The organism is Chryseobacterium sp. ON_d1 (assembly GCF_006829085.1).
Lineage (GTDB): Bacteria > Bacteroidota > Bacteroidia > Flavobacteriales > Weeksellaceae > Chryseobacterium.
In genome coordinates, this window is sequence record NZ_BJTC01000006.1 from 1 (window position 1) to 57,671 (window position 57,671).

Here is a 57,671-nt window from a genome sequence, read left to right on the forward strand (position 1 = left end):
AATTATTACAATAACGACAGGATAAGACTTAATCTAAAAGGAAAGAGTCCGGTACAGTACCGAACTCTTTCATATAATAATATTGTTTAATTTTGTCTAAACTTTTGGGTGCAGTCTAATGAGCCTGAGGATTTTTTTTGATTTATTATGCAGAAGAACTCATTGATTCTTTGATTTTCTCACGATGAAGGATTCCCCAATTGACTAATGTTTCTGTTACCGGAAATACAGATTTTCCATATTCTGTGACAGCATAGGTTACCGTAATAGGTTTTGTATCCTGAATGGTTCTTGTGATCAGGAGATTGGTTTCCAGCTCTTTTAATTCTTTGCTCAGCATTTTTGCAGAGATCCCTTCAATACTGCGTTCCAGCTTTTTAAAATGAATCATCTGATCCGGTCTGTTCGTCAGATACCGTAAAATCATCAGTTTCCATTTTCCTCCCAAAACATCCAGACTGTCACGCATTGCAAACAGTTCTTCTGTACAGCTTGCTTCTCTTTCGATACCGTTTTCAATAATTTTTGCCATAATAGTTTCATGAAGGTAACTAGTTACCATTGGTTAACTAGTAGCAAATATAAACTATTCCCTTTTTACATTTGTGTATCAAATTAACAATAATGAAAGCAGTTATTTTAAATAAGAACGGAACACTGGAAAACGCACTGGTAGAGCAGCCAAAACCCAAAAGCAATGAAGTTTTAATCCATATTAAAGCAAGTGGTTTCAATCCCATCGATTATCAGATGCTGGAAAATGAACTGGAACGAAAACTGATCAGTTCCCCGATATTAGGAAGAGAATTATCCGGAATTGTAGTTGATATAGGTTCAGAGGTTACAGCATTCAATATTGGGGACGAAGTCTATTGTGGAAGCGGTTCTATGGGAAGTAACGGTACTTATGCAGAGTACATAAGCGTTCCCGAGGCCATTGTTTCTTTTAAACCAAACAATATTTCGTTTGAGCAGGCGGCTGCCATTCCTTCAGCAGGGCTTACTTCTTTACAGATCTTTAACCGTTTGAAATTAAACTCCGAAAATACAGTTTTAGTAACAGGAGCAACCGGAGGAGTCGGTTCATTTCTGATCAAAATTTTATTAGCACATAATATCCAACAGATCACAGCCACGGTTGGCAGCGAGGAAAACAGACAGATTCTTCTCAATCTGGGATTGAAAAATCATCAGATCATCAACTATAAAGAAGAAAATCTAATCGGTAATATTCTAAAAGCCAATAATGATCAACCTTTCGAATATGGAATTGATCTGGTGGGAAACTATATGTCTGAAGTGACCGCAGAGGTTTTGAAAATTAACGGAACCTATGTAGATGTGACCGCTTTAGTCACTAAAGATGCTCATGAAGCCCTGTTCAATAAAGGAACTATGATTATGAATATCTCCAATTATGCTTATGGGAAGATCAAAAAATATGATTACTATAAAAACAGCTTATTTGAAATAAAGAAACTTATCGAGAATGAAACAATTCCCCCTCCACAATATAAAATAGTTGGAACCCTTTCTTTGGATACTGTTATGCAGGCACATTCCATTCTAAAAAATAACCAGACCCAGGGTCACAAACTAATCATGAAACATTAATCTATGAACAAAATACCAAGACGGATCGTAACAGGAATAAAAGATGGAAAATCCGTTATTATAGAGGATCAGCAAGTAGAAAACGCGGTGGAACATTTTCCAGGACTTATCATTTCGGATGTATGGAATACTCAGACAATGCCGGCAAGCTTAGACTTTGAAATCAGAATTCCCAATACAGGATTTCCGCAAACGCCTAAAAATGGCACTTATTTCAGATATGTGGTGGTTCCGCCAGATAAAGATTTAGGCGTAGAGTGGAAAAAGAACAAACCTCATCCGATGATGCATCAAACGCCAACACTGGATTATATCATTATTCTTTCCGGCGAACTTTACCTCATCATGGAAGAAGGAGAAACGCTTTTGAAACCTGGCGACATCGTTATCCAGAGAGGAACGGATCATGCATGGAGCAACCGCTCTCATGAGCCTTGTATTCAGCTGGCTGTGCTGATCGATGCAAGTGGTCAGTTAGAATAATTGAAAGATTTAATGATTTAAAAATTTAAAGATTGGAATAGTTCTTACTCATTTTAAAATTCGTTAAAGAAAAAAATCTATGGGATCTGTGTAATTTGTGGGAAATAAAAAAGACTTTTAAAGTTGGGAAAACGCAAAGTCGCAAAGAAAAAATAAACAATAAGTTGTTTTATGGCGCAAGAAAATCAAAGATTTTCAGCAAAGATTAATCCATATAGTATTAGGAATATACAATTTTATCGCAGATAAAATCTTTGCGACTTAAAAATATCACCAAAGAAAAAACTTGCGCCTTCGCGTTTTCCAACAAAATTCAGAAACCTTAACTCACACAGATAAAGCAAATTTTGCAGATTTTTTTTTACTCAAACATCTGCGTTATCTGTATAATCTGCGGGAAATAAAAACAACTTTGCGTTTTCCAACAAAAACCTTCCAATTTATAAAGCAGAAATTTCCAACAGTTTCTGCTTCATTTTTTCAGGCGTCATCTGCCCTTCCTGATAATACACCAGATTCTGATGCTTATCCAGAAATACCCACAAAGGATACACAGGCTGATTTTTATTTTTTGACAAAGCCAGCGCCAGCTTATGAATTCCCGAATTTCCATTCTGCAGATATTCAAAATTCTGATGTTGGAAATGAATTTTCTCTTTTGTCTTCTCTGCCTCGAAATTGATAAAATAAAAATGTTCATTCATTATATTAACCAGCTCTTTATCTTTATTCAAACGGAAAGTTTCAATTTTACAGACCGCACACCAATCCGTATAAAGGTGAATAACTACCGGCTTCGGATTTACTTTCTGCAAAACCTCAAGATCAGAAAAAGTGCCTGTCTTCATCTGAGACAGACAAAAACAGGGCACTAACATTAAAAATAAAGCCAATTTTTTCATTTCAAAGTATATTTTACTCCCAGGAAACCTCTTATTCCCTGCATCGGTGCATAGCCATATGCCGTATCAAAAGTATAATGATTAGGATTATTGATGGGATCATCAACATGTTTATCAAATGGGTCAAATGGTCTCATCAGAGGATCTTTAGGTCTGAAATTGAACAGGTTTTTCATTCCGCAATACACCTCAAATCCTGATTTAAAGCTCTTAGACACCTGAATATTAGCCAGAGAATAAAATGGTGAATATTCCGGACGGAAGTCATTTACCAGAACAGGAAGCCGCATTGGTCCGTAAAACTGTCCTGTAAAATCAATGGTCAGATTATTCGCAAACTTGTAGGTCAGGCTATAAGTACCACTCCACTTCGGGGCATGCAGCTGTTGTGTCTTTTGATTTTCATTATCAAATTTCTGATACACATCCAGATAGGTCACTCCCAGATTAACACTCAAAGGAAACTGAAAACTAAAATCCACATTCAGGGAAGCGCCCCTTGAAATTCCGTATCCGTGAAGATTGTCATAAATGATTTTATCAGGATCAGAATCAAAATCACCTACGATTTTATTGCTGAAATACGTATAGAATGCGGAAGCATCAAGATTCAGCAAACGGTTTCCTAACGGAATTTTCCAGATATAATTCAGATTTCCGTTGACAGATCTTTCCGGTTTCAGGTCCGATTTTACCACAACCTCCCTTGAGCCTGTAAGCGCTGCATGATCTTCCGTAAACAGATTCACCACCCTGAAACCGGTTCCAAAGTTGAAACGTAAGGTATGATATGGATTAGGATTGAATTTCCATGCAAATCTCGGTGAATGTACGGAATGATGCACTTTATCATAATCATATCTGTATCCGAGCAGTATGGTATTTTTTTCATTGATCTCCCACTGATCTTGGATAAACGCACCCCAGATCGGAGATTTCATCGGCGCATTCGTGATACCGTCTGCAGCCAATGTTCCTGGTGTATTATCATCATAATAAGTTCTTTTGAAAGTAAGTCCGGCAGTGATATCATGCTTACCAAAACTTCTGTCCCAATAGGTTTGCACAAAAGCTACCTTTTGTGTCGCATTGAACGGATTGGTACCATAAAATGAATTCTGATCATGATAATTGTAAGAAAACTGAGTAACAATATGTTCCTTCATCGGCCATTCGTACAACCCGAAAACCTCTGCTCTGTTGGTATAAATACTTTCTCCATACACTTCATCGCTTCCACGGAAAGATTTGTTCCACTGCATTTCTCCCCCAAAACGGTCTTCATACAGATATCTCATCGCAAAACTGGCCTGTCTGTTTTCTTTTCTTTTAAAATTCCATTTGTTGAAAACCGAAATCCTGCTTTGCAATGTAGCATCCGTAAAATTATCTTTATTCTGATCTATCCTTTCCTGAAAACTGAAATAATTCAAACTTAATAATGAAGCTGCATTCTTGCCCACATTAAACTTCGTAGAAAGATCCAGATTATTCTCACTCCATGTGCTGGTCATCAGATCTACACTCAGCTTGGGAGCGGTCAAAGCATTTTTAGTGATAATATTAATCACTCCTCCCATGGCTTCAGAACCGTAAATGGAAGACGCCGGGCCTTTTACCACTTCTATTCTATCCACCAAGCTATTAGGGATTCCGCTCAGTCCATAAACAGTGGAAAGTGAACTTACAATCGGCATTCCATCAATCAGGATCATCGTATAAGGTCCTTCCAGTCCGTTGATATGAATATCTCCTGTATTGCACACAGAACAGTTCAGCTGAGGTTTTACCCCGTTCACCATTGCAATAGCCTCGAAAATACTGGGAGTCGGATTTTTCTGAAAAAATTTCTGACTGTAGATCTCCACTGCCACGGGACTTTTGGATCTGCTCATGGGTTTTATAGTACCGGTCACCACTACATCTTCGATGTTACTTGTCTTAAATTCCTTCTTCCTCACTTTCACTGAATCCTGGATTTTAGTCTGCTGTAAACTCAAGCTGTCGGTCTCCTGCGCAAAACAATAAGTTGATAAAAAAATGACAGAAAATAATATTCGCTTCATGAAATTAAAATTGTTAGACAAATCTAACAATTATTTTTCAAATACAAAACTTTGACTGAAAAATATAGATTCATCCAATTCATGAAAAATGATTAAATTTGAGAAACTACATATGAAAGTAAAATGAGATATCATCAATCGGGAAATATCCCACCAAAAAGGCATACGATCTTTAAGTCTCCGGAAGATAAATTTTACTATGAGCAGCTTTTCGGTACGGAAGGCTTCCATGGTATTTCTTCTCTGCTATATCATATCCACCGCCCTACTCAGATCAAATCTATCGGTGAGCCGAAAGATGTCACTCCTAAAATCGCTGTGGAAAAAAACATCACTCCAAGAATGTTTAAGGGAATGAATGTCACACCTGAGGACGACTTTATGGACAGCAGAAAGATCCTTTTGATGAACAGTGACCTGAAAATGGGATTGGCAAAGCCGAGAAAATCGATGGATTATTTCTACAAAAATGCAGAATGTGATGAGCTTTTATACGTTCATAACGGAACCGGAATTTTGAAAACATTTGTAGGAGATCTTGAGTTCGTAACGGGAGATTATCTTATTATTCCGAGAGGAACGATCTACCAGGTGGAGCTGAAGTCTGATGATACCGTATTTTTTGTCTTAGAAAGCCACTCTCCTATTTACACTCCGAAAAGATACAGAAATGAATTCGGGCAGCTTCTGGAACATTCTCCATTCTGCGAAAGAGATATTATCGCTCCAGCTTTCAAAAAACCGATCGATGAAAAAGGAGAATTCCTGATCAAAGTAAAAAAAGAAAACCAGATTACAGATTTCATCTACGCAACACACCCGTTTGATGTAGTGGGCTGGGATGGCTATTTTTATCCTTATAAATTCAATATTAAAAACTTCGAACCGATTACCGGAAGAATTCACCAACCGCCACCGGTTCACCAGAATTTTGAAGGACACAATTTCGTAGTCTGCTCATTCTGTGCAAGAATGTATGACTACCATCCACAGGCAATTCCTGCTCCTTATAACCACTCCAATATTGATTCTGATGAAGTATTGTTCTATACGGAAGGTGATTTCATGAGCCGTAACCATATTGATCTCATGGATTTTACCCTTCACCCGGGAGGCATTGTACACGGACCACACCCTGGTGCTATGGAAAGAAGTATCGGTAAAAAATTCACGGAAGAATATGCTGTAATGGTAGACCCTTTCCGCCCTTTAAAAATTACTGAAGAAGCTTTGAAAGTAGAAGATCCATCTTATAAAACTTCATGGCTGGAATAAAACATTAAAATACTTTTCTTTTAATCGAAAAAGTATTACTGAATACATACAAAAGACGCTTTAAATCCTTTATTTAAAGCGTCTTTTTTCGTAAATTTGTAAGGTATGGTTAACATATTAGCCATCATTATTTTTCATGACGCATCCTAAGTAATGGTGGTTTAAAACAAAATCAATATTACATGTTAGAAAGAATCAGATTAGAAAGTCTACACCAAAAGGTAACAACAGCTGAAAACGCTGTAAAAATGATTAAAGACGGCATGACCATCGGGTCCAGCGGTTTTACAAAAGCAGGTGACAGCAAAGCTATTTTGCCGGCACTTGCAGAAAGAGGAAAAACAGAAGATCTCAAGATCACCCTAATGACCGGAGCTTCACTGGGGCACGGTACAGACGGGAAACTGGCAGAAGCCAATGTCCTGAAAAAAAGAATGCCCTTCCAGGTAGATCCTATCCTAAGAAACAAAATCAACAACGGAGAAATTCTCTTCATTGATCAGCATTTAAGTGAAAGTGCCGAGCTTCTTCACACCAAAAACCTCCAAAACATAGATGTAGCCATTATTGAAGCAGCCTATATTGAAAGAGACGGAAGCATTGTTCCTACCACTTCTGTAGGAAATTCGGTAACCTTTGCAGCTTTGGCAAAAAAAGTCATTATTGAAATCAATACAGAAGTTCCGGAAGAAGTCTATGGAATCCATGACATTTACCAGGCAGAAGATTATCCTTACAGAAATGTTATCCCAATTGTAGCTCCTTGGAATAAAATCGGAAGAAAAAGCATTCCCGTTGACCCCAATAAAATTGAAGCCATTGTTTTTACTAACCGTAAAGACAGCCCGGCAGATATTGCAGAACCAGACGAAAAAACAACAGCCATTGCTAAACACCTTCTTGCATTCTTTGAAAACGAAGTTCTTTTGGGTCGCCTTACAGACCGCTTACTTCCCCTTCAGGCCGGTATCGGTAAAGTAGCCAATGCTGTTCTGACAGGTTTCAAAGACAGTAATTTTTATGATCTGACCATGTTTTCCGAGGTACTTCAGGACAGTACATTTGATCTGATCGATTCCGGTAAACTGAGCTTTGCTTCGGCATCGTCCATTACCGTTTCTCAGGAATGCTATGAAAGAGTTTTAGGAAATCTTTCAAAATATAAAGACAAATTCGTTTTAAGACCTCAGAATATTTCCAATACACCGGGACTGATCAGAAGATTGGGAGTTATCGCAATCAATACAGCTATTGAGTTTGACATCTATGGAAATGTGAATTCTACCCATATCGGAGGAACAAAAATCATGAATGGAATCGGAGGCTCCGGAGACTTTGCGAGAAATGCCTATCTAAGTATTTTCGTGACTCAGGCCGCATCAAAAGGCAACAACATTTCGCATGTCCTTCCCATGGTTTCTCATACAGATCATACAGAACATGACGTTGATATTCTGGTAACGGATATCGGATTGGCAGACTTAAGAGGACTGGCTCCTAGAGAAAGAGCCCAGAAAATTATTGACAATTGTGTTCATCCTGATTATAAAGAAGAACTCCAGTCCTATTTCGACAGAGCCTGCGAAAGAGGGGGACATACACCTCACCTGCTGGAAGAATCTTTCAGCTGGCATCTGAGATTTTCTGAAACAGGAAGTATGAAACAGAAAAAATCGGTTGAAATTTCTAATTAACCTGAGATTAGTTTTAAGAAAAATTAAAAAATAACTGGCCGTCATTTACTCTCTTCGAGTGAATGACGGCTTTTTAGAATGAACCATATATATCGGAATTAATTTTTATATTTAAAAGATTTTAAAAAGCGTAATCCGAAAAGCTATATGAGTAGGAAAAAACTAAATACAATTATCTATGAAAAATCTTAAAAAAATGAAGAGAAACGAGTTAAAAAATGTAAAAGGAGGAGATAATCCTACCCGCGTTGTTTGTTTACAACTTATGAATCAATTTGTAGAAGCAATTCCCGAAGATTTTTGTGCTAATCCAGAAAATTCATCTCATACAGTATGTGTATGTAAAAGACTTTATGGTCTATAATATGATGCTAAAAGTATAATCGTCGCATTAATAAATTAGCTTATCAAAAACTACTGTAAGCGATGAATATAACTTTTGTATAAATTATCAGATTCTTAAAAAATATTTTATTCTAATTAAACTGAGTCAGGTTTAAGTAAAGTTAAAAATAATAGACCGTCATTTACTTTCTTCAAGTTGAATGACGGCTTTTTTTTAATAAGCAAATACGATCAGGCTAAAAGCTTCAACTGATTAAAGCAATAACTTTTAATCCCAAATTCTATTTCTATTCTTCTTATTCCGAACTAAGTCTAATTAATGACCCACTATAAAAAAAAGCAAACAAATCACTAAATATCAAAAAAATTAAATCCTAACCTTTCACTATTTATTTGTTTTTTACAAGATGATAAAAGTCTTTTCAATAACTTTAAAATATTTGAAAAGGATATTATTATAAAGATTATCTTTGAAATAAGAGAGGTATTTTATGAAGTGAGAAACACGATTGACACCCTGTTAAAAAGATAAAATATGAATAATTACATCAGCGCAGAAGAAGCAATATATACGGTAAAAAGCGGAAACCGTGTCTTTTTTCACGGTAGCGCCTGTACTCCTAACTACCTGATCGATGAACTGGCAAGACAAGCTGGCAGACTGCAAAATGTGGAGATGGTTTCTATTACCCAACAGGGGAATGTGGAAGTTGCAAAACCAGAATACAAAAACAGTTTTTTTATCAATTCTTTGTTTGTTTCCACTCCTGTACGTGATGCCGTAAATTCCGACAGAGGAGACTTTGTACCAGTATTCTTAAGTGAAATTCCTATTTTATTCAGAAAAAATATTTTACCGCTGGACGTAGCTCTGGTTACCGTTTCTCCACCGGACAGACACGGCTTTTGTACATTGGGCACCTCTGTAGATATTGCAAGAGCAGCAGTAGATACAGCAAAAATCATTGTGGCCACTGTCAATCCGAGAATGCCGAGAACACATGGGGACGGAATGATCCATATCAGCAGAATTCATAAACTGGTCTGGCATGAGGAAGAACTTCCTACGGTAGATTACGGCTCAAAAGTGGGTCCTGAAGAAATGCTGGTCGGAAAAAATGTTGCTGAACTCATTGAAGACAGATCTACTCTTCAGATGGGTATCGGAACTATTCCTGATGCAGTGCTGAAATGTCTTACCAATCATAAAGACCTCGGAATTCATACAGAAATGTTGAGTGATGGTGTTATCGACTTAATCCAGAATGATGTGATTAACAACAAATACAAAGGTTACAACGATAATAAAACCATTACAAGTTTCTGCTTCGGAACCAGGAAACTCTACGATTATGTGGACGACAACACCGTATTTGCTTTCAGAGATGTAAGTGAGGTCAATTTTCCGATTAATATTATGAGAAACAAAAAAATGGTGGCCATTAATTCTGCCATTGAAATAGACCTTACAGGACAGGTTTGCGCCGACTCTATCGGAACACTGCAGTACAGTGGAATCGGAGGACAAATGGATTTCATGCGTGGTGCCGCTTTAAGTGACGACGGAAAACCCATTATTGCAATCACTGCGAGAACCAAAAAGGGGATTTCCAGAATTGTTCCTTTCCTGAAACAGGGAGCCGGGGTGGTAACAACAAGAGGACACATTCATTATGTAGTTACAGAATACGGAACGGCATATTTATACGGAAAAAATCTTCGTCAGAGAGCACAGGAACTTATCAGCATCGCCCATCCGGATGACAGGGAAATGCTGGAAAGAGCTGCCTTTGAAAGATTCAAACAGTGACAGTCAAATCAAAGAATTTCAGGCTGTTTTTGTATCTAAAAACATAAAACATTACGCCTGAATGTATAAAATCATAAAAAAAGTGCTAATATTTTGGCAGTATTTTTGATAAAATTCTTTCAAAAACAAGGAAATTGAAAACTATATATAATTCGATACGAGAAGAAGTTGTAAAGCATTCGAAAGTAAGAAATTCTGTTTTGGGGAATGTGAATGAGTGGAAGAGAAGCCATTATATTATTCTTTCCGAAATTATTAAAGATGAACTCTCGGAAGCAGAAGAACTGAAGGGAGGGAAAAAATTCGAAATCGGAAATACCATTTCCCATGTCACTCTGCAGCGTTTCTTTGAAAATGATTATCAGGATAAAACCCATAGTGATCTCAGGTTTTTAAAAACATTGGATAAAATATGTATTTTCTTAGGATATAAAGATCTCAATGATTACATACTGACGATCAAACATAAAAAAGAAGATGACAACCGGGAAACTGATGAAATTTCATCCATTATACAGATGGTTTACGACTATTGTGCTACCGCTTTTGAGTTCTGCAAGCAGTTTCCTGATCATAACACCAGCCTGTTTAAAGAACTGGTTTTTGATGATTCTCCATTTTTAGAACGGGTTTCACAATTTAGCAAAGAATTGTGTGATAAAGATTTTCATCTGGTAACTAAAAACAACAGATCCAACTACGAAGTTTTTGACATTCATGTCGTTACTGATGAACCGGATAAGAAAATCCTGGAATCCCAGGAATTCTGGAACCTGTTGTTCAAAGTAGGAGAAACCGGAGAAGAGCATTTTGTAAATCAGCTGAGTACCCAGATCTACTTTATACGGAAAGTAAATGACTCCTGGAAAATCTGGGACAATTATAATCCCGATGCCGGAATGCTTAACAGAAAAATAGAAACCATCTAAAATAAGAAAGCCGCAGAGAGTATCTACGGCTTTCATGTTTCGAAATATTTTTTCTCACTTGTATTTTGTATAACAAATGTAGGTAGACGATTTTAAACGTAAGAAACTTAAATATACTTAAGTAAACTTTTCTTTAACATTATGTTAAATATCTTCAATGAATCCGAAGTAATATTTTCGCAATGTCCAAGTTTTTTGTAATTTGCATACCAATAAAATAAAAGTAAAAGAGAAAATATGTCAACACTTACATTTGCCGAGAAAATAGCTCAAGCAGAAAATTTCTTGCCGATTAACGGTACAGATTATATTGAGTTTTATGTAGGAAATGCAAAACAGGCTGCCCATTATTACAAAACCGCTTTCGGTTTTCAGTCTGTAGCTTATGCCGGTCCTGAAACAGGAGTAAGAGACCGTGCATCTTATGTGCTTCAACAGGGAAAAATCAGATTGGTATTAACAACAGGACTTAAGTCTGATTCTCCTATCAGTGAACACGTAAAAAAACATGGTGACGGAGTAAAAATTTTGGCACTTTGGGTAGATGACGCCTATGCAGCTTTCGAAGAAACAACTAAAAGAGGCGGAAAACCATATTTAGAGCCTGTAACGTTAACTGATGAGCATGGTGAGGTAAGAATGTCCGGAATCTACACCTATGGAGAAACCGTTCATATGTTTGTAGAAAGAAAAAATTATAATGGAGCTTTCATGCCTGGTTACGAAAAATGGGAAAGTGATTATAACCCTGAAGAAGCAGGCTTGTTATACGTAGACCACTGTGTAGGAAATGTTGACTGGAACAGAATGATCCCGACAGTAGAATGGTATGAAAAAGTAATGGGATTTGTAAATATCCTTTCTTTTGATGATAAACAGATCAACACAGAGTATTCTGCATTGATGTCTAAAGTAATGTCAAACGGAAACGGATATGCTAAATTCCCGATCAATGAGCCGGCAGAAGGTAAAAAGAAATCTCAGGTAGAAGAATACCTTGATTTCTATGAAGGTGAAGGTGTACAGCACATCGCTGTTGCTACAAAGGATATTATCCACACTGTAACCGAACTGAAAAAACGTGGTGTTGAGTTCCTTTCTGCTCCACCTGAAGCTTATTATGACATGGTTCCTGAAAGAGTAGGCCATATTGATGAAGATCTTAAAAAACTTCAGGAGTTAGGTATACTTATTGATCATGATGAAGAAGGCTATTTATTACAGATCTTTACGAAGCCTGTAGAAGACCGTCCTACTCTATTCTTCGAAATTATTGAAAGACACGGCGCACAGAGTTTTGGTGCCGGAAACTTCAAAGCTTTATTCGAAGCATTAGAAAGAGAGCAGGAAAGAAGAGGTAATCTTTAATTTACATTTACAATATAGGTTTTGTCAGAATATAGTATTCTGGCAAAACTTTTTTATAAAACACAGTATATGAGAAAACTTTTAATTGGAATTTTCCTTCTGGGAGCATTAGGGCTTAAAGCTCAATACGGAACACTGAACGAAATTCTCAACCGACTTGAACAAAGAAAAGGCATCAATCAGCATCTTGAAAATGTAAATATTGACAGCAAAAAATTCGTCTTCATTAAAGATGAAACCGATCATACAGAAAGGGACTTTATTATTATCAAAGGAAATAATGCCACTTATGTAGAAGTTTTTGATGATAAAGCAACAGGAGAAAGCAGCTCCAATGTTTTCACAGGTGATATCATCAGGAAAAAAAATATTATTTCTTTAAGAGCAGATATGCTTGAGAATAAAAAAATCCCAATGCCAGTCACCAAGACGTTATTGCTGACCCAGCAGGATAATATCCTGTACCTCATCGATATCAATACCAGAGACAGATGGATAGACGAAGCCTCTTACTCAAAAAAGACAAAATAAATGTTCCGGGGAATGCTCCGGATGATATTTAATCTAACTAAAATCTAAACTTATGAAATCATTTGTAGACTATTCCTCAAATTCGGATTTTTCTATACACAATATTCCTTTCGGAGTCGCAGTTTTTAATAAAGAATACATCGGATGCTGTACAAGAATCGGAGATCAGGTCATTGATCTGGCTACCTTGTATGATCTTGGCTATTTCGAAGATATCGAAGGATTGGACGATAATGTTTTTGAAGCATATACCATCAACGAATTTATCGAACTGGGGAAACCGGTTACCAACGCCGTTCGTACCAGAATCCAGGCTCTATTGCAGGAAGGGTCAACTTTATCAAAAGACCAGAAAACGATTGAAGAAGCATTCTATGATCTGGATAAAGTAAAAATGATGATGCCTGTTCATATTCCTAACTACACAGATTTCTATAGCAGTATTGAACACGCTACCAATGTTGGAAAAATGTTCCGTGATCCGGCCAATGCTTTATTACCTAACTGGAAACATTTACCGGTAGGTTACCACGGAAGAGCATCCTCAATTGTTGTTTCCGGAACAGAAATCAACCGTCCGAAAGGTCAGATGAAACCTGCTGATACAGATAAACCCGTTTTTGGACCATGCAAGCAGTTGGATTTCGAACTGGAAATGGCATTTATCATCAATAAAAATACGGAGATGGGAGAAAGTATTTCTACCAAAGACGCAGAAGATGCTATCTTCGGAATGGTCATTTTTAACGATTGGTCTGCAAGAGATATCCAATCATGGGAATATGTTCCGCTGGGGCCATTCCTTGCTAAAAATTTCGGTTCATCCATTTCTCCATGGGTGGTTACCCTTGAAGCTCTGGAACCATTCAGAACAGCTTCTCCTGTACAGGATCCTGAAGTTTTAGATTATTTAAAATTTGAGGGTGATAAAAACTACGATATCAATCTTGAAGTATACATCAAGCCAGAAAACGGCGAGCAAAACCTGATCTGCGAAAGCAACTACAAACATATGTACTGGAATATGACCCAACAACTTGCACACCACACCGTAAACGGTTGTAACGTAGAAGTAGGTGACATGTATGCGAGCGGAACTATTTCCGGAAGTGATCCGAAATCTTTCGGTTCTATGCTTGAGCTTACATGGAGAGGCCAAAATCCTTTATCATTAAGCAACGGAGAAGAGAGAAAATTCATTGAAGACAATGATACGGTTACCATGAAAGCATGGGCTGAAAAAGATGGTGTGAGAGTAGGCTTCGGGGAAGTTTCAGGTAAACTTATTCCGACACTTTAATTTTTATTTAAATTTTAACTTTGCACAATAACTATTAAACCTTATAGGTTTTGAAAACCTATAAGGTTTAGTGTATGACACTGCTAGAGATATGCTGTTAAACAGTTAATATTAGAAGTGTCATGCTAAGCGGAGTCGAAGCACCTTTTTAATATCATTTGAATACTTAAGTTAAATTAAGTGTTAAAACCAAAAACATGAAAACAGTAATCCCCTCAGAGATAACCTCTGTACAGCTACAGACCATTATGCAGACAGCCGTTTCACCGCGCCCGATTGCACTGGCTTCTACTGTGGACAAAGACGGTAACAGTAACTTATCTCCATTCAGTTTTTTTAATATGTTCAGTACAGTTCCTCCGGTTCTGATTTTTTCACCATCGAGAAGAGTACGTGACAATACCACTAAGCATACACTGGAAAACGTTCTTGAAGTGCCTGAAGTAGTAATAGGAACAGTGAATTTCCCGATTGTACAGCAGATATCTTTAGCCTCTACAGAATATGAAACCGGAGTCAATGAATTTATCAAATCCGGTCTTACGATGAAAGATGCAGACCTTGTACAGCCTAGACTGATAGAAGAGTGTCCTGTTAATTTTGAATGTAAAGTGTTAGAGGTAAAACCATTAGGTGATCAGGGTGGCGCAGGAAACCTTGTCATCTGTGAAGTTCTGAAAATTCATATCAGGGAAGAATACCTGAACGAAGCCGGAAATCTGGATCAGAAAAAACTGGATATGGTAGCCCGTTTAGGCAGTAACTGGTATTCGAGAAGCAATGAGAGCAGTCTCTTTGAAGTACCAAAACCTTTGGTAACAAAAGGAATCGGTTTTGATCAGCTCCCGGATGCCATAAAATACAGCAAAGTATTTACAGGAAATGACCTTGGAATGCTTGCCAATACCGAAATATTACCTGCCGGAGACTTTCATGCTGATGAAAACATTCACCTTGATGCCCAGAGATTACTTCTGGAAAGTAAAGTTGAAGAAGCATGGACCGTTTTGACCATTAAATAAAATAAAAGAAGCCTGAAATTTCAGGCTTCTTTTATTTTATAATGGAAGTTAGAGGCTGGAAGTTTATAAAAACTTAAGTAACTTACAGTTTTATAACTATTTTTGATTTCAATAGATGTTGGAATGCCATTACCCCAGCTTCTGTCTTCCAGCTCCCTTTCTTATTTTGCTTTCAACGATTCAGAAATAGTAATTTTTCCTTTTTCAGCAAAGTCTGTTATCTTGCCATTTTTATCAATAGAAACATTCAGATTATCATTTTTGGCATCATAATAAATGCTTGTAGCATATCCCGGGCAGTCGTGCTGCTTACAGCCTGTCAGTTTATAAATTCCATTCTCTGATGCAATAGGGCCTTCCACATTGAAATTCTTCACCATTTCATCGTATTGGGATCCTGCCAGTTTTTTCAGTCTTTCTGATATCCCCTTATCTTCAAAGAATTTAATATCATGTGGATATTTACCCACATTCTTGGTGATAATATTATCAGGAGCCGGAGCAGAGGGAGATGGTGATGCAACAGAATCATTTTTTGGAGTTGAGACAGTGTCTGGAGGCATCGCCGTAGTAAGAGTATCTGTAGTGCTTACAGAAGATTCTGTTTTTGTTTCTTTTTTACACGAAACAAGACATAGTGAAAGTGCAAATGCGCCTGCAATAATTTTTTTCATAATGATACTGATATGGTGGTTCATTTATAATAACGTGTTTTTAAATGTTTTATTTCAATTTTTCTTTGATAAAATCAATACATTTTTCGGTTACAGTATTCAGATCTTTGGGTAAATCATTTTCTGTCCATGGTTCTTTTGCTCCGAAAGTATGGTTGGCATTTTCAATCAGAAAAAGTTCGGAATTCGGGTGAAGAAGATGTAGATGCTCAGCCTGTTTTACTTCTACTGCTTCATCCTCTGTTCCATGAATAATCAGCAAGTGGGCTTTGGCCATTTCTGTAGCCCTTTCCACATCAAAACGGTGAATATCCTTTTCATAATCCTCATAAAACTGATAATAATGCGGCATTTCCTGTCTGGTACGCCCGTTCAGTGCATAATATACGCCATTATTTTTCCAGCTTTCAAAAGATTCTCCTTTAGGAAAACGGTCTAATGTATCTACACTCGCCAATGTAATCAAACCGTTGATTCTTTCATCTTCGGATGTTTTAATAATGGAAATCCCTCCTCCCCTGCTGTGTCCTATCAGAACTATTTTTTCTTCGTCCACATGCGGATCTTTACTGAAGTGATCGATTACCACACTAAGGTCAGATAATTCTTTAGAATAATTATTATGGCCAAAAGCCTCAAGATCTCCAAAATTCAGTGGATCATCTGTTGTCGTTCCGTTATGTGAAAAATTAAATTTCACAAAGAAAAATCCGGATTTCGCAAACTTTTCAGCCATCAGACTCCAGGCTCCCCAATCTTTATAGCCTTTATATCCGTGAACAAATATCACTAAAGGAAGCTTCTGCACGGTATCCTGATAAAAAGCATCTGCAAGAAAACCTCTTGTTTCTTTATTTTCCAGGTATATATTATTTTCGGTAATCAGATTCATAAAACAAATTTTTCTTTCCATTTAAAATGGAAATTTATGAAAAAAACTCTGTTTTAAAATCTTCAATTCCTTATTTCTTTTATTTAAAGTCAGGTTAAAGTTTATAAAAATAGCCTTATTTTTGCCTCATGCAGAATTTAAGAACGGTAACCGTGATGCGTTACATTCTGCCCCTGAGAGAAGGAGGATCTCTTCCGGCTCTGGCAGAAGCTGATGATGATTTCAAATATGTATTAAAATTCCGTGGTGCAGGCCATGGAGTTAAAATGCTGATATCCGAACTTTTAGGGGGTAAGATTACCGAAGCTTTAGGGCTTAAAATTCCTGAGCTTGTTTTTGTCAATCTTGATGCTGATTTCGGCAGAACAGAAGCCGATGAAGAAATCCAGGATCTGCTGAAATTTTCCGAAGGTCTGAATCTTGGACTGCATTATCTTTCCGGTTCTATCACCTATGATCCCGGAGTAAGTGTGGATCCGCTGCTGGCTTCAAAAATTGTATGGCTGGATGCATTTATCACCAACATTGACCGTACTTTTAAAAATACAAATATGCTGATGTGGCATAAAGAACTCTGGATCATTGATAATGGTGCTTCGTTCTACTTTCATCATTCATGGCAGAATTTTGATACAGCAGCAAGAACACCTTTCAAATATGTGAAAGACCATGTGCTTCTTCCCAAAGCAAAAATGCTTGATGAAGCAGACAGGTTTGCTCATGAAGTTCTGAACGAAACATTATTCAGGGAAATTGTCAATATGATTCCTGAGGACTGGCTGCAATGGAATGATGCTGACGAAACACCGGATGAAATTCGTGAAATCTATTTTCAGTTTTTGAAAACCAGATTGGAAAATTCTCAAATCTTTGTAAACGAAGCTAAAAATGCAAGAGGATAAAATATATGAATATGCGGTAATACGCCTGGTACCTAAAGTTGAAAGAGAAGAATTTTTCAATATCGGACTGGTGATGTTTTCTAAAAAAGAAAAGTTCATCAGGGTAGAGTTTTATTTGTGTCCGGATAAATTTAAGCTGATGCACAGCAAGCTTGATTATGACGATATCATCCATAATCTGGAAAGCTTTCAGAAAATTGCGAATGGTGATAAAGATGGCGGTCCTATTGCGCTGCTTGATATCCCGGAACGTTTCCGATGGCTGACGGCTGTAAGGAGTGCTGTTGTTCAGACCTCCCGCCCTCATCCGGGAAAATCCAAAGATCTGGATGCTACTTTTGGTAAGCTTTTTGAGGAGTTAGTAAAATAAAGCATCCTTAAAAAATTTAATATGAATTTATCAATAAACAACATATCAATTTACAGGTTTTTCACAAACCTGTTTTTTATTTCATTTTTAAGTTTTTCCAGTTTATTTTTTTCACAAGACCTACCATTAAGACCAACTAAAGCTCCTGCTGTAAAAAGCACATTACTTCCTGAAATAGCAACAGTTTCTGAGAATATTGTTTACAAAACCAACAGAAAGAGCCAACCTCTCGCCCTTGATCTCTATACTCCTAAGAACAGTACTGATGAAAAACTTCCGGTATTGATCTACGTTCATGGAGGCGGATGGATAGAAGGCGACAAAATAGTTAATGCCGATAACTATCTTGAAACGACTATAAAAAAACTCATAGGCAAACAATATGCGGTGATCAGTATCAACTATACGCTTTTAAATGACAGCACTCATTTTCCTTTGCCTTTGGAAGATACCAAAGACGCTGTAAGATGGGTCAGAAAAAATGCAGAAAAATATCATTTTGATACCAGCAACATCGGCCTTTTCGGAGCTTCAGCGGGAGCTCACCTTTCTCTGATGGCAGCTTATACACCAGACAATACTTATTTGGGTAATCCTGAGCTTTCATCCTATTCTGCTAAGGTAAATTATGTAATTGATCATTATGGCCCTGCAGACCTCAACAAACTTTTCCATACAAGATTAGGGACAATTCCGGTAGGAATGATCGGACTAATGTCCAAAAAAATTGTCGGGTTACAGGAAAATCTGGTGAAAGGGATTTCCGGATATGATATCAGAAAAGATCAGGACAGGGCAATAGATTATCTTAAGACGATATCCCCGGTTAATTTCGTATCAGGTGGTGTTCCTACTTTAATTGTTCAGGGAAATAATGACAAAATTGTTCCTTTGAGTCAATCCAAAAAGCTTCACAGAAAATTAAACAGAGTAAAAATTCAAAACTCTTTAATTGTGGTTGAAGGTGGAGTCCATGGCTTTGGGACTACAGACAAGGGTTATCTTGATAAGATAACAGATCAAATGGTAGACTTTATTCTTTCCCAGAAGAAATAATATACATAAAACTACGCAAAAACAATTAAATCACTACATATCAATACAATAAATAACGACAAATAATAAATATGCTAGATTGATATACATATTGGTATTTTTTATTTAAGAATTAATTACCTTGGCTAATGATTAAACTATTGACAATAAAAACAATAATAATTTAATCATTCACTAATAAAAACAAGCAATATGGATTCACTAAACAATATCAATGCGCTTACTCTCATATTTGTGTCTGTTCTTATTTTCGCAATTGCTTACCGGTTCTATGGTATTTTTATTGCCAATAAAGTTCTCCGTTTAAACGATCAGAATATGACCCCTGCTGTCGAGTTTGCAGACGGGAAAGATTATGTCGCTACCAACAAAAATGTGCTTTTCGGACATCATTTTGCGGCCATTGCTGCTGCCGGGCCATTGGTAGGGCCTGTTCTCGCGGCACAGTTCGGATACCTTCCCGGTGCATTATGGATCCTGATCGGATGTGTGCTGGGTGGTGGTGTGCATGATATGATTGTACTCTTTGCTTCTGTGAGGCATAAAGGGCAGAGCCTTGCTACCATTGCTTCCAAAGAAATCGGAAAAGCAACGGGAACTGTTGCAGGATTTGCTATTCTTTTCATTCTTATTCTTACACTCGCAGGATTATCATTAGCCTGTATCAATGCAATGCACGAAGCTTCATGGTCTCTTTTCACAGTAATCATTACCATGCCTATTGCGATCATTATGGGCCTGATTATGCGTTACAAAAAGAACAGTGTCCTGTTTGCGAGTATTCTTGGAGGCATTCTTCTGGTGGCAGGAATTATCAGCGGACACAGTCTGATGCAGAACCCTACAATGAATAATTTATTTTCATGGGATATTAAAACAATTTCTATAGCGATTCCTCTGTATGGTTTTATTGCTTCTGTATTACCGGTATGGCTTCTTTTGGTTCCAAGGGATTATCTTTCGACTTATTTAAAGATTGGAACCATTATTATGCTGGCGATCGGTGTAATTGTTATTCACCCTACCATACAGATGCCTGCCATTACAGCTTTTGTTAATGGTGGTGGTCCTATTATTGGCGGCCCGGTACTTCCTTTTATTTTTATTGTAATTGCCTGTGGAGCGATTTCGGGATTCCATGCAGTGATTGCTACGGGAACAACTCCTAAAATGCTCAATAAAGAAAGAGAAATCCTTTTCGTAGGATATGGAGCTATGCTCGTGGAGGGATTTGTTGCATTAATGGCACTTATTGCAGCCTGTACACTGATGCCCGGCGATTATTTTGCAATCAATACTCCTAAAGAAGCTTATGACTCTTTCCTTGCTGCACATCCTTCACTGCACGGAGTAGATATTGATTATTACTCACAGAAAATAGGTATTGATCTCTATGGAAGAACAGGAGGTGCCGTATCTCTGGCTGTGGGAATGGCTCATATTTTCAATAAAATCCCATATATGGATCAGCTGACAGCCTATTGGTATAATTTCGCCATCATGTTTGAAGCGGTCTTTATTCTTACAGCGATTGATGCAGGAACGCGGGTGGGACGTTTCTTTTTACAGGAAATGCTGGGTTCTGTGGTTCCAAAATTCAATGATAAAAACTGGATTCCCGGAATCATTATCAGCAGCCTTCTTTTCACTTTTGCCTGGGGATATCTTGTGTATACAGGAAATGTCAACAGCATCTGGCCCTTATTTGGAATCAGTAATCAGCTATTGGCTGCCTGTGGACTGATTGTCAGTACAACGATGCTGATCAGGATGAACAGAGGAAAATATGCCTTATGTTCTGCTGTTCCCGGAGTTTTTATGGCAGGGATTACATTTTGGGCCGGTTACATTCAGGTGACAGCCATTTATATTCCCAAAGGACAATATTTACTGGCAGCTTTAGCGGTAACGGCAGTGGTTCTGATGCTTATTGTTTTTATCGGAGCTTTCAGGAAATGGTATCAGCTCCTTCAGATCAATAAGACAGAGATTGATCATTATGGGGAACCTGTGAAGGAGCTTGTGGAAAGATAAGATTCACATTAAATAAAAAGAAAAACAGTTCAGAAATTCTGAACTGTTTTTTTATAAGCATTATCTGTTATTATATTAAAAATTGAAATTAAGTCTTGCAAAAACATATCTTCCGTTCTGTCCAAACTGAGAAGTGGAACGTGAATAAACGAACTGATCATTATTTGTAGAAGCGGGAAGGTTTTTCGTTGGATAAATATCAAATAGGTTATTGACCCCCAAAGTTAATCCTAAATTTTTGGTAAACTGATAGGCAGCAGAGATATCTGTAATGATTTTATCTCCGATCTGCTGATGTTCGTTAAAATCAATAATTCCGTCTCCGTTTACATCAATAACATCAGCACCTGTTACTTTTCCGAAATAGGTATTTCTCAGATAGAAGCTGGCATTCTTCCATGAAAGAGTATGGGAAAGACTTGCTTTTACTCTAGGTACAGCTTCTTCCAGATACACTCTCGATTTTTCAGAGAAATAAATCTTTTCAAGTGCCGGAGACTGCAACAATCCTGATGAGTGAACCGTTCCTACCTGTTTGGTTTTATTAAGATTAATAGCAAAGTTGTTATCCAATTTAAATCCTGAGAATCTTAGATTGTGTGAAATCACAACATCTACCCCTTTTGTTTCTGTATCAATCGCGTTGGTAAAGAACTGGGCGCCGTTTACATTTAATTTATCATATTCTTTTTGTGCATCAGAAGGCACGTCCTTTTTTAGGAACTGGTCCGTAAGAATGATACGGTTATCAATTCTTGTAAAATAACCGTCTGCTGTGAAACTAAGCCCTGCTGACGGAATTCTGTAGGTAAATCCGACACTGGCAGATTTTGAAGTTTCCTGCTTCAGCTTTGGCATATTCAGCTGTTGTGCCAGCTGAGAATCATTACTGAAAGTCCCTACTTCCAATAGTTGATTATTGGTAAACAGTGTAGAGGTTACATTATAATAAATCTGGTGGATGGATGGCGCTCTGAATCCTGTAGAACCAGCAAATCTCACATTGAAATCAGGAGCGACTTTGATCCTTGAGGCCAATTTATAATTGAATGTTGATCCGAAATCAGAATAGTTTTCATATCTCGCCGCTGCATCTACCAATAGCCAGTTGGTAAAATTAAATTCAATATCTGCATAAGCTGCTAGTGACTGTCTGTTTTTATTCACTGCATTTTCAGGTTTAAACCCGTTGAATACCTGTGATCCTCCCGGCAAGGGTTGTCCGAAAAAGTCTGTGGCTCTCTGACTTGGATCTCCGTTCCAGATATTTCCAAACTGGTCATAGGTCTGATAGGAAGCTTCTTCTCCCTGGTTAATTTTAAAGTTTTCATAACGGTGCTCTCCTCCGAAGGCCACGTTAATCCCTTCCCATACATCATATTTTTTAGAGAAATCTAAATTGATGGTATTCTGAGAAAACCTTAAACCACCTGCATTGAATTCATTGGGTGAAGCAAAGCGCATTGAAGTGTTTCCTGTATTTCCGATGTTGTATGTAAAAGAGTTTTGTCCGAAAGTATTACTGAAGTCAATATTCCAGCCATCCCATTTCCCCTTAATTCCTGCAGCCAATGAAACATCCTGAATGTCCGTTCTGATCTGTGGAAGGTAACCGTTAGGATATAATCCTGTAAAGGTTCTGCTTTCTCTTGGTCTTCTGTAAAATCCACCGGAAGTTCCGTGTCTTAAGCTGTATCCACCAAAAGTATACACTTTCCAGTTGTCACTGACAGGGATCTCAGCATTCACAAAAAACTGATGATTATTCAGTTTAGACTGCCCAACCTGCATATTAAAATCTTTTCTGGTCTGTCCTCTGTAGCTCAATTCCTGATCTGTTACATCAGCACTGAGTAAAGACCAAAGTCCTTTCTGAAGAACATTCCCTGAGGCGTCAGTAATGTCTTTGAATGTATTTGCATTTTGTATATCAGAGAGTTGAGCTGCACTAAAGTAGTTTACCCCCTGAGCATACTGGTGTACATAATTAATAATTTGCTGTGAATTGGGAGTATTATTTATATTGGTAAAAAGAGAAGATAAATTGACTCCATCATTCAAAGCACGCTGCTCTATGGCATTATAAGCATTATAGATTTTTCCACTTTCAGTACCCGCTCGGTATGTAGGATTTCTGAATTGTGAAGACCAGGTAATATTAAAGAATCCACCTTTGGTCCCGATTTTATTTCCATAGTTCAAATCCAGCTGAATATTCTGACCGTCAAAATCTCCGGTATGGTCATTGGCCGTAGGGGTAAGATTACCACCATAGCTGATCTGACCTGTCAGTTTACCCGTATCTCTTTTCAGATCCAGGTTAATAACACCGGCAATCGCATCAGATCCGTATTGAGCTGCGGCTCCATCTCTCAATACCTCTATCCTGTTTAAGGCAAAAGACGGAATAGCATTAAGGTCAGTACCCACCGTACCTCTTCCCGGTGTTCCGTTCACATTCACCAATGCTGAAGTATGTCTTCTTTTTCCATTCACCAGCACCAAAACCTGATCTGGTCCCAGACCTCTCAGCTGAGCAGGATCCAGATGGTCCGTACCATCAGAATTGGTCTGAATCGTGGAAGTAAAGGAAGGTGCCACAGCATTGAGTATTTGTCCAATATTGGTCTGTGGAAGGATTATGGAAGACTCCTTCACATTGAATACATCTACAGGAACCGGGCTGTCGGTTTTAGACCTGGCTCCGGCCCTTGAACCCAATACTACTACTTCTTCTACATTATTGGTCTTTATGCTGTCTTTATTTGTTTTTATACTGTCTTTTTCCTGTCCGTAAGTAAATACGCCGAGGAAAAATAAAACAGAGGCCGAAAGAATAGTTTTCTTATTATTCATAGTTTAGAATTTGATAACATTTATGTTTTTACAGGGTGCAAATGTAAAATTTATTTATTAGTCTACAAAAACAATAGACTTTGTTTTTGTAAAAAATTGTTATCGTTTCTGTCTATCCCTCACTTAAAGTTAAGATAAATTAAGGAAATATTCATAAAAAATATTGCACTTATCGGTTATTATTTCGGCCGCAACGGCACTTTGTTCAGCAGAGGATTTGTCTTAGCTAAGTGAAACGACATTGTGAACGAAAAAATGAAACAGTTCAAATAGAAACTCTGTAAACTTCGTGTTTAAATAAAGACAACGGATCCAATAATTGAATCCGTTGTCTTTATATTTTTATTTTGAAATTAAATCTTAGTCAGTTTTGCATATTTCAGGATCAGGTTTTTCTCTCCTTCATGCATGAAAACTACTTTTGCTTTGATATTCTGTGGATCTGTTCCGTCCAGGAAAGTGACTTCTCCAATACCAAAACGGTCGTGTCTCACCTTATCTCCTACTTCAATATCCTGAGACGAGGCTCCGCTTGGATTGATAATTTTAGCTGTGCTTACAGGTTTCAGTTTTCTTACTTCCGGTGCTGGTTTCGAAGTATCACCTCTGTCAATGGTTTTCTTTTCAACCTTTTTAAAAGATCTCATTTCAGAAGGATGTTCATCAAAAATATTGGACTTTACCCCTGAATTATTGATAAACCTCTTTTCCATAGCAGGATTAAGGAACTCAATATATTCATCATCAATTTCACTTAAGAATCTTGAAGGTTCCGCATCGGTGATTTTCCCCCATTGGAAACGGGAAACAGCATAGGAGAAGAAGGCTTGCTTTTCAGCTCTTGTCAGGGCTACATAGAATAATCTTCTCTCTTCTTCCAGGTCTTCCCTGGTAGCCGAACTCATAAAGCTCGGGAACAAGTTTTCTTCAAGACCAACCAGATGAACCACCGGGAATTCCAGTCCTTTTGAAAGGTGAATGGTCATCAGTGAAACCATATCATCCTCCAGCTCTTTATCCTGAGTATCTGCAGAAAGGGCAATATTTTCAAGGAAATTGGAAAGACTCGGATCACCGTCTTCAAGCTGCATCTGTTCTTCAATGAATCCCTGCATAGAGTTCATCAATTCCTGAACGTTTTCTACTCTGGAAATTCCTTCAGGCGTCTGATCATCTTTTAAAAACTTGATTAAACCGCTTCGTTTTGCTACTTCCATAGCAACGCTGTAAGCTGTTTCTGTTTTCAATAGTACCTGGAAGGCCTTGATCATGGACCAGAAGTCGTTCAGTTTGTTTAAAACTCCATTGTTAAGCCCTAACTGTGGTGCATACATAGGAAGATTATCCAGTACTTTTGAAACTGCAATATTGTGGGCATCTGCAAAAACGATCAGCTTATTCTGTGTCGTTTCTCCGATCCCTCTCGCCGGATAATTGATAATCCTCATCAATGCTTCAGAATCATTTTCATTGATCAGAAGACGAAGATACCCGATAAGGTCTTTTACTTCTTTCCTTTGATAGAAAGAAAGTCCTCCATATACTTTGTATGGAATATTTTTACGTCTCAGTGCATCTTCAAAAGCACGCGTCTGAGAGTTGGTTCTGTATAAAATGGCAAAATCGCTGTATTTTCTCTGGTCACGGTTACGAAGTTCCCAGATATTTCCGGCAACAAAATTGGCTTCATCAGCATCGGAAAGAGAACGGTATATTTTGATCTTGTCCCCTTCTTCATTATCACTGAATACGTTTTTCTTAAACTGCTGCAGGTTTTTTGCAATGACTACATTGGCAGCATTTACAATATTCTGTGTAGAACGGTAATTCTGCTCCAGCGATACCGTTTTGGCATCAGGATAATCTTTTTTAAAGTTTAAGATATTATAAATATTGGCTCCACGGAAAGAATAGATAGACTGAGCATCATCCCCTACGACACAGATATTCTCAAATTTTGAAGCCAAAGCTTTTACAATAAGATACTGGGAGTGGTTCGTATCCTGGTACTCATCCACCATGATGTACCTGAACCTGTCCTGATATTTCGCCAGTACTTCCGGGAAACGGGTTAATAATTCATTGGTTTTCAGAAGAAGATCATCAAAATCCATGGATCCGTTTCTGAAACATTGCTCAACATATCTCTGGTAAATCTGCCCGATGAATTTCATATTTGCTTTTTCATCAGCTTCCATCAGCTCCGGATTGTTGAAATAAGCTTTTACTGTAATCAGATTATTTTTGTACGTTGAAATTCTTGCCTGAACTTTTTTAGGTTTATAAAGATCAGCATCGATATTCATATCCTTCAGCACTTTTTTGATCACGTTCAGAGCATCCTGCTGATCATAAATCGTAAAGTTGGAAGGATATCCAAGATAATGAGCTTCAATCCTTAAAATCCTTGCAAAAACAGAGTGAAAAGTTCCCATCCAGAGACTTCTTGCATTGCTTTCCCCTACTACTTTTGCGATACGGTCTTTCATCTCACGGGCCGCTTTATTGGTAAAGGTAAGGGCCAGAATATTGAAAGGGTCTATCCCATTATGTATTAAATGGGCAATACGCATGGTAAGTACCCGCGTTTTTCCGGAACCTGCCCCGGCAAGCACCATCAGAGGTCCCTGTAAAGAGGTAACGGCTTCATATTGTGATTCGTTGAGTCCTTTCAAATAGTCCATACAGCAAAAGATTTTGGGAACACAAAATTAAGGTATTCAGAGGAGAATTCAAACTTTCATAAAGAAGTTAGGAGTATGAAGTATTAAGATTGTATTTGTCAATGGTCAATTTTGCTTCGCAAGTGAATTGTGAATGATTATTCTTGATCTCATATCCTGCGTAACATATTGACAAGCGAAGCGAATTCACCATTCACCATTCGCTATTCACTATTCACTATTCACTATTCACCATCACCAATATATTTCTACATATTCTGTAACATTTAATTCACTTTTCATACTAATTGATAAACAATTTCTAAATTTTATGAAAAAGCGACTTCTTTCTGCAGCTGCCGTAGCTTTCTTCGGGCTAATGCTGAATGCACAGCAAATCAAATTCGAAGAGTATGACCTTCCCAATGGTCTCCATGTAATCCTTCATCAGGATAACTCAGCACCGGTTGTAACCACAGGTGTAATGTACCATGTAGGTGCAAAAGATGAAGTAAAAGGCAGAACAGGTTTTGCTCACTTCTTTGAACACCTTTTATTTGAAGGAACTCCTAATATCAAGAGAGGAGACTGGTTTAAAATCGTTTCTTCAAACGGAGGGCAGAACAACGCCAACACCACCAATGACAGAACTTATTATTATGAAACATTCCCTTCCAATAACGAACAGCTTGGACTTTGGATGGAAGCCGAAAGGATGCGTCATGCAGTAATCAACCAGATTGGTGTGGATACCCAAAGAGAGGTCGTAAAAGAAGAGAAAAGATTAAGAATGGATAACCAGCCTTATGGAAACCTTTTCACCACTATTCAGAAAAATTTATTTACCAATCACCCATACAACTGGCCAACGATCGGTTCTATGGAAGATCTGAACTCAGCAAAACTGGAAGAGTTCCAGGCATTCTACAAAAAATATTACGTTCCTAATAATGCTACTTTGGTCGTTGCAGGAGATATCAAACCTGAGCAGACTAAGAAATGGATCGAAACCTATTACGGGGGAATTCCAAAAGGAACACTTTATCCAAAAGATTTCCCGAAAGAAACTCCTATCACTCAGGAAAAAGAAGTAACCGCTACTGACCCGAACATCCAGCTTCCTGCTTATATTTTCGCGTACAGAACTCCGGCTAATAAAGAAAAAGATGCTTATGTTTTAGATATGCTTTCTTCTTATTTAAGCAGTGGAAAGTCTTCAGTTTTATATAAAAAATTAGTAGATCAGGACAAAAAAGCACTTCAGGTAGCTGCTTTCAACCAGGGTCTTGAGGATTACAGTATCTTCGCATTCTTTGCCATTCCGATGGGGCAAACTACCAAGCAGGCTTTACAGACGGACATTGATGCGGAAATCAAAAAACTTCAGACGACTTTAATTTCTGAGGAAGATTATCAAAAACTTCAAAACCAATACGAAAACCAGTTTGTAAATGCCAATTCGAGCATTCAGGGAATAGCGGCTTCATTGGCAACCAACCACGTATTGATGGGTGACACGAACCTGATCAACAAAGAAATCGACATTTACAGATCTATCACCAGACAGGATCTTCAAAATGCGGCTAAAAAGTATCTTAATTCCAACCAAAGAGTAATCATTAACTACGTGCCTGAGAAAAAGTAACCATTTCAAATTTCAGGCTACCCTATGATTATTAAAAATTAAATTTTTACAAATGAAAAAGCAATTAACATATATAGCTGCAGCGTTTTTCTTTACAGGAATGGTTTCAGCACAAAAAATAGATCTTAATGCAATGCCGAAACCGGGACCTACTCCTGCAATCAACATCGCGAAACCCAAAACCTTCCAGCTAAGCAACGGGCTTACAGTAATGGTAGTTGAGAACAACAAACTGCCAAGAGTAAACGCAAGTCTTTCTATGGACAGACCTCCATACAATGAAGGTGCTGTAACCGGTGTAAGCGAAATTATGGCTGAACAGTTCGAAAACGGAACAACCAACATCAGCAAAGATGATTTCAATAAAAAGGTGGACTATCTTGGAGCGAACCTTAATTTCTCTTCAGGGGGTGCTTCTGCCAACTCACTTTCAAAATATTTCCCTGAAGTATTAAACTTAATGGCTGATGCGATTATCAATCCGAAATTCTCTGCGGAAGAAATTCAAAGTTCTAAGGAAAGAGCTATCGAAGGATTAAAATCTGAAGAAAAAAACGCTTCTTCTATTGCTTCAAGAGTTTCCAATGCTTTGATGTATGGAAAAAATACGTCAAGAGGTGAATTTGAAACCATTGAATCAATCAACAAAATCCAGCTTGCTGACGTACAAAATACATACAAAAAATACTACGCACCGGACAATGCTTATTTAGTCATCGTGGGAGATGTAAAGTTTGATCAGGTAAAACCTTTGATTGAGAAAGCTTTCAGTGGCTGGAAAAAAGCAAATACTCCTGTTACCCCGTTAGAACCGGCTTCTAATGTTGCTAAAACAGAAATCAACGTAGTAGATGTTCCTTCTGCAGTACAGTCTGTTGTTTCCTTAAACAACCTGAATACCCTGAAAATGAAGGATGCTAATTACTTTCCTGCAACAATCGCCAACTACATTCTTGGAGGTGGTGGTGAAGCAAGACTTTTCATGAATCTTCGTGAGAAAAACGGATTCACTTATGGTGCTTATTCTAGTATGGTTGCCAGCAAGTATTCTCCACAATTCTCTGCAAGTGCAAGCGTAAGAAATGAAGTTACAGACAAAGCTGTTAAAGAATTCATGAATGAACTTAACGCTATTTCTACAGTAAAACCGGAAGAACTGGAAAATGCTAAAGCTAAGCTAAAAGGATCTTTCATCATGTCTTTGGAACAGCCAGCTACTATCGCAAGATTTGCTTTAAATCAAAAGGTTCAGGATTTACCTGCTGATTTCTATACCAATTACTTAAAGTCTATTGATAAAGTAACGGCGGCAGATGTTGCCAATGCTGTAAAAGCAACTATTTTACCCAACCAGAGCAGAATTTTCATAGCAGGTAAAGCCTCCGACATTTCTGAAGGACTGGAAAAATTAGGTTACCCTGTAAAATATTTTGATAAAGATGCCAATCCGGTCGCTAAACCTGCTGCGCAGAAAGTAGATGCAAATGTTACCATTGGTTCTGTAGCTGATAAATACATCAATGCAATCGGAGGGCTTGCCGCTGTTCAGAAAGTGGTTTCTATTACGACAGATGCCTCTACCAAAGTTCAAGGAATGGATATGACCATGAAACTGATCCAGGCTAAAGGCGGAAAAATGGCCATGGATATGAAAATGATGGGAAATACTGTACAGAAAATCATTTTTGACGGTAAAGACGGATATATGGAAGCTCAGGGAAAAAAAATGCCTCTTAATGAAAAGCAGAAAGCTGAAATGGCAGATCCTGAACTTTTCCCGGAACTTACTTTTGCTAAGAATCCAGAGTTTAAACTGGCAGGAATTGAAAAGTATAATAACGAAGACTCTTATGTTGTGAAAGGAGCCAAGGACACCTACTATTACAGCGTAAAAACAGGTCTTAAGACTGGTGAAGTAAAAACCGGAGAGGGAGGATCCATCCCTACAAGCTATACAGATTACAAAGAGGTTTCCGGAGTAAAACTTCCGTTTACCATCATCCAGAATATGGGAGGTATGGATATCAACCTTGCCGTACAGTCTTATCAGATCAATCAGGCTAAAGATGCTGATTTCAAATAAAAACACCTTATTTTTATATAAAAAACGGCAACAATTGTTGCCGTTTTTATTTTTATCAATATTTGACGGCATCTTTTTTTGTCATTCAGTAAAAAAAGATTAAATTTGCCCATTCAAAAAGATATCAGAATTAATGGATACTATATTTACACTATTGATGGTTCTTGTTATGATTGCCAGTGTCTTATTGGTAATTATTGTTATGGCACAAAATCCAAAAGGAGGAGGCCTTTCCAGTACTTTCGGAGGTGCGTCATCTGCACAGTTTGGAGTACAGAGAACCAATGATTTCATGGAAAAAGCAACATGGACTCTGGGCGGGACTATCATTGTTCTTATCCTTTTAAGCGTTGTTATTACAGGTAAGCCTTCTCAGGCACTTCCTACCCAACAGCAGCCAGCGAAGAAAGAAGCACCTGCAAAACAGTCAGCTCCGGCTTCTTCCACAACTACTCCGGCACAGACTCCTGCACCGGCAAAATAAGAAGAATATCATCTTATATAAAACAAAAGCAACTCCATGGAGTTGCTTTTTTATTTTAATTTAATCTTTTCAAGCTGATGCCTGAGCTTTAAACCTGCTTTCAAAAAAGAATACTGTACAGGTTTTGATTGTTTATAATATTTATCAATAAAGATCTGCATAGCCCCATAGAATCTCTTGAGATAAACTTCATCTTTAACTGTACTTTCCCCTTTGTGGTGAAGAATTGAAGCTTCTCCATAATAGAAATTTTTATATCCGTTTCTTAAAAAGGTATAGCAAAGATCAATATCTTCACCATACATAAAATAAGCTTCATCCAGACCACCTATTTTTTCATAGACATCCTTTTTAGCCAATAAAAAAGCTCCTGTGATCACTTCTACTTCAGCAACTGCATTTTCGCCTATATCATTTCTGTAATAGGATTTTGAGCTATTCTTTTTAAAACTGGTAAAGAGCTTTTCAAATGAATTGATCATATCCGGCACTGAGCGCTTGCTTTCAGGCAGAAATCTTCCTTCCGCATCATGCATTCTCACTCCCAGACATCCGAATAAAGGCTGAGCATCTGCAAAATCCAGAAGTTCTTTCATATAAAAGCCTTCAAACTCGGTATCTGGATTCAAAAGTAAAATATATTCCCCTTTTGCCGTTTGGATGGCCTGATTGTTGGCTTTTGAAAAACCGCCATTTGTTTCGGAAGCAATAAAGTGTATGTTTGGAAACTCAGTAACAAGCTCTTGCCATGAAGCGTCTGTAGAAGCATTATCGATGACAACGACTTCATATTCTATCTCCCGGATGTATTTCTGAAGTGACAGGAGACAGCTTCTGAGCAATTGAGTAACATTATAGTTGACGATGATAACAGACAGCTTCATATTAATCCTTTTCGTTGTATGGCAGCCTGTTGATAATAGATCTTCCTAAAGAAATCTCATCGGCATATTCCAATTCGTCTCCCACTGAAATCCCTCTTGCAATGCTCGAAAAATTCACATTGAAATTTTTAAATTTCTTGTAAATATAATAAGCCGTTGTATCTCCTTCCATCGTCGCACTTAATGCAAAAATAAACTCCTTCACATTCCCTTCATTCAGTTTCTTTTCAATGCTGGGAATATTCAGCTGGCCGGGCCCCACTCCTTCCATTGGAGAGATTTTTCCGCCAAGGATCAAGTATTTTCCGGTGTATTTTCCTGTATTTTCAATAGCAATTACATCACGTACATCTTCCACTATACAGATCAACTCTCCGTTTCTTTTTTCATTGCTGCATATTTCACAGATGTCAAAATCTGAAAAATTATGACATTCCTTACAGTATTTTATTTCATTGACAAGGTTGATCAGGGAGTTTCCAAGACTTACAGCTCTTGAATTGGGCTGCTTCAACAAATGGAGTGCTAACCTCAAAGCCGTTTTTCTTCCAATCCCAGGCAATCCCGAAATCTCATCTACTGCTTTTGCCAATACTTTACTAGGGTAATCCATAGGTACAAAAATAAGGATTAAAGTTGATAATTTACAGTGTATCATAAATCGTCGATTCGCTTTGCATGTGAATTTTCATACAACATAAATAAATTTTAACGCAGTGTTCGCTAAGATTTTTTTTAAATTCTTAAAAACGATCGCAGGGGCGTTTCACTCAGCAATAGTTGAAAGTTGATATCCTGGCTGAACGAAGTGCCTTTGCGACCGAAATAAATAAAAATAAATATCAACCTTGCGAGCATAGCGTTTTTTTTTAACAAAAAACATCTCCAATACAATGTCTCATTATGATATTTTATATTTCTCCCCTATCTGAGAACTCTAAAAAAACCTCTATATTTGCGGCTTAAATTAAATATGAAAAAAATAAACTGACATGGTACTTAACAATCTTAATTATCCTCTGGATTTCAAATTCAAAATCACTACTTTAGCAAGTGACTTCAACATTACTGACAAAAACGGAAATTATGTGGCATATGTCCGTCAGAAAATGTTTAAGTTGAAAGAAGATGTTATCGTTTTCAATGATGAGAGTAAGTCTAAAGAGCTTTTCAGAATAAGAGCCAACCAATGGATTGATTTCAATGCTTCCTATTCTTTGAATGATCTTATTGACAATAAAAACTTCGGCAGACTGGCAAGAAAAGGGATGCGTTCCCTATGGAAAGCAAGCTATGATATTCTGGATGCACACGATCAGCCCAAGTTTAAAATCCAGGAAGACAGTGCATGGGTAAGATTCTGGGACAGCTTTGTAGGAGAAATTCCTATTATCGGAATGTTCACCGGCTATTTCCTCAATCCGTCTTACACTGTAACCGGTATTGATGGTAAAGCTTATTTTAAACTGAAAAAAATGCCTTCATTCTTTGGAAGAAGATTCCAGCTGGACAGACTGATCGACATTGATGATGAAGAAGAAAGTCTGGTAATCCTTTCTTTACTTATGATGACCCTTCTTGAAAGAGCAAGAGGATAAACCCGTTATAAAACCACAAACACATGAAATATTTAATCATTTTATTTTCTGCATTTTTACTGGTAGCCTGTAAAAAGGAAAAAGAAACCATTCCTGGCGCTGCACCAGCTGATTCTTTACACATTGCTAAAGACTCTGCTTCCACTGGACCTTCTTCCGGAAATATCCTGGTAGGGACAATTCCGTTTCCAAAAGAAATCAAAGAATGTTCCTGTTATTTTGCTGTGAGCAAAACCGATTTTGAAAATGAAAGATACATCTATGCAGATGATGCCGGGAAGACAGCTTATATGAAGCTTGACGGTAAAAGACTGGCTCTGAATCTTATCTCATCAAGCGATATGGAAGTAGACGAACTGCTTACCAAAGAAATAGAAAATGATGATTATAAGATTTCTGTAAAAGGAAAAAAAATAAAAGGCGAAGAAGCTTTGTTGTTTGAAGGTACTCTGACTATTGAGAAACCAGACGGTACCACTTTCACCACTCCGATCTACGGAGAGTGTGGATGTTAATAACAGCGAAAAAGCCCACCCGCAAAAAGGTAATAGTGTAAAAAAACAGATCAGCACATTTGCCGTTTTGCTATTTCGTCTCCAAATGCATACAAAAGTGCTTCTGTATCCTACAGAAGCATTTTTTATTTTGTAAATTTGAGAAAAATAAATTTCAATGGAATTATCGAATATAGAACCGCAGATTATCTGGAAAAATTTCTCCAAATTAAATGCTGTTCCAAGACCTTCGAAAAAGGAGGAAAAAGTAATAGCTTTCATCAAAGAATTCGGTGAGAAATTAGGGCTGGAAACTACGGTAGATGAAGTAGGAAACGTTATTATTAAAAAACCTGCCACGGCAGGAATGGAAAACCGTAAATCTGTTGTGCTTCAGTCGCACCTTGATATGGTTTGTCAGAAAAACAATGATGTCAATTTCGATTTTGAAACAGAAGGAATCAAAATGGAAATCGACGGTGACTGGGTAAAGGCTAAAGGAACTACTTTAGGTGCTGATAACGGCCTGGGAGTAGCAACCATTATGTCTGTTCTTGAAAGCTCAGATATTCCACACCCTGCATTAGAAGCTCTTTTTACCATTGATGAAGAGACAGGAATGACAGGAGCTTTAGGATTAAAGCCTGGGCAACTGACAGGACAAATTCTATTGAACCTTGACACAGAAGAGGATGATGAAATTGATATCGGCTGTGCAGGAGGTGTAGATGTAACCATCACTCAAACTTATGCTGCAGAAGCTTCAAAAGGTCAAATTGCAAGAATTGAAGTAAAAGGTCTTCAGGGAGGACACTCCGGAATGGATATCCATAAAGGTTTCGGAAATGCCAATATTATTTTAGGAAGGCTTCTTTATACCGGATTGGAAAACCAGAATATTGAACTGATCTCTATCGACAGCGGAGGCCTGAGAAATGCTATCCCAAGAGAGGGTGTTGCCGTTATTTCGGTGAGAAACGCTCAGGAGTTTATCGAAAATGCGACTGCTCTTAAAAAAGATATTTTAGAAGAGTTTGCATCAGTAGAACCGGGAATTCAAATCAATATTGAGAACTCCACATCTTCTGACAAAGCTATTTCTAAAGAAGATTCTAAAAAAGTGATCCTTACCTTAAAAGCACTTCACAACGGAGTTTACAGAATGAGCCCGGACGTTAAAGATCTTGTAGAAGCTTCCAACAACGTGGCAAGAGTAGAACTTAAAAGTGGAGAACTTAAAATCTTAAATCTTACGAGATCTTCTGTAGATTCTTCCAAATATTCAGTGGCAGAACAATTGAAATCTGTTGCAGAACTGGCCGGAATGAATGTTGAATTCAGTGGCTCTTACCCTGGATGGAAACCAAAACCAGGTTCAGAGATTGTACAGCTGATGGAGAAACTTTACACGGAAAAATTCAGTGAAAAACCTCATGTGGTAGCTTGCCACGCAGGTCTTGAATGCGGAATCATCGGTGCCAACTATCCTGAAATGGAAATGGTAAGCTTTGGACCAACCATCAGAGGAGCACACTCTCCTGATGAAAGAGCCAATATTCCTTCAGCCCAGAAATTCTGGAGTTTCCTAAAGGATATTTTAGCAAATATTCCTCAGAAATAGAATATTAAAATACTATATTGAATATCCAGAGTCTTATGATTTTGGATATTTTTAGTTTCAATCTAAATATATTTATTTATAAGATGCTTCGACAAGCTCAGCATGACATCCCTAATACTAAATGCTTTTTTAGAGATAAATTTTCAGCAGTGTCATACTGAGCCTTCCCAGGCATCTAAACGTAAAATAAATTTTATACAATGAAAAGTATCACCGTATTCTGCGGATCAAGTTTTGGCGCAGATAAAATATATGAAGAACAGACATTCCTGTTGGGGCAAACCTTAGCAAAACAAAATATACAACTGGTTTATGGCGGCTCAGAAACCGGCTTGATGGGAACGGTAGCCAATGGAGCTTTAAGTGAAAATGGCAAGGTAATAGGAGTTCTTCCCCAGTTTTTGCAAACCAAAGAAATTGCCCATAAAAACCTGACCGAACTTATCATCGTGGAAACCATGCACGAAAGAAAAACTAAAATGAACGAACTCTGTGACGGGGTTATCGTTCTTCCCGGTGGCTATGGTACGTTGGAAGAGTTTTTCGAGATGATCACATGGGCACAGCTGGGACTTCATCAAAAACCTATCGGAATTCTGAACATTGACGGATTTTATGATGACCTGATTCAACTTATTCAGACCATGGTGGACAAAGGATTTTTAAAACAAATCAACAGTGATATGGTACTCCTCAGTAATTCAATTGATAATCTGCTGGAAAAAATGAGAAATTATCAGGCTCCTACAGTCTGGAAAGTGATCAGCAAAGATGAGGTATAAAGAAAAAACCCGTCCAAATAACTCGGGCGGGTTTCTTTATTAAGATTAAAAAATATTTTCTAAGGATAAGGAGCAATCTCCACTTCAAGCCCCTCCATTTCATATGCAATATGCAGCTGGCAGCCTAATCTGCTGTTGTCTTTCACATGGAAAGCTTCAGCCAACATAGCATCTTCTTCATCTCCCATCGGTTCCAGACCAGGATCATTGATTACATAAACCTGGCATGAAGCACACATCGCCATTCCTCCGCATACCCCAATAGTACCTTCTTCCGCCAATTCATAGGAACGGATAATTTCCATTAAGTTCATGGACATATCCGTAGGAGCTACGACATCGTGGGTTACCCCTTCTCTGTCGGTAATTTTAATATTAATATCTGACATAATTCTGCAAAATTAGTCAATTTTTTTAACAACAGCTTTCTCTGCTTCTTTACGGCTTCCGTCAAATCCGTCAACACCACTTACCGTTGTATATTTTAATACGAATTTTTTACCGGGATTTAGCCTGTTATAAACACTCTGGCACATCAAAGTAGCTTCGTGGAACCCACAAAGGATCAGCTTCAGTTTTCCAGGATACGTATTGATATCTCCGATAGCATAAATACCATCAATGTTGGTCTGATAATCAAGGGCATTGTTGACAACAATAGCATTCTTTTCAATATTTAATCCCCAGTTTCCGATTTCTCCTAATTTTGGTGTCAATCCGAATAAAGGAATAAAATAATCTGTTTCAATATCGTAAGCTTCCTGCCCATCCACTTCTACGGTGATTGCTTCTACTTTTCCGTCACCTTTAATACCGGTAACTTCAGCAGGAGTAATTAATTTAATTTTTCCCTGATTTTTCAGGTCCTGAACTTTTTCTACAGAATCCAAAGCTCCTCTGAACTCATTTCTTCTGTGGATCAAAGTCACTTCGCTGGCTACATTGGAAAGGAAAATACTCCAGTCAAGGGCAGAATCGCCACCTCCCGCAATAACTACTTTTTTGTTTCTGAAGTGTTCTGGTTCTTTAACGAAATATTCAAGACCTTTTTCTTCATAATCAGCTATATTATCGAAAGTAGGTTTTCTCGGCTCAAAAGTTCCCAATCCTCCTGCAATAGCAATCGCTTTACATCTGTGGACAGTACCTTTGTTTGTGATCACTTCAAACCACTCATCATCAATCTTTGTATAAGAAACAGCTGTCTCCCCTAAAGTAAACCCAGGCTGGAACTGCTTGATCTGTTCCATCAAATTATCCACCAATTCTCCAGCATTTACTGAAGGATAACCAGGGATATCGAAGATAGGTTTTTTAGGATAAAGTTCTGCCAGTTGCCCTCCCGGCTGTGGAAGTGCATCAATAATATGGCACTTCATTTTTAATAAACCAGCTTCAAAAACTGCAAAAAGTCCTGTAGGCCCCGCACCTATGATCAATATATCAGTGGTTATCATAATATTTAAGATAATTTAATTATACATGTAGCTGCAAATTTACTAATTTTAATGCGAAGCATATTTAATTGATTCTAAATAAAAACCTGAGATTTGTCAAATATCAATCATTTAGGATTTTAAATTTGGCAATGTTTTTGTAAATGTCTTGTTATGAAGAAAATTTTAAACCTTTTTGCAGTATTTATATTCTTTTTAGGCTCAGCCCAGATTGATAATATCGCAGACGGCGAATCGATCACTCTTAGAATTCATTACGGCTTTCTGAATGCGGGAACAGCAAACCTGACTACCAAACAGACCAACTACAAAGGCGTACCCCATCTGTATGTAAAAGGTACAGGGCAGACGACCGGCGCAGTAAAGGCATTCTTCAAAGTAGAAGATTTATATGAAAGCTTCATCAATATGCAAACAGGATTACCGAGTTTCTATGTAAGAAATGTCCGCGAAGGAAGCTATCGTCAGCATCTTGAAACGGTTTTTAATCACGATAACAATACTTTAATTCTAACTGATAAAAAAACACCCGCCAACGGTTCGAAGGTTTTAAAATCAGTAAAAGGTGTACAGGATATGCTTTCATGCTTTTATTATTTAAGAAGTAAAAGCCCGGACGAATTGAAAGTGGGAACCGTCATCAATATGAACGTTTGGATTGATGATGAGATGTTTCCTTTTCAGCTGAAAGTAACAGGAACAGAAAATTTAAAGACTAAATTCGGGACGATCAACTGTTTAAAGATTATTCCATCTGTAAAAAGCGGAAGGGTATTTAAAGATAAAGAAGGAGTAACCATGTGGGTTTCCAATGATGCCAATCATCTTCCTATGCTTTTGAAAGCGGAACTTGCAGTAGGCGCACTGAAAGCAAGTATTGACGACTATAAAAATGTGAAATATCCTCTAAATTTCAGTAAGTAATTATCACCGATTTTTAAATATCAGGTCTGTAAAATTTTACAGACTTTTTTATTTTCATGTAATATATTCTTAATATGGATTGTCTTTATTATAGAGGCAGTCAAAGAACTGCGGCATGTCAATACTTCACTGAGATACTTAGTGTATTCGAACCGAAGTATAAGCATAAGAAACAGACACGTGTAAATTTTTCAATAAGATCAGTTTTTAGTTACGTTTTGTTTCTTAGGTCAGTAATTAAAAACAAAAAACCTCCGGAGCTCCGGAGGTTTGATTTTTTATAGTGTTTTGAACTGTTCCAGTGTTCTGATATCATTTTCAAAGAACATTCTGATGTCACTCATCTGGTAAAGCAGCATCGTAATTCTTTCAATTCCCATTCCGAATGCATATCCTGAATATTTCTCAGCATCAATATTTACATTTTTCAGTACGGCAGGATCTACCATTCCACATCCCATGATTTCCAGCCACCCAGTTCCTTTCGTGATTCTGTAATCCGTTTCAGAGTTTAATCCCCAATACACATCAATTTCAGCACTTGGCTCAGTGAATGGGAAGAATGAAGGTCTCATTCTGATCTTAGATTTCCCGAAAAGCTCAGTGGTAAAAAACTGAATGGTTTGCTTTAAATCTGCAAAACTCACATTTTCATCAATATATAGCCCCTCAATCTGGTGGAAAATACAGTGAGAACGTGAAGAAATCGCTTCATTTCTGAATACTCTCCCCGGAGATAAAATCCTGATTGGCGGTTGGTTTTCTTCCATAAAACGGGTCTGTACAGAAGAAGTATGTGTTCTTAAAAGAATATCCGGATTCTGCTCAATGAAGAAAGTATCCTGCATATCTCTTGCCGGGTGGTATTCCGGGAGATTAAGCGCTGTAAAGTTATGCCAGTCATCTTCAATCTCAGGACCGTCTGCTACAGCAAACCCGATAGATTTGAAGATTTCTATAATTCTGTTTTTTACCAGATTGATCGGATGTCTGGAACCCAGATCCAATGGAAAAGCGGGTCTTGTAAGATCTTCTTTTTCTACCACGACAGAAGAAGCTGAAGCATTTTTCAAATCCTCCAGTTTTACAGCAACTGCCTGTTTTAAAGTATTGATCTTCTGCCCGAATTCTTTCTTCTGGTCATTAGGAACTTCTTTAAATTTTTCAAAAAAATCATTCAGAACCCCTTTTTTACCATTGTACTTGATTCGGAAGTTCTCGATCTCTTCCTTAGAGGTGGCATTGAAGCCATTTACTTCGATCAGTAGTTCTTCTATCTTTTCTATCATTGTTTTACCCTTTCAAAATGTTTTGCAAAAATACGATTTTTAAGTTGAATAATAAGTCCGTCATAAAAAAATCTGCCTCTTTTTCGGGAGGCAGACTTCAATCACTTATTTCACTTAAATAAAAAAATTATTTCTTTTCTAAAGCTTTAACGCTGATCTGAAGAGTCACCTCATCTTTAATCACACCGTTTTCAGCAGGAGCCTGGAACTTCACGCCAAACTCTTCTCTTTTGATATCTTTCGGTTCAGTAGCTACACTCACCTCCCCGTTTTTCACGGAAACATTAGCCTTAAACTGAACAGGCTTGGTAATTCCTTTAATCGTCAAATTACCATCCAAAAGAGTATTATAATCACCTTCTGTAGCGGGAGTTACTTTTGTAATTTCGTAAGAAGCTGTCGGAAACTTTTCAACTTCAAAGAAATCACCACTCTTCAGGTGACCGTTTAATTTTCCTAAATCTTCCGGACTGTCTTTCAAATCCACAGAAGTTAAGGAGTTCATATCAGCAACGAATTTTCCGCTTTCCAGTTTTCCGTCTTTCACCGTCACATCTCCGCTTTCAAATCTGATGGTTCCAAAATGACTTGTATTTTCAGATTTAAATACTTTATATCCCTTCCATTCAACCTTACTGTTTAGCGTATCCAATGTGAACTGGCTCCCTTCTTTAGTAGTCGTCACTTCATTACTTTCACTGGTAAGCGGTTTGTCTTTTTTACAAGAAACCGTTACAACAGCAACAAATAATGCAGGAATAGCTAATGAAAACAGTTTTTTTCTCATTTTTGATTTATTTTTATTAGTTCCGCTAATATAATAAAAAAAATTATGTTTTCATAAAAACCTTACATTTGTAATATGCTATTAGAAATAAACAATTTATTTTTCTCTCACAACAAAGAAAATCCCCTGTTTCAGAACCTTAACCTGAGGTTTGAAGCTGACAGGATCATTGCTCTTGCAGGAGAAAGCGGATGTGGAAAATCTACCCTTCTCAGTCTGATCTATGGGCTGCTGGACTGGGAAAGCGGAGAGATCATTTTTAACGGAACACGACTGTTAGGTCCGAAAGGAAATCTTGTTCCCGGAGAAGCAGAAATGAAATTTGTAGCTCAGAATTTTGACCTCATGCCTTACGCTACAGTAGCTGAAAATGTGGGAAAATTTATTTCAAATATCAATTTAAAACAAAAAAAAGAAACTGTAACAGAGCTTCTTGAGGTAGTGGGACTTCAGGAATTTGCCAATGTACTTCCCAAATACCTTAGCGGTGGACAACAGCAAAGAGTAGCCATTGCCAGGGCCCTGTCTGTTCTTCCTCAACTTCTGATTCTGGATGAGCCTTTCAGTAATCTGGATTTTCCGAGAAAAATTGAGCTCAGAGAAAGACTTTTCAGATACGTAAAACAGCATGGGGTATCTCTGATTATTTCTACCCATGAACTTCAGGATATTATGCCATGGCTGGATCAGATCGTTATCCTCCAGGATGGAAGACTTATTCAGAATGACAGCCCTGAAGAAACCTACAGACATCCTTATAATTCTTATGTGGCTAAATTATTTGGGGAAGTAAACATTTTCAGCGAAACAGAAGCCGCAGAGTTCCAACTTTCAAAATTTTCTTATTATCCTAAAGAAATAAAAATTACTGAAACAGGTTTCGAAGCAGAAGTTCTGGAAAGCAGATTTGCAGGAAACTACTATTGGAACAAGCTGAGAGTAAAATCAAAAGAACTGGTTGTTTATACTGATGAGAAAATATCGGGAACAATAAATATTTCATTTATTTAAGAGAAAACGCTAAATCGTAAAAGAGCAATTCGCTGTTTTGCCATCCCGTTACCCACCCTTAACTCATACATTTACTTACACTTATCAATAAAAAAATACAAACATAAGAAGCTGTTTATAAAACTTTTTCTTACATTTGTATTTCTACAGCATAAGGAAATCTTTGGTTAATTCTCTTTCTGCCTTCCGGACGGACATTAGCAGTTTTGCAATTAAGTCTTATGAAAGATTACACTGTCCAATTTTTTCCTTTTCTTTATTTTTAAGCCATACAAGCAGCCTTGATCTTATGCTTTCTTTACAAATTCAGACTTAAGAGCCATCGCTCCAAAACCATCAATTTTACAGTCGATATTGTGATCGCTTCCCGGTCTTAAACGGATATTTTTCACTTTAGTGCCCGCTTTTACCGGTTTGGGTGCCCCTTTTACAGGAAGATCTTTTACCACAACTACAGAATCTCCATCCTGAAGTTCATTTCCGTTGGAATCCAATATTTTTCCTTCACTGGCAACCTCAGAAGCAGCTTCTTCAGGGTTCCATTCGTAAAAACACTGAGAACATACCATCATATTATCGCTTGGGTAGGTAAACTCAGAGCTGCATTTCGGACAAAGTACCGTATCACTCATATTTTAATTTTTTTGCAAAGGTAGGGCTTTTTAAAGGTTGAAGTCAAGAGGTAAAGCTCAGTATAGTAGACAATAAGCGCATCTTTATTTAACACCGCTTGGTGAATTAAAGCGAATTAAATAAACCAGACGCAAAGAAAGTAAAGTATAATAATGAACAGTGTATATTTTGCTGGCAAATATTTTTCATTAAGCAAAAACACAGGTTAATTCTTCATAGAGTGAAGGCAATGGTAAACCAATAAAAATATAAACATATTTGATATAAAAATTTATCCGAAAAACGGATTGACCATTCAGAATTCGCTATCCTTCATCAACTCTCCCACCCCAAATTCTAAACTCTCAATTAAAAGTCGTATTTTTGCAGATTCAAACAGCGAAGCAAACTTATGGAACTTATTCACAGAAACTTGGCGATCGGAATTCACGATGCCTTACAGGAGACATTTTTTGAAAAAAACAAATATGCCGATAAAGTTATTGAAAGACTTTTGAAAGCTAACAAAAAATGGGGAAGCCAGGACAGAGCTGTTGTTTCTGAAATTTTCTACAATATTATCCGTTGGAAAAAACGCCTTGAATATTATATGGGAGAAGGCGTAAAACCCAACAATATCTACAAACTGATTATTGCATATTTACTTTGGAGTAAAACCAATTATAAAAAATTTGAAGAATTTGACGGAATCAAAATTGCTGATATTCTTACCAAACTTAAAAAAAATACGGTTCCTACAAAAGCAATAGAACATTCTATTCCCGACTGGCTGGCTGAAACCCTTGAAAAAGAGCTGGGTGCCAACTGGGAAAAAGAAATGACCGCTTTGAACGAACAGGCTCCTACTGTTTTAAGGGCTAATTCTTTAAGAACAACAACTAAGGAACTTATTTCTGATCTTTCTGATGAGGGTGTTGTCTCTTTTCCTGTTAACGGCTATCCTGATGCTGTACAGCTGGAAGAAAAGAAAAACGTTTTCCTTACTACAGCTTTCAAAGAAGGTTTATTTGAAGTTCAGGATGCATCTTCACAGAAGATTGGCTATTTCCTTGATGTAAAAGAAGGACAAAGAGTGGTGGATGCCTGTGCCGGTGCAGGGGGGAAAACACTTCACCTGGCGGCATTAATGAAAAATAAAGGACAGATCGTGGCATTAGATATCTTCGAATGGAAGCTTGCCGAACTGAAACGCCGTGCCAAGAGAGCCGGAGCCCACAATATTGAAACCCGTATGATCTCTGACAACAAAGTGATCAAACGTCTTCATGAAAAAGCAGACAGACTTCTGATTGATGCGCCATGTTCAGGTCTTGGTGTATTGAAAAGAAATCCGGACAGTAAGTGGAAGATTGATCAGGACTTTATTGACAGAATTAAAAAGGAACAGCAGCAGATCCTTCAGGATTATTCCAGGATGCTGAAAAAAGGAGGAAAAATGGTATATGCCACCTGTTCTATCCTTCCTTCCGAAAATAATCTGCAGGTAGAAGAATTCATCAAAAATAATCCTGGATTTAAAATGATTAAAGATGAAAAGGTGATGCCTAGCGAAGGATATGACGGATTTTATATGGCCCTGATTGAGAGAGTTTCTTAATCTAAATTCAATAAACAATACATAAAACTACTCTATTTTCTGGAGTAGTTTTTTTTTGAAATTATAAACATAGAAATAGCTTTTATTATCAAATAAAACTATTTTATCCTGAAAGTTATCCCTTGAAACCTGAAAAGGATACCATGAGCTTTTTTCAACTTCTATCTTATCTGATATGCATTCACTATCACCATCAAAGTAGGTAAATATATTGGGAGTATGAAAAATCAGAAAGAAATCTGAGTAAGCAGAATCCACATAGTATTTGAAATCTTCAATTTCAAAATCATTCATTACAAATTCCGGATAATTACTACCTGTTGGAGAGCTATTATCAATTCCAAACATAAATTTCCCGTTTTTCCATGAAATTTTAGTTCTTAAAAATCCGTTGTTCAATAATTCAATATTGTTATTAATAACTTCATCCACTAATTTCGATTGTGCTTTACAGATCTTTCTAATAAAATCCTCAGAATTAACAGATATTATCAGCTTTGCTTCTCCATAATAGTAATCTGCAGGAATATACTTTTGATTAAGTTTCTTCCGATTCAGAATAGAATACTATATTGAGAGTTATTGTTTTCCAAAATAAAAGCTTTTGATTAATATCATGAGAATAGTAAGTTTTTCTTTCAATCATAATCGTATCAGAACATCCTAATTTTTCAGCGATAAGCTTAGATAGCCTTCCAACAACCTGCATTTTTAGCTCTTCTGACTCAATCGTTTTGGGATTAAAATTAAATCCTGATGTAAAATAAGTTTTTATATTTCCGAAGTTTCCTATCCTTACTTTAGGTTTATGTGCTTCTACAAAGTTTGATAATACAAGAAATATAAAAAAGAGAATTAACTTTTTCAATGGTATTGTTTTTTAATTGAACGTAAGGTGGATAATTTATTTCAAACTCAATATTGTATTAATTTTCTGAAAAAATGTAACAATTTTTGTAACATTTAAAGCATATTGTCTACTAACTGTTTAGATTAAAACCGTATTGATGCTGTTAAAAGTTTAGAATACCTTTGCTGCAAACTCATTTATTTATGAATACAAGAATTGTTTTCAATTTTCTGGCTGTTTTTTTATATTGTCTGTTTTCCGCACAGACCTATGAAATCCAGTACATCAGTTCTTATAACGGAAAAACAATAACGGATCAGCCCTCAACAATAGTCTGGGTCAATGAAAAAGAAAATCTCATTCTCAACAGCTCCATCAAAGAACAAAAAAGCAGCTACCCTTATGAAATCACTAAGGTAGAAAAGCCATCCAACACTATTGTTTCTTATGCTTTTTTAAAACCTGGATCAGTCATTTCTACATCAGATGCTGAATCAGTAGGAAAACAGGATTTTGAACCTACTCATGAAACGAAAAAGATCTTAGGATATAACTGTAAAAAAGCAGTTACAAAGGTCAATTCAAATACCATTGAAATCTGGTACACGAATGATCTGAAGCTAAAAGGAGGACCTTCTGTTTTAGGACAGAATTTAGGACTGGTTCTGGAAGTGGAAAGAAACAAAAATTCTTTAATGACAGCAGGATCTGTCAAAAAAATCAAAAATACCGGGATTGAAAATATTCTGAAAGGAAGTATACAGGCTACAGATCAGTTAGGATATAAAGACCTGCTTTGGAAAAGCAGATTTACTACCCTGAATGTTTTTGACAACGAAACCATCAACTTTTCTGATGCCTCCAGATCAGATGACCAGATAAAAAGATACGCCAACGGAACGGTTATTCTGAAAAAAATAAAATTCCCTGTTATCACTGAGGGAGAAAACATTTTTGTAGAACTGAAGCAACAATCCAACGGAGATGCTTATGACAGAACCGGAACTGTATTCATCATTCCACAGGACAAAGAAAAATCTTTTTTTGATGGATTGGAAAATGGAGTAAAAACACTCCCAACTTATGAAAATGGAAACCGTAAACAATATTACGGGGTAAACGCTACAGACCACTACAGCCCTGCTCTGGAAATGATGAGATTCTTTACGGCGTTTGGAATTCAGAAGTTCAATCATATTCAGCTTAAAGGAAAAACCTGGCAGAACATCAATCCTTACCGGCAGGATATTACAGATCTGAAACCGGCCTTATCAGGAAAAGAACTTTGGGTAGGAACATTTATCGGCAACTATGATAAAGGAGGACATAAAGTAAGCCTTGACATTACGATCCATAAAAGCGATCAGACTGTTAATAAAAACAATGTGGCCATACCGTTATTCAACACTTTAAACATTATGGAAATGGCCGGACAGGACTATTCTACTATGTTCAGTCAGGATAAAGGTCTTCTCGTCAATTTCACTTTAGATAAAGACCTGAAAAACGTACAGCTAAGATATACCACTACGGGACACGGAGGTTGGGAAAACGGAGACGAGTTTGTCCCTAAGGTCAATTCTGTCTTTGTGGATGAAAATCCGGTATTCTCATTTGTTCCCTGGAGAACAGACTGCGGCTCTTACCGTTTATACAATCCGGCTTCAGGAAATTTTCAGGACGGGCTTTCATCATCAGACCTCAGCAGATCAAACTGGTGCCCGGGAACAGTCACCAATCCTAACTTCATTCCCCTGGGAGACTTAAAAGCAGGAAAACATATTATTCAGATAAAAATCCCACAGGGACCTACTGAAGGAACAAGCTTCAGTTCATGGAATGTTTCGGGTACGTTACTTGGAGTCCAATAAAAACAAAACCTTCTTGCATGAGAATTGCAAGAAGGTAAAAACACAAATGATGAAAAAAAATTATTTCGAGCCACAAAGTAAGGGGTAAAATTCATATAATAAATTACCATATATTAATAAATATGTCATTTTTATTTCGTATAGAGATTACCTCAATCCTACTCAAGTGAAAAAAATTAATCAAAAGCATATCAATTTCAACAAATAGTTAAAATTTTTAACTATTAAAAACAATCTAGTTAAAAATTTTCGCTTTTAAATATTTTTTATTGTTATTTATAAACATCACCTTTACTTTTGTTTCATAAATAATAATAAAATTATGTGTGGAATTGTATGTTTATTTGACGCCAAGCAGAAAACTGATATATTAAGACCTCAGGTATTGGAAATGTCAAAGAAAATCCGTCACAGAGGACCGGATTGGAGTGGAGTTTTTCAGGACGAAAAAGTAGTTTTCTCTCATGAAAGACTTGCCATCGTAGATCCTACCTCCGGAAAACAACCTTTATTTACGAAAGACGGAAAAGTAGTATTAGCCGTAAATGGTGAAATCTACAACCATAGAGCATTAAAAGAAGAGTTTCCTGATTATGAATTTCAGACTCAGTCTGACTGTGAGGTAATCCTGGCTCTTTACAAAAAATACGGAAAAAATTTCGTTGAAAAACTGAACGGGATTTTTGCATTTGCATTATATGACACTGAAAATGACGTTTATCTGATTGCCCGTGACCATATGGGAATCTGTCCGCTGTATCAGGGTTGGGACAAAAACGGAAACTACTATGTAGCTTCTGAATTGAAAGCTCTTGAAGGAATCTGTAAAAAGATTGAAACATTTTTACCGGGACATTTCGTATACAGCAAAGACGGCGCCGAACTTCAGCAATGGTACAAAAGAGACTGGGAAAGTTTTGACCATGTAAAGGACAATGAAACTGATATTGAAAAACTGAGAAAGGGTCTTGAAGATGCTGTTCACAGACAACTGATGAGTGATGTTCCTTACGGGGTTCTTCTTTCCGGAGGTTTAGACTCCTCTGTTATTTCAGCCATCACAGCAAAATTTGCACGCCAGAGAATTGAAAGTGGTGACACACAGGAAGCCTGGTATCCGAGACTTCACAGTTTTGCAGTAGGCCTTGTAGGTTCTCCTGATCTGGCAGCTGCCCAAAAAGCTGCAGAACATATAGGATCTGTTCACCATGAAGTTAACTTTACGGTGCAGGAAGGGTTAGATGCTGTACGTGATGTGATTTATCACCTGGAAACCTACGATGTGACAACCATCAGAGCATCCACTCCGATGTATCTTCTGGCAAGGGTGATCAAATCTATGGGAATTAAAATGGTTCTTTCAGGAGAAGGTTCTGATGAATTATTCGGTGGTTATTTATATTTCCACAAAGCGCCCAACGCAAGGGAATTTCATGATGAAACAGTGAGAAAACTGAACAAACTTCACCTTTACGACTGTTTAAGAGCCAATAAAGCGCTGATGAGCTGGGGAATTGAAGGCAGGGTACCTTTCCTTGATAAGGAATTCATGGATGTTGCCATGACTCTTAACCCAAAAGATAAAATGATCAATGCAGCCGAAGGGAAAATTGAAAAATGGGTATTGAGAAAAGCTTTTGAAGACATCCTTCCTGATTCTATTGTCTGGAGACAGAAAGAGCAGTTCTCTGACGGTGTCGGATATTCATGGATCGATACTTTAAAAGAAGTCGCTGAAAAAGAAGTAACAGATGAAATGATGGCCAATGCAAGATTCAGATTCCCGCTGAACACCCCACAAAACAAAGAAGAGTACAGATACAGAACTATTTTTGAAGAACATTTCTCAAGTGAGACAGCTGCGGCTACAGTACCGTCTGTTCCATCAGTAGCCTGTTCCACTCCTATTGCACTGGAATGGGATGAAGCTTTCAAAAAAATGAATGATCCTAGTGGAAGAGCGGTGAAAGTGCATGAAACTTCGTATTAAAGTGGTATATTGATGAATATCCACTAATCAATTCGCTGCACTTGCCTATTTATTGTGGGTTTCGGGATATTTTAACACAGAGTACGCTAAGCTATTGTCTAATATCCAAGAACGATCGCCAGGGCGTTTCACTCAGCAATAGATCAACTGATATCCTGGCTGAACAAAGTGCTCTTGCGAACGAAATATACAAAATGAAATATAAACCTTGCGACTATAGCGCTTATTTCAACTGTTCAATAGTATTAGTTAGCTATTGAAATGTATATTTTTTTATTCAAACCTATAACTCCCTCAGTTATAATTTATCAATCCTGTAGCAATACAGGATTTTTTCTTGAATTAACCATAATAATATAGCATAATTTAACTCACAATCCAAAATAATATCTAATAAATAATTATATTTGGAAAATGAAAATATCAATTATAAAAAAATGAGAAGAAACCTTACTGTTTTGTTTGCTTTATTAGCCATAACTTTTGCTTTTGGACAGGGAAAATATGGCAAATATCTGAATTCAAAGAAGCTTGCTTTAGCTTACAAGAGTGTGAAAGACGCAGATAAAGATGACTACTACCAACAATATTATTGGCTTGTAAAGGCAGAGCAACTGAAAACTTACCCTCACCTTAAAGACATAAAACCTGTTGTTTTATACGAGTTTGTAAAATATGTAAACCCTCAGAACCCAACAAAAAAACTGGATGCCAGAGGTAAAGAATTGAGAGCCACAGCAGAATTATCATTGAATCAATATTTTAAAAACAAGAATTTTGAAAACAATTCTGTTTTAATGTACAACCTTGAAACCTATGTAGATCCTTCAAAAGGCCAGTATTATACTAAGGTTGACCCGGAAAAAATCAAGGAACTTGTACCGAAAGAGTTATTTGCATTCAACTCATTCAACAGAAATATAGGAGAAGAAAAAACGTATTATCTTTGGATTGACAAGAAAAAAGATGATCTGAACATTGTCGATATTATTCCTAGCGAAAAAGAAGATAAAGCTTTCTACACCAGATTAAAACAATACCTTCCCAGTTACAAATTTTCAAAATATGTTCCTTCTGTAAAAAAAGGAAACAAGTCTGACAAAACGGATATCGAATACTATTATATCATGCCGTTTGAGCAGAATACGGATAATATCGAATACAAAACAAAGGATTTCAAAACTTTCACTTTAAGCCAGTACAGAAAAGCCGGTGATGAATGGAAAGGAGTAGAAAAACCCAGAAAATAAATCAAAAAGTCCTGTGAAATTTCACAGGACTTTTTTAATTTTATATGGATTTCTTTATCTAAAGATTTAACTGCTTAAAGCAGGCAGTTTCTTCAACAAAAAAAGTCTGGAAGTTTTTGAACTATCCAGCCTGTAAAAAATGACACAAACAAATACACAACAGACATCCGTAAAGAAAATACTACCCTTAATTCTGGCCACTGCCATTTTTATGCAAATGCTGGATTCTACAATCCTTAATACTTCCCTGCCCGCTATTGCAAAAGATCTGAATGAGTCTCCGCTCAATATGCAGAATGCTATCATCAGCTACGTTCTGACTCTGGCAGTTTTTATGCCTGCCAGCGGATTTCTTGCAGACAGGTTTGGAACAAAAAAAGTGTTTATATTTTCTTTAATATTATTCAGTCTGGGTTCTTTGTTCTGTTCCATGTCTCAGAATCTTACGCATTTAGTAATTTCAAGGGTTATTCAGGGAGTCGGAGGAAGTCTGATGACCCCGGTCGGAAAGCTGGCGCTTATTAAAACCTTTGATAAAAATGAGCTTCTCAAAGCCATGAACTTTGCGATCATTCCTGCCCTTATCGGGCCCGTACTTGGTCCTTTGGTTGGAGGTTATATGGTAGATTACCTTTCATGGCACTGGATATTTCTTATTAATATCCCGATTGGTATTCTGGGAATTCTTCTAGGATTGAAATTCATGCCTGACTATAAGTCTGATGATGTTGATTTTGATTTAAAAGGCTTCCTAATCTTCGCAGCAGCCTCACTCCTGCTTTCTGTATCACTGGAACTTTTTGGAGATATCCAGAATATTACCCCTGTCTTGCTTGTATTTATTATGGGATTCCTGTTCCTGTATTATTATTACAAACATGCAAAAAAAGGAGGAAATCCTATTTTCCCTTTAAACCTTTTTCAGGTAAGAACTTTCCGGGTAGGTATTGTGGGAAACCTTGCCACCAGATTAGGGATCAGCTCTGTTCCTCTATTGCTCCCGTTGATGATTCAGATTGCCTATAAACAGTCTGCTGTAACTTCAGGCTGGATCATTGCCCCTATGGCTTTAACTGCTATCTTCGGGAAATCATATGTCATTAAAATTCTGGATAAGTATGGCTACCGTCAGACTTTAATGGTGAATACGTTCATCATCGGAACCCTGATATGTCTTCTTGCCATTCCTGATATCCACACTTCTCTGTACTGGTTTGTTCCTATCATAGCGATATTAGGTTTTTTCAACTCTATCCAGTTCACTTCCATGAATACTATTTCTATTGCTGACCTTCGGAACTTCCAGACCAGCAGCGGAAACTCTTTACTCTCCGTCAATCAGCAATTAGCGATTGGTTTCGGAATTGCCTTCGGACTGATTGTTTTAAAACTTTTTGAGAATACAGATCTTGTCAAAGGAGAAATCCATAATGCATTCCGTCTCACGTTTCTCACTGTAGGTATATTAACGATTTTATCAGGGCTGGTATTCAGAAGACTGCATATTTCAGATGGGAAGAATATGAAATCGAAGGAGGATTAAATAGAGAAGATTCTAATTCCGGCCACTTACCTTTCACTCTTTAGCTCTCTACGAACTTAACACAGGTCAATGCCTCTCACTTATAACTATGGTAATTTTGTTTACACAAATCAACAATGTGATGGCAACTAAAAAAATAGAAATCGTAGTATCTCCAAAACCTGCACACTTTGTAGGTGATGGATTCAGGGTTCATAACTTCATTCCGGGCGTACCTGGATTGGATATGAAAAGAATGGACCCATTTATCATGCTGGATTACAATTCAAAATTTCATTTCAACGGATCAGACAGACCAAGAGGAGTTGGAGTTCATCCGCACAGAGGTTTTGAAACCGTAACGATAGCATATAGCGGAAAAGTAGAACACCATGACAGTGCCGGCGGTGGCGGTGTTATCGGAGAAGGTGATGTTCAGTGGATGACTGCCGCCAAAGGGGTTTTACATAAAGAATATCATGAAACGGAATGGGCAAAAGAAGGAGGAATCTTTCAGATGGTTCAGCTTTGGGTGAATCTTCCGGCGAAAGACAAAATGAGCTGTCCAAAATATCAGGCCATTGAAAACTCTAAAATGGAAAGGGTTGATCTTGGTGAAAATGGTTTTGTAGAGATCATTGCCGGAGAATATGCCGGTCATAAAGGACCTGCCAGTACCTTTACACCAGTTCACATGATGAATGCCAAACTTAAAGCGGGAGGAAAAGCTGATTTTAGCTTCCCTGCCCATTTCAATACTGCAGCTTTGGTGATTGAGGGGAGCGTTATTATGAATGGTGAGGAAACAGTGAAACAAGATCATTTTGTCCTGTTTAAAAATGAAGGTGAAACATTCAGCATTGAAGCAAAAGAAGACACTGTTGTTCTGATCATCAGTGGTGAGCCTATCAACGAACCGATTTATCCCCACGGCCCTTTTGTCATGAATTCCAGAGAGGAAATCATGCAGGCTTTTGAAGATTTTAATACCGGCAAATTCGGATACCTGGAAGATTAAAAGAATTAAATTTTTCGTAATCTTTAATTATTCCTTTTTTATTAACTTTATATGATGGCAAACCTTACAGGTTTTGGAAACCTGTAAGGTTTAATTGTTATAATAAACCATTTCCTGTTTTACAGGAAACGTGACACCTCTAGCATAAATATTATGAAACCTGAATTTGAAAATATACCTCTTGTAAAAGCAGAAAAAAGATTTGAAATAGAAGTAAGCGGACACTATGCATTCATTGATTATCGGGAAACAATGCACCAGATCTCTTTAATACATACTGAAGCAGATCCTGAACTGGCAGGAACAGGTGCAGCCGCAGCAGTAGTGGAAAAAACACTTCATTATATTGAAGAAAGCGGGAAAAAGCTTCTTCCGTTCTGTCCTTATGTTTTTGCCTTTATCAGAAAACATCCTGAATGGAAGCGTATCGTAGATAAGAGATTTGAAGGATTTAACAAACTTTAGTCTCCATAAACACTCAATTTATTAAAAACAACATTTAAAAAGTATCACATTATTATGTCAAATATTGGACTTATCATTGAAGAAAAAGCAGCTGATATCGGAAATTTCCTGGTAGGAAGGCTTCTTCCTTTCCGTGAAAAAAGAGCGGTCGGACCTTTTGTTTTTATTGATCATATGGGACCTTCAGAATTAAAAGATTACCAGAATCTTGATGTTCCTCCACATCCGCATATCGGTTTATCTACGTTAACTTATCTGCTGGAAGGTTCTATTTTCCACAGAGACAGCATCGGAAGTGCTATTGAAATAAAACCGGGTGCCGTAAACTGGATGACTGCCGGAAAAGGAGTTGTCCACTCCGAAAGAACGCCTGAATATTTAAGACACAGTGATAAAAGACTTCACGGTTTTCAGATCTGGGTAGGGCTTCCCAAGCATCTCGAGCAGTCTGAACCTACCTTTCATCATATTGAAGCAGATGATATCCCGGTTTGGGAGGAAGACGGCATTCAGTATAAATTAATTGCCGGTGAAGCATTCGGAAGAACATCTCCCGTTCCGGTACACAGCAAATTATTTTTCCTTGAAATCAAAACAAAAGAAGCAAAGAAAATCAGCATCGGAAAAGATCTTTACGGAGAAGCTGCCATGTATGTTCTGGACGGAACAGTGACTACAGACGGAAACTCTTATGGTTCAAAACAGCTGATGATCGCTAAAGACACCAAACTTTGCGAGTTTGATATGAGCGAAAACGGAACAGTTTATCTTTTTGGTGGCGAACCCTTCGATGAAGAGCGCTTTATATTCTGGAATTTTGTTAACTCTGATAAGGAATTGATCGATCAGGCAAAAGTAAACTGGAATGACCAGAATCACGAGGCATTTCCTCTGGTTCCAGGCGACGAAAATGAGTATGTTCCGCTTCCTAAGGCTATTCTAAACAGAAAATAACTTCAGTTCGATTTACGACCATGAAAATATTAGCATTTGCAGGAAGTACATCTTCCACATCTATCAACAGGGAGCTGGTAAAATTTGTTCTGAAAGATTTTCAGGATGAAGAGATCAATCTGATTGACCTCAACGATTTCACCATGCCCGTTTTTTCTGTAGATCTTGAAAAGAAAGGTTTTCCTGATCAGGCACATCAGTTTTTAAAAGCTATTGAGGAATGCGATGTGATTATCTGTTCTCTTGCGGAGCATAACCGCTCTTACAGCGCAGCTTTTAAAAATGTTTTTGACTGGGCTTCAAGGATTAACGTAAAAGTATTCCAGAACAAACCAATGCTTCTGATGAGTACCTCCCCCGGAGGGTATGGCGGCGGAAATGTAATGAATACTGCGAAAACCTTTTTTCCTCAGTTTGCGGCAGATATTAAAGACACTTTTTCATTACCAAAATTCTATGAAAACTTTGATCTTGAAAGCGGAGTCATCAATCCGGAAATGCTGAATGATCTGAAAGGTAAAATACAGAATTTTAAAAATCAGATAAAAACGAATGACTAAGGGAAGACTGGAGGCTTTCAGTGACGGTGTCCTTGCTATTATCATCACCATTATGGTACTTGAACTGAAAGTACCGGAAGGAAATAACTGGGCCAGTCTCAAACCTCTCCTTCCTAAGTTTTTGGCTTATATCTTCAGTTTTATTTATGTAGGGATCTACTGGAACAACCATCACCATTTGTTCCAGACCGTAAAAAAAGTAAATGGCAGCATCCTTTGGGCCAATCTTCATCTGTTGTTCTGGCTCTCCCTGATGCCTGTTGCTACAGAATGGATCGGAACTACAGGTTTTGCAAAAAATCCTGTTGCGGTCTATGGTATCGGGCTCATTATGTCAGCAATTGCTTATACGATTCTGGAAAATGTGATCATCCGCTGTGAAGGGGAAGATTCAAAGCTGAAAGAGGCCATTCATTCAAAATATAAAGAATATATCTCCATTGTATTTTATGTCCTGGGAATCGCCACTTCATTTTTTTATCCTTATATTGCCATAGGTTTTTATTATATCGTGGCTCTCATATGGCTGATTCCGGACAGAAGAATCGAAAAATCATTAAAAGAAAATTAATATGGAAACACACGAATATCCCAACGGCGACATCACTGTCATCTGGCAGCCCCAAAAGTGTATCCACTCGGCTGTATGTGTAAAATTACTTCCGAAAGTCTACAATCCCAAAGAAAGACCCTGGATAAAAGCGGAAAATGCAAGCCCGGAAGAACTTAGAAAGCAGATAGACCAATGCCCTTCCGGTGCATTAAGTTATAAATTCAACACAGAAAAATAATGGCAGTAACAGTAAAAGCAAGTTTAGGAAAAACAAAATATTATACAGAAGTAACAGCCGGCGAAAATCAGATTATTACTGATGAGCCGATTGATAAAGGCGGGCAGAATAAAGGCTTCAATCCTCTGGAAATTTTGGCAACGTCACTGGCAAGCTGTACAGCAGCTACATTGAGAATGTATATCGAAAGAAAGGAATGGGATGTGGAAAATATCAATGTAGAAGTAGAGCTTGAAAATTTCCCTTTAACAAAAAGAGCCGTCTTCAAAAGAGACATCAGCTTTGAAGGTATTCTGGATGATGAACAGAGAAAAAGGCTGCACACCATTGCAGACGCATGCCCTGTTCATAAAATCTTAACCAACGACATAGAAATATTAACCAAATTCTCATAGTATGATCGATGTAAAACAAAACAACGACGAAAAACACGGAAGTTTTGAAGCTTTCATAGACGGAAGACGTGCAGGAATGATGACGTATACCTGGGCGGGAGAAGAAAGATTTATTATAGACCACACTGAGGTGGAAGAAGCCTACAACGGAAAAGGTGTAGGCAAGGAAATGCTTCTGGCAGCAGTAGATTTTGCCAGAAAGAACGGGAAAAAGATTATTCCTCTTTGCCCTTTCGCAAAGGCAAGTTTCCAGAAAAGTGAGGAACTTCAGGATGTTTTAGTGAATTAACCACTGTTTCCACCCTTACAATACAAACCTTCCAGAATAGATCTGGAAGGTTTTTTATGCCGTTATTTTTATTTTTAATATGAGTTTCTCCCGTAAAAATTGTGTCTGAACTAAATTCACGATTCACGACTGATCTTTTTTATATATTTGCTAAAATTTAAAAATCAGGCATGAATCCAGGAACTATCCTTTTGCTATTTGTTTTCGTCTATTTTATTGGTCTTTTGGTGATTTCTTATTTCACCAGCCGCAACTCTGATAACCAGTCATTTTTTATCGGTAACAAAAAGAGTAAATGGTGGCTCGTAGCATTCGGAATGATCGGAACCAGCTTAAGTGGCGTTACTTTTATTTCAGTTCCGGGAACTGTCGGAAAAATGACCGGCTCCGAATATATCTACGGAGGTTTTGAATACTACATGATGGTCATCGGATTTTTCATAGGATATTTTATCGTTGCAGCCATACTCCTGCCGCTTTATTATAAAATGAATCTGACTTCAATTTACACCTACCTTGGAAAAAGATTCAACGTGGAAGCTCATAAAATAGGCTCGATCTTTTTTATTATTTCAAGAGCAATTGGTGCTACAGCAAGATTATATCTCGTGGTAAACGTTCTACAGATATTTTTACTTGAAGGATTGGGAGTTCCGTTCTGGGTAACTTCACTTGTTCTTTTGCTGATGGTACTTCTGTATACTTTTGAAGGTGGGGTAAAAACGATTGTGATTACGGATACGCTGCAGACCTCTTTTATGATCATCAGTCTTGTGGCATGTATCACTTATATTTTATCAAACCTTAATTTATCTTTTGGTGAAGCATACACGATTCTGGAGCAGAAAAACTATACTCATTTCATCAATTTTGATCCTAATTCCAAAACCTTTTTCCTGAAAACAATTCTGGGAGGAATTTTTATTACGATTGCCATGACCGGACTGGATCAGGAGATGATGCAGAAAAATATTTCTGTGGATAATCTTAAGAACTCCAAGAAAAACATGCTTACGTTTGCAGGAACACTTCTTTTGGTCAACCTTGCCTTCTTATTCCTTGGAGGATTACTGTATCTTTTCGCTATCCAGCATGGTGCTGAATATGGAACCCTGAAATCTGAAACGGTGACGAATATTTTCGGATTTAAAGATGCAACAGGAAATATTAAAAATATAATGGGGGATGATCTTTTTCCAGCTCTATCTCTTCAGGGATACTTCCCGATGGCTATTTCCGTCATTTTCATTATCGGATTAATCTCAGCATTATTCCCTTCTGCTGACGGAGCTTTAACAGCTGTAACAAGCTCATACTGCGTAGATCTATTAAACCTTAACGAGGATAAAACCAAAACTGAAAAAGAGAAGAAACGCCTTCGTATGAAAGTGCATTTAACGTTCACTGTTGTTTTCTTTATTCTGATTATGGTTTTCAAAGCAATGAATGACAAGTCTATTGTTTATCTGATTATGGAAATTGCAGGGTATACTTATGGACCGCTTTTAGGACTTTTTGCCTTTGGAATTTTCACCAAATTTAAGATTTCAAGGAAATATTCTATTCTTACCGTAACGATCTTAGCTCCTGTACTGACGTATTTGATCAATCTGGCTGTAACAACTTACACAGATTACAGAA

55 protein-coding genes (1 of these 55 running past the window's edge) are annotated in these 57,671 nt (G+C 37.4%); 39 read left to right on the forward strand and 16 right to left on the reverse strand.

Annotated elements, in window-relative coordinates:
• The coding region (locus CRS_RS24810) for an IS3 family transposase (protein ID WP_142724007.1) at nt 1-90 on the forward strand (90 nt) is incomplete at its 5' end.
• A gap of 55 nt (nt 91-145) precedes the next feature.
• On the opposite strand, the gene CRS_RS10455 is transcribed toward CRS_RS24810, so the two are convergent.
• A complete protein-coding gene (locus CRS_RS10455; protein WP_041462152.1) occupies nt 146-532 on the reverse strand; it encodes a helix-turn-helix domain-containing protein in 387 nt (128 codons plus the stop codon).
• A 92-nt stretch (nt 533-624) separates the two neighbouring features.
• Here CRS_RS10455 and CRS_RS10460 point away from each other — a divergent pair, with 92 nt between their 5' ends.
• Together CRS_RS10460 and CRS_RS10465 are read left to right on the forward strand one after the other, a co-directional pair.
• Nucleotides 625-1,614 (forward strand): NADP-dependent oxidoreductase, encoded by a 990-nt coding sequence (locus CRS_RS10460; protein ID WP_142724008.1) that lies wholly within the window; start codon nt 625-627, stop codon nt 1,612-1,614.
• A 3-nt stretch (nt 1,615-1,617) separates the two neighbouring features.
• Nucleotides 1,618-2,097 carry a cupin domain-containing protein gene (locus tag CRS_RS10465; RefSeq protein ID WP_142724009.1) on the forward strand — a complete coding sequence of 160 codons (480 nt, stop codon included), beginning with the start codon at nt 1,618-1,620 and terminating at the stop codon, nt 2,095-2,097.
• 440 nt (nt 2,098-2,537) lie between these two features.
• Here CRS_RS10465 and CRS_RS10470 read toward each other — a convergent pair whose 3' ends face one another.
• Both CRS_RS10470 and CRS_RS10475 read right to left on the reverse strand, forming a co-directional pair.
• Nucleotides 2,538-2,999 carry a thioredoxin fold domain-containing protein gene (locus CRS_RS10470; RefSeq protein ID WP_142724010.1) on the reverse strand — a complete coding sequence of 154 codons (462 nt, stop codon included), beginning with the start codon at nt 2,997-2,999 and terminating at the stop codon, nt 2,538-2,540.
• Nucleotides 2,996-5,065: a TonB-dependent siderophore receptor gene (locus tag CRS_RS10475; protein WP_172617034.1), complete on the reverse strand. Its 2,070-nt coding sequence runs from the start codon at nt 5,063-5,065 to the stop codon at nt 2,996-2,998. Before CRS_RS10475 ends, CRS_RS10470 begins: the two co-directional genes overlap by 4 nt.
• Nucleotides 5,066-5,188: 123 nt before the next feature.
• Here CRS_RS10475 and CRS_RS10480 point away from each other — a divergent pair, with 123 nt between their 5' ends.
• From CRS_RS10480 to CRS_RS10520, 9 genes are all read left to right on the forward strand, one after another.
• Nucleotides 5,189-6,340: a homogentisate 1,2-dioxygenase gene (locus CRS_RS10480; protein WP_142724012.1), complete on the forward strand. Its 1,152-nt coding sequence runs from the start codon at nt 5,189-5,191 to the stop codon at nt 6,338-6,340.
• Nucleotides 6,341-6,522: 182 nt separating this feature from the next.
• A complete protein-coding gene (locus CRS_RS10485; RefSeq protein WP_142724014.1) occupies nt 6,523-8,034 on the forward strand; it encodes a succinate CoA transferase in 1,512 nt (503 codons plus the stop codon).
• A 178-nt stretch (nt 8,035-8,212) separates the two neighbouring features.
• Nucleotides 8,213-8,398 carry a hypothetical protein gene (locus CRS_RS10490; RefSeq protein ID WP_142724016.1) on the forward strand — a complete coding sequence of 62 codons (186 nt, stop codon included), beginning with the start codon at nt 8,213-8,215 and terminating at the stop codon, nt 8,396-8,398.
• A 516-nt stretch (nt 8,399-8,914) separates the two neighbouring features.
• Entirely contained in the window at nt 8,915-10,189 is a 1,275-nt protein-coding gene (locus CRS_RS10495) for an acetyl-CoA hydrolase/transferase family protein (protein WP_142724017.1), read from the forward strand.
• 134 nt (nt 10,190-10,323) lie between these two features.
• A complete protein-coding gene (locus CRS_RS10500) occupies nt 10,324-11,118 on the forward strand; it encodes a hypothetical protein (RefSeq protein WP_142724019.1) in 795 nt (264 codons plus the stop codon).
• Between the two features lie 237 nt (nt 11,119-11,355).
• On the forward strand, nt 11,356-12,486 hold the full coding sequence (gene hppD / locus CRS_RS10505; protein WP_142724021.1) for a 4-hydroxyphenylpyruvate dioxygenase: 1,131 nt from the start codon (nt 11,356-11,358) through the stop codon (nt 12,484-12,486).
• 69 nt (nt 12,487-12,555) lie between these two features.
• Nucleotides 12,556-13,017, forward strand: coding sequence for a hypothetical protein (locus tag CRS_RS10510; RefSeq protein ID WP_142724022.1), 462 nt, complete (start codon nt 12,556-12,558; stop codon nt 13,015-13,017).
• Between the two features lie 52 nt (nt 13,018-13,069).
• Nucleotides 13,070-14,317 carry a fumarylacetoacetase gene (fahA, locus tag CRS_RS10515; protein WP_142724024.1) on the forward strand — a complete coding sequence of 416 codons (1,248 nt, stop codon included), beginning with the start codon at nt 13,070-13,072 and terminating at the stop codon, nt 14,315-14,317.
• Between the two features lie 197 nt (nt 14,318-14,514).
• Nucleotides 14,515-15,339: a flavin reductase family protein gene (locus tag CRS_RS10520; RefSeq protein WP_142724026.1), complete on the forward strand. Its 825-nt coding sequence runs from the start codon at nt 14,515-14,517 to the stop codon at nt 15,337-15,339.
• 161 nt (nt 15,340-15,500) lie between these two features.
• On the opposite strand, the gene CRS_RS10525 is transcribed toward CRS_RS10520, so the two are convergent.
• Both CRS_RS10525 and CRS_RS10530 read right to left on the reverse strand, forming a co-directional pair.
• On the reverse strand, nt 15,501-16,013 hold the full coding sequence (locus tag CRS_RS10525; protein WP_142724028.1) for a hypothetical protein: 513 nt from the start codon (nt 16,011-16,013) through the stop codon (nt 15,501-15,503).
• A 49-nt stretch (nt 16,014-16,062) separates the two neighbouring features.
• Nucleotides 16,063-16,905, reverse strand: a complete 843-nt coding sequence (locus tag CRS_RS10530) for a S9 family peptidase (protein WP_142724029.1) — start codon at nt 16,903-16,905, stop codon at nt 16,063-16,065.
• A gap of 128 nt (nt 16,906-17,033) precedes the next feature.
• Here CRS_RS10530 and CRS_RS10535 point away from each other — a divergent pair, with 128 nt between their 5' ends.
• The 4 genes from CRS_RS10535 (at nt 17,034) to CRS_RS10550 (ending at nt 21,267) form a co-directional block, all read left to right on the forward strand.
• A complete protein-coding gene (locus tag CRS_RS10535; RefSeq protein ID WP_142724031.1) occupies nt 17,034-17,807 on the forward strand; it encodes a HipA family kinase in 774 nt (257 codons plus the stop codon).
• On the forward strand, nt 17,794-18,177 hold the full coding sequence (locus tag CRS_RS10540; RefSeq protein WP_142724032.1) for a DUF3037 domain-containing protein: 384 nt from the start codon (nt 17,794-17,796) through the stop codon (nt 18,175-18,177). Before CRS_RS10535 ends, CRS_RS10540 begins: the two co-directional genes overlap by 14 nt.
• A gap of 21 nt (nt 18,178-18,198) precedes the next feature.
• A complete protein-coding gene (locus CRS_RS10545) occupies nt 18,199-19,233 on the forward strand; it encodes an alpha/beta hydrolase (RefSeq protein ID WP_142724033.1) in 1,035 nt (344 codons plus the stop codon).
• Between the two features lie 192 nt (nt 19,234-19,425).
• Nucleotides 19,426-21,267 (forward strand): carbon starvation protein A, encoded by a 1,842-nt coding sequence (locus tag CRS_RS10550; RefSeq protein WP_172617035.1) that lies wholly within the window; start codon nt 19,426-19,428, stop codon nt 21,265-21,267.
• A 75-nt stretch (nt 21,268-21,342) separates the two neighbouring features.
• On the opposite strand, the gene CRS_RS10555 is transcribed toward CRS_RS10550, so the two are convergent.
• Entirely contained in the window at nt 21,343-24,123 is a 2,781-nt protein-coding gene (locus tag CRS_RS10555) for a TonB-dependent siderophore receptor (RefSeq protein ID WP_142724034.1), read from the reverse strand.
• A gap of 353 nt (nt 24,124-24,476) precedes the next feature.
• Nucleotides 24,477-26,807: an ATP-dependent helicase gene (locus CRS_RS10560; RefSeq protein ID WP_142724035.1), complete on the reverse strand. Its 2,331-nt coding sequence runs from the start codon at nt 26,805-26,807 to the stop codon at nt 24,477-24,479.
• Between the two features lie 310 nt (nt 26,808-27,117).
• On the opposite strand from CRS_RS10560, the gene CRS_RS10565 reads away from it, so the two are divergent.
• From CRS_RS10565 to secG, 3 genes are all read left to right on the forward strand, one after another.
• Complete coding sequence (locus tag CRS_RS10565; protein ID WP_142724036.1) at nt 27,118-28,431, forward strand: pitrilysin family protein; 1,314 nt, start codon at nt 27,118-27,120, stop codon at nt 28,429-28,431.
• Between the two features lie 52 nt (nt 28,432-28,483).
• Nucleotides 28,484-30,514: a pitrilysin family protein gene (locus CRS_RS10570; protein ID WP_142724037.1), complete on the forward strand. Its 2,031-nt coding sequence runs from the start codon at nt 28,484-28,486 to the stop codon at nt 30,512-30,514.
• Between the two features lie 133 nt (nt 30,515-30,647).
• Complete coding sequence (gene secG / locus CRS_RS10575; protein WP_142724038.1) at nt 30,648-30,998, forward strand: preprotein translocase subunit SecG; 351 nt, start codon at nt 30,648-30,650, stop codon at nt 30,996-30,998.
• 50 nt (nt 30,999-31,048) lie between these two features.
• On the opposite strand, the gene CRS_RS10580 is transcribed toward secG, so the two are convergent.
• Together CRS_RS10580 and recR are read right to left on the reverse strand one after the other, a co-directional pair.
• A complete protein-coding gene (locus CRS_RS10580) occupies nt 31,049-31,888 on the reverse strand; it encodes a glycosyltransferase family 2 protein (protein ID WP_142724039.1) in 840 nt (279 codons plus the stop codon).
• Nucleotides 31,884-32,495 carry a recombination mediator RecR gene (gene recR, locus CRS_RS10585; RefSeq protein WP_142724040.1) on the reverse strand — a complete coding sequence of 204 codons (612 nt, stop codon included), beginning with the start codon at nt 32,493-32,495 and terminating at the stop codon, nt 31,884-31,886. The genes CRS_RS10580 and recR overlap by 5 nt, the downstream gene beginning before the upstream one ends.
• Nucleotides 32,496-32,874: 379 nt before the next feature.
• Here recR and CRS_RS10590 point away from each other — a divergent pair, with 379 nt between their 5' ends.
• From CRS_RS10590 to CRS_RS10605, 4 genes are all read left to right on the forward strand, one after another.
• Nucleotides 32,875-33,480: a hypothetical protein gene (locus tag CRS_RS10590; RefSeq protein WP_142724041.1), complete on the forward strand. Its 606-nt coding sequence runs from the start codon at nt 32,875-32,877 to the stop codon at nt 33,478-33,480.
• Nucleotides 33,481-33,503: 23 nt separating this feature from the next.
• On the forward strand, nt 33,504-33,995 hold the full coding sequence (locus CRS_RS10595) for a hypothetical protein (protein ID WP_142724042.1): 492 nt from the start codon (nt 33,504-33,506) through the stop codon (nt 33,993-33,995).
• A gap of 157 nt (nt 33,996-34,152) precedes the next feature.
• Entirely contained in the window at nt 34,153-35,595 is a 1,443-nt protein-coding gene (locus CRS_RS10600) for an aminoacyl-histidine dipeptidase (protein WP_142724043.1), read from the forward strand.
• A gap of 200 nt (nt 35,596-35,795) precedes the next feature.
• The gene (locus tag CRS_RS10605; RefSeq protein WP_142724044.1) at nt 35,796-36,377 is read left to right on the forward strand and encodes a TIGR00730 family Rossman fold protein; all 582 of its coding nucleotides are present in this window, start codon (nt 35,796-35,798) and stop codon (nt 36,375-36,377) included.
• A 59-nt stretch (nt 36,378-36,436) separates the two neighbouring features.
• Here CRS_RS10605 and CRS_RS10610 read toward each other — a convergent pair whose 3' ends face one another.
• Both CRS_RS10610 and CRS_RS10615 read right to left on the reverse strand, forming a co-directional pair.
• Nucleotides 36,437-36,766, reverse strand: a complete 330-nt coding sequence (locus CRS_RS10610; RefSeq protein ID WP_142724045.1) for a 2Fe-2S iron-sulfur cluster-binding protein — start codon at nt 36,764-36,766, stop codon at nt 36,437-36,439.
• 12 nt (nt 36,767-36,778) lie between these two features.
• Entirely contained in the window at nt 36,779-37,834 is a 1,056-nt protein-coding gene (locus CRS_RS10615) for an NAD(P)/FAD-dependent oxidoreductase (RefSeq protein WP_142724046.1), read from the reverse strand.
• Nucleotides 37,835-37,987: 153 nt separating this feature from the next.
• Between CRS_RS10615 and CRS_RS10620 the strand changes: the two genes are divergently transcribed.
• Entirely contained in the window at nt 37,988-38,758 is a 771-nt protein-coding gene (locus CRS_RS10620) for a DUF3108 domain-containing protein (protein ID WP_142724047.1), read from the forward strand.
• A 278-nt stretch (nt 38,759-39,036) separates the two neighbouring features.
• On the opposite strand, the gene pheS is transcribed toward CRS_RS10620, so the two are convergent.
• Nucleotides 39,037-40,047, reverse strand: coding sequence for a phenylalanine--tRNA ligase subunit alpha (gene pheS / locus CRS_RS10625; RefSeq protein WP_142724048.1), 1,011 nt, complete (start codon nt 40,045-40,047; stop codon nt 39,037-39,039).
• A gap of 127 nt (nt 40,048-40,174) precedes the next feature.
• Nucleotides 40,175-40,834 (reverse strand): YceI family protein, encoded by a 660-nt coding sequence (locus CRS_RS10630; protein ID WP_142724049.1) that lies wholly within the window; start codon nt 40,832-40,834, stop codon nt 40,175-40,177.
• A gap of 75 nt (nt 40,835-40,909) precedes the next feature.
• On the opposite strand from CRS_RS10630, the gene CRS_RS10635 reads away from it, so the two are divergent.
• Nucleotides 40,910-41,845, forward strand: coding sequence for a sulfate/molybdate ABC transporter ATP-binding protein (locus tag CRS_RS10635; RefSeq protein WP_142724050.1), 936 nt, complete (start codon nt 40,910-40,912; stop codon nt 41,843-41,845).
• A 287-nt stretch (nt 41,846-42,132) separates the two neighbouring features.
• On the opposite strand, the gene CRS_RS10640 is transcribed toward CRS_RS10635, so the two are convergent.
• Nucleotides 42,133-42,477 (reverse strand): zinc ribbon domain-containing protein YjdM, encoded by a 345-nt coding sequence (locus CRS_RS10640; RefSeq protein ID WP_142724051.1) that lies wholly within the window; start codon nt 42,475-42,477, stop codon nt 42,133-42,135.
• Between the two features lie 392 nt (nt 42,478-42,869).
• On the opposite strand from CRS_RS10640, the gene CRS_RS10645 reads away from it, so the two are divergent.
• Nucleotides 42,870-44,075, forward strand: a complete 1,206-nt coding sequence (locus tag CRS_RS10645) for an RsmB/NOP family class I SAM-dependent RNA methyltransferase (RefSeq protein WP_142724052.1) — start codon at nt 42,870-42,872, stop codon at nt 44,073-44,075.
• Between the two features lie 27 nt (nt 44,076-44,102).
• Here the strand turns inward: CRS_RS10645 and CRS_RS10650 are convergent, their stop codons facing one another.
• Nucleotides 44,103-44,507, reverse strand: a complete 405-nt coding sequence (locus tag CRS_RS10650) for a hypothetical protein (protein WP_142724053.1) — start codon at nt 44,505-44,507, stop codon at nt 44,103-44,105.
• A gap of 106 nt (nt 44,508-44,613) precedes the next feature.
• Nucleotides 44,614-44,943, reverse strand: a complete 330-nt coding sequence (locus CRS_RS10655) for a hypothetical protein (RefSeq protein WP_142724054.1) — start codon at nt 44,941-44,943, stop codon at nt 44,614-44,616.
• A gap of 185 nt (nt 44,944-45,128) precedes the next feature.
• Here CRS_RS10655 and CRS_RS10660 point away from each other — a divergent pair, with 185 nt between their 5' ends.
• The 13 genes from CRS_RS10660 to CRS_RS10720 form a co-directional block, all read left to right on the forward strand.
• The gene (locus CRS_RS10660; protein WP_142724055.1) at nt 45,129-46,796 is read left to right on the forward strand and encodes a GLPGLI family protein; all 1,668 of its coding nucleotides are present in this window, start codon (nt 45,129-45,131) and stop codon (nt 46,794-46,796) included.
• 322 nt (nt 46,797-47,118) lie between these two features.
• On the forward strand, nt 47,119-48,786 hold the full coding sequence (gene asnB, locus CRS_RS10665) for an asparagine synthase B (protein WP_142724056.1): 1,668 nt from the start codon (nt 47,119-47,121) through the stop codon (nt 48,784-48,786).
• A gap of 437 nt (nt 48,787-49,223) precedes the next feature.
• Nucleotides 49,224-50,036: a hypothetical protein gene (locus tag CRS_RS10670; protein ID WP_142724057.1), complete on the forward strand. Its 813-nt coding sequence runs from the start codon at nt 49,224-49,226 to the stop codon at nt 50,034-50,036.
• A gap of 139 nt (nt 50,037-50,175) precedes the next feature.
• Nucleotides 50,176-51,579 (forward strand): MFS transporter, encoded by a 1,404-nt coding sequence (locus CRS_RS10675; protein WP_142724058.1) that lies wholly within the window; start codon nt 50,176-50,178, stop codon nt 51,577-51,579.
• 121 nt (nt 51,580-51,700) lie between these two features.
• A complete protein-coding gene (locus CRS_RS10680; protein WP_142724059.1) occupies nt 51,701-52,576 on the forward strand; it encodes a pirin family protein in 876 nt (291 codons plus the stop codon).
• 153 nt (nt 52,577-52,729) lie between these two features.
• Nucleotides 52,730-53,041, forward strand: a complete 312-nt coding sequence (locus CRS_RS10685; RefSeq protein WP_142724060.1) for a GNAT family N-acetyltransferase — start codon at nt 52,730-52,732, stop codon at nt 53,039-53,041.
• A 54-nt stretch (nt 53,042-53,095) separates the two neighbouring features.
• Nucleotides 53,096-53,995, forward strand: coding sequence for a pirin family protein (locus CRS_RS10690; RefSeq protein ID WP_142724061.1), 900 nt, complete (start codon nt 53,096-53,098; stop codon nt 53,993-53,995).
• Between the two features lie 20 nt (nt 53,996-54,015).
• Nucleotides 54,016-54,555 (forward strand): NADPH-dependent FMN reductase, encoded by a 540-nt coding sequence (locus CRS_RS10695; protein ID WP_142724062.1) that lies wholly within the window; start codon nt 54,016-54,018, stop codon nt 54,553-54,555.
• Nucleotides 54,548-55,126: a TMEM175 family protein gene (locus CRS_RS10700; protein ID WP_142724063.1), complete on the forward strand. Its 579-nt coding sequence runs from the start codon at nt 54,548-54,550 to the stop codon at nt 55,124-55,126. The genes CRS_RS10695 and CRS_RS10700 overlap by 8 nt, the downstream gene beginning before the upstream one ends.
• A 1-nt stretch (nt 55,127) precedes the next feature.
• Nucleotides 55,128-55,346 carry a (4Fe-4S)-binding protein gene (locus CRS_RS10705; protein ID WP_002984416.1) on the forward strand — a complete coding sequence of 73 codons (219 nt, stop codon included), beginning with the start codon at nt 55,128-55,130 and terminating at the stop codon, nt 55,344-55,346.
• Complete coding sequence (locus CRS_RS10710) at nt 55,346-55,741, forward strand: OsmC family protein (protein WP_002984417.1); 396 nt, start codon at nt 55,346-55,348, stop codon at nt 55,739-55,741. Before CRS_RS10705 ends, CRS_RS10710 begins: the two co-directional genes overlap by 1 nt.
• Before the next feature lies 1 nt (nt 55,742).
• Nucleotides 55,743-56,030 carry a GNAT family N-acetyltransferase gene (locus tag CRS_RS10715; protein ID WP_172617036.1) on the forward strand — a complete coding sequence of 96 codons (288 nt, stop codon included), beginning with the start codon at nt 55,743-55,745 and terminating at the stop codon, nt 56,028-56,030.
• A gap of 170 nt (nt 56,031-56,200) precedes the next feature.
• On the forward strand, nt 56,201-57,671 hold the 5' portion of the coding sequence (locus tag CRS_RS10720) for a sodium:solute symporter (protein WP_142724064.1). Its footprint extends 89 nt past the window's final position; 1,471 of the gene's 1,560 nt are visible here — the first part of the coding sequence; the start codon lies at nt 56,201-56,203; its stop codon lies off the right edge, out of view.

Excerpts from the sequence above, each read along its gene's own strand:
- CRS_RS10455 (WP_041462152.1), bottom strand. The coding sequence starts at position 532 with ATGGCAAAAATTATTGAAAACGGTATCGAAAGAGAAGCAAGCTGTACA.
- CRS_RS10460 (WP_142724008.1), top strand. The coding sequence starts at position 625 with ATGAAAGCAGTTATTTTAAATAAGAACGGAACACTGGAAAACGCACTG.
- CRS_RS10465 (WP_142724009.1), top strand. The coding sequence starts at position 1,618 with ATGAACAAAATACCAAGACGGATCGTAACAGGAATAAAAGATGGAAAA.
- CRS_RS10470 (WP_142724010.1), bottom strand. The coding sequence starts at position 2,999 with ATGAAAAAATTGGCTTTATTTTTAATGTTAGTGCCCTGTTTTTGTCTG.
- CRS_RS10475 (WP_172617034.1), bottom strand. The coding sequence starts at position 5,065 with ATGAAGCGAATATTATTTTCTGTCATTTTTTTATCAACTTATTGTTTT.
- CRS_RS10480 (WP_142724012.1), top strand. The coding sequence starts at position 5,189 with ATGAGATATCATCAATCGGGAAATATCCCACCAAAAAGGCATACGATC.
- CRS_RS10485 (WP_142724014.1), top strand. The coding sequence starts at position 6,523 with ATGTTAGAAAGAATCAGATTAGAAAGTCTACACCAAAAGGTAACAACA.
- CRS_RS10490 (WP_142724016.1), top strand. The coding sequence starts at position 8,213 with ATGAAAAATCTTAAAAAAATGAAGAGAAACGAGTTAAAAAATGTAAAA.
- CRS_RS10495 (WP_142724017.1), top strand. The coding sequence starts at position 8,915 with ATGAATAATTACATCAGCGCAGAAGAAGCAATATATACGGTAAAAAGC.
- hppD (WP_142724021.1), top strand. The coding sequence starts at position 11,356 with ATGTCAACACTTACATTTGCCGAGAAAATAGCTCAAGCAGAAAATTTC.
- CRS_RS10510 (WP_142724022.1), top strand. The coding sequence starts at position 12,556 with ATGAGAAAACTTTTAATTGGAATTTTCCTTCTGGGAGCATTAGGGCTT.
- fahA (WP_142724024.1), top strand. The coding sequence starts at position 13,070 with ATGAAATCATTTGTAGACTATTCCTCAAATTCGGATTTTTCTATACAC.
- CRS_RS10520 (WP_142724026.1), top strand. The coding sequence starts at position 14,515 with ATGAAAACAGTAATCCCCTCAGAGATAACCTCTGTACAGCTACAGACC.
- CRS_RS10525 (WP_142724028.1), bottom strand. The coding sequence starts at position 16,013 with ATGAAAAAAATTATTGCAGGCGCATTTGCACTTTCACTATGTCTTGTT.
- CRS_RS10530 (WP_142724029.1), bottom strand. The coding sequence starts at position 16,905 with ATGAATCTGATTACCGAAAATAATATATACCTGGAAAATAAAGAAACA.
- CRS_RS10535 (WP_142724031.1), top strand. The coding sequence starts at position 17,034 with ATGCAGAATTTAAGAACGGTAACCGTGATGCGTTACATTCTGCCCCTG.
- CRS_RS10540 (WP_142724032.1), top strand. The coding sequence starts at position 17,794 with ATGCAAGAGGATAAAATATATGAATATGCGGTAATACGCCTGGTACCT.
- CRS_RS10545 (WP_142724033.1), top strand. The coding sequence starts at position 18,199 with ATGAATTTATCAATAAACAACATATCAATTTACAGGTTTTTCACAAAC.
- CRS_RS10550 (WP_172617035.1), top strand. The coding sequence starts at position 19,426 with ATGGATTCACTAAACAATATCAATGCGCTTACTCTCATATTTGTGTCT.
- CRS_RS10555 (WP_142724034.1), bottom strand. The coding sequence starts at position 24,123 with ATGAATAATAAGAAAACTATTCTTTCGGCCTCTGTTTTATTTTTCCTC.
- CRS_RS10560 (WP_142724035.1), bottom strand. The coding sequence starts at position 26,807 with ATGGACTATTTGAAAGGACTCAACGAATCACAATATGAAGCCGTTACC.
- CRS_RS10565 (WP_142724036.1), top strand. The coding sequence starts at position 27,118 with ATGAAAAAGCGACTTCTTTCTGCAGCTGCCGTAGCTTTCTTCGGGCTA.
- CRS_RS10570 (WP_142724037.1), top strand. The coding sequence starts at position 28,484 with ATGAAAAAGCAATTAACATATATAGCTGCAGCGTTTTTCTTTACAGGA.
- secG (WP_142724038.1), top strand. The coding sequence starts at position 30,648 with ATGGATACTATATTTACACTATTGATGGTTCTTGTTATGATTGCCAGT.
- recR (WP_142724040.1), bottom strand. The coding sequence starts at position 32,495 with ATGGATTACCCTAGTAAAGTATTGGCAAAAGCAGTAGATGAGATTTCG.
- CRS_RS10590 (WP_142724041.1), top strand. The coding sequence starts at position 32,875 with ATGGTACTTAACAATCTTAATTATCCTCTGGATTTCAAATTCAAAATC.
- CRS_RS10595 (WP_142724042.1), top strand. The coding sequence starts at position 33,504 with ATGAAATATTTAATCATTTTATTTTCTGCATTTTTACTGGTAGCCTGT.
- CRS_RS10600 (WP_142724043.1), top strand. The coding sequence starts at position 34,153 with ATGGAATTATCGAATATAGAACCGCAGATTATCTGGAAAAATTTCTCC.
- CRS_RS10605 (WP_142724044.1), top strand. The coding sequence starts at position 35,796 with ATGAAAAGTATCACCGTATTCTGCGGATCAAGTTTTGGCGCAGATAAA.
- CRS_RS10610 (WP_142724045.1), bottom strand. The coding sequence starts at position 36,766 with ATGTCAGATATTAATATTAAAATTACCGACAGAGAAGGGGTAACCCAC.
- CRS_RS10615 (WP_142724046.1), bottom strand. The coding sequence starts at position 37,834 with ATGATAACCACTGATATATTGATCATAGGTGCGGGGCCTACAGGACTT.
- CRS_RS10620 (WP_142724047.1), top strand. The coding sequence starts at position 37,988 with ATGAAGAAAATTTTAAACCTTTTTGCAGTATTTATATTCTTTTTAGGC.
- pheS (WP_142724048.1), bottom strand. The coding sequence starts at position 40,047 with ATGATAGAAAAGATAGAAGAACTACTGATCGAAGTAAATGGCTTCAAT.
- CRS_RS10630 (WP_142724049.1), bottom strand. The coding sequence starts at position 40,834 with ATGAGAAAAAAACTGTTTTCATTAGCTATTCCTGCATTATTTGTTGCT.
- CRS_RS10635 (WP_142724050.1), top strand. The coding sequence starts at position 40,910 with ATGCTATTAGAAATAAACAATTTATTTTTCTCTCACAACAAAGAAAAT.
- CRS_RS10640 (WP_142724051.1), bottom strand. The coding sequence starts at position 42,477 with ATGAGTGATACGGTACTTTGTCCGAAATGCAGCTCTGAGTTTACCTAC.
- CRS_RS10645 (WP_142724052.1), top strand. The coding sequence starts at position 42,870 with ATGGAACTTATTCACAGAAACTTGGCGATCGGAATTCACGATGCCTTA.
- CRS_RS10660 (WP_142724055.1), top strand. The coding sequence starts at position 45,129 with ATGAATACAAGAATTGTTTTCAATTTTCTGGCTGTTTTTTTATATTGT.
- asnB (WP_142724056.1), top strand. The coding sequence starts at position 47,119 with ATGTGTGGAATTGTATGTTTATTTGACGCCAAGCAGAAAACTGATATA.
- CRS_RS10670 (WP_142724057.1), top strand. The coding sequence starts at position 49,224 with ATGAGAAGAAACCTTACTGTTTTGTTTGCTTTATTAGCCATAACTTTT.
- CRS_RS10675 (WP_142724058.1), top strand. The coding sequence starts at position 50,176 with ATGACACAAACAAATACACAACAGACATCCGTAAAGAAAATACTACCC.
- CRS_RS10680 (WP_142724059.1), top strand. The coding sequence starts at position 51,701 with ATGGCAACTAAAAAAATAGAAATCGTAGTATCTCCAAAACCTGCACAC.
- CRS_RS10685 (WP_142724060.1), top strand. The coding sequence starts at position 52,730 with ATGAAACCTGAATTTGAAAATATACCTCTTGTAAAAGCAGAAAAAAGA.
- CRS_RS10690 (WP_142724061.1), top strand. The coding sequence starts at position 53,096 with ATGTCAAATATTGGACTTATCATTGAAGAAAAAGCAGCTGATATCGGA.
- CRS_RS10695 (WP_142724062.1), top strand. The coding sequence starts at position 54,016 with ATGAAAATATTAGCATTTGCAGGAAGTACATCTTCCACATCTATCAAC.
- CRS_RS10700 (WP_142724063.1), top strand. The coding sequence starts at position 54,548 with ATGACTAAGGGAAGACTGGAGGCTTTCAGTGACGGTGTCCTTGCTATT.
- CRS_RS10705 (WP_002984416.1), top strand. The coding sequence starts at position 55,128 with ATGGAAACACACGAATATCCCAACGGCGACATCACTGTCATCTGGCAG.
- CRS_RS10710 (WP_002984417.1), top strand. The coding sequence starts at position 55,346 with ATGGCAGTAACAGTAAAAGCAAGTTTAGGAAAAACAAAATATTATACA.
- CRS_RS10715 (WP_172617036.1), top strand. The coding sequence starts at position 55,743 with ATGATCGATGTAAAACAAAACAACGACGAAAAACACGGAAGTTTTGAA.